This is a genomic window from Chromatocurvus halotolerans, assembly GCF_004340525.1.
GTDB classification, from domain to species: domain Bacteria; phylum Pseudomonadota; class Gammaproteobacteria; order Pseudomonadales; family Halieaceae; genus Chromatocurvus; species Chromatocurvus halotolerans.
Genome location: NZ_SLWX01000007.1, coordinates 115,344 through 172,608, shown reverse-complemented (window position 1 = coordinate 172,608; position 57,265 = coordinate 115,344). Strand labels below are relative to the sequence as shown.

The 57,265-nt window shown below is 61.8% G+C and carries 52 protein-coding genes, 4 tRNA genes, 1 other RNA gene and 1 pseudogene (1 of these 58 running past the window's edge); 11 read left to right on the top strand and 47 right to left on the bottom strand.

Going from position 1 to position 57,265, the window contains the following annotated elements; genetic code table 11:
- The 10 genes from EV688_RS10150 to EV688_RS10110 all read right to left on the bottom strand — a co-directional run.
- Positions 1–67 (bottom strand) — tRNA-Gly (locus EV688_RS10150) (it extends 9 nt beyond the left edge of the window).
- Positions 68–98: 31 nt separating this feature from the next.
- On the bottom strand, positions 99–683 hold the full coding sequence (pgsA, locus tag EV688_RS10145; protein ID WP_117317896.1) for a CDP-diacylglycerol--glycerol-3-phosphate 3-phosphatidyltransferase: 585 nt from the start codon (positions 681–683) through the stop codon (positions 99–101).
- 36 nt (positions 684–719) lie between these two features.
- Complete coding sequence (gene uvrC, locus EV688_RS10140) at positions 720–2,549, bottom strand: excinuclease ABC subunit UvrC (protein WP_117317826.1); 1,830 nt, start codon at positions 2,547–2,549, stop codon at positions 720–722.
- Positions 2,546–3,565, bottom strand: a complete 1,020-nt coding sequence (murB, locus tag EV688_RS10135) for a UDP-N-acetylmuramate dehydrogenase (RefSeq protein ID WP_240624358.1) — start codon at positions 3,563–3,565, stop codon at positions 2,546–2,548. The genes uvrC and murB overlap by 4 nt, the downstream gene beginning before the upstream one ends.
- Positions 3,558–4,028 carry a low molecular weight protein-tyrosine-phosphatase gene (locus EV688_RS17710; protein ID WP_240624357.1) on the bottom strand — a complete coding sequence of 157 codons (471 nt, stop codon included), beginning with the start codon at positions 4,026–4,028 and terminating at the stop codon, positions 3,558–3,560. The genes murB and EV688_RS17710 overlap by 8 nt, the downstream gene beginning before the upstream one ends.
- 8 nt (positions 4,029–4,036) lie before the next feature.
- Positions 4,037–4,813 carry a 3-deoxy-manno-octulosonate cytidylyltransferase gene (gene kdsB, locus EV688_RS10130; protein WP_117317822.1) on the bottom strand — a complete coding sequence of 259 codons (777 nt, stop codon included), beginning with the start codon at positions 4,811–4,813 and terminating at the stop codon, positions 4,037–4,039.
- 7 nt (positions 4,814–4,820) lie between these two features.
- Entirely contained in the window at positions 4,821–5,852 is a 1,032-nt protein-coding gene (gene lpxK / locus EV688_RS10125; protein WP_240624356.1) for a tetraacyldisaccharide 4'-kinase, read from the bottom strand.
- Positions 5,842–6,267: an ExbD/TolR family protein gene (locus EV688_RS10120; RefSeq protein WP_117317820.1), complete on the bottom strand. Its 426-nt coding sequence runs from the start codon at positions 6,265–6,267 to the stop codon at positions 5,842–5,844. Before EV688_RS10120 ends, lpxK begins: the two co-directional genes overlap by 11 nt.
- A gap of 10 nt (positions 6,268–6,277) precedes the next feature.
- Positions 6,278–6,892 (bottom strand): MotA/TolQ/ExbB proton channel family protein, encoded by a 615-nt coding sequence (locus EV688_RS10115; protein ID WP_117317818.1) that lies wholly within the window; start codon positions 6,890–6,892, stop codon positions 6,278–6,280.
- A gap of 82 nt (positions 6,893–6,974) precedes the next feature.
- Entirely contained in the window at positions 6,975–9,326 is a 2,352-nt protein-coding gene (locus EV688_RS10110; RefSeq protein ID WP_162883904.1) for a DNA internalization-related competence protein ComEC/Rec2, read from the bottom strand.
- Between the two features lie 88 nt (positions 9,327–9,414).
- Between EV688_RS10110 and EV688_RS10105 the strand changes: the two are divergent.
- A pseudogene (locus tag EV688_RS10105) lies at positions 9,415–9,858 on the top strand (DUF2062 domain-containing protein); the annotation flags it as partial.
- Between the two features lie 82 nt (positions 9,859–9,940).
- Here EV688_RS10105 and EV688_RS10100 read toward each other — a convergent pair.
- The 12 genes from EV688_RS10100 to EV688_RS10045 all read right to left on the bottom strand — a co-directional run bounded on the left by EV688_RS10100 (position 9,941) and on the right by EV688_RS10045 (position 22,006).
- Positions 9,941–11,179, bottom strand: coding sequence for an FtsX-like permease family protein (locus EV688_RS10100; RefSeq protein ID WP_117317814.1), 1,239 nt, complete (start codon positions 11,177–11,179; stop codon positions 9,941–9,943).
- A complete protein-coding gene (locus EV688_RS10095) occupies positions 11,166–11,858 on the bottom strand; it encodes an ABC transporter ATP-binding protein (protein ID WP_117317813.1) in 693 nt (230 codons plus the stop codon). Before EV688_RS10095 ends, EV688_RS10100 begins: the two co-directional genes overlap by 14 nt.
- On the bottom strand, positions 11,851–13,101 hold the full coding sequence (locus tag EV688_RS10090; protein ID WP_240624355.1) for a lipoprotein-releasing ABC transporter permease subunit: 1,251 nt from the start codon (positions 13,099–13,101) through the stop codon (positions 11,851–11,853). The genes EV688_RS10095 and EV688_RS10090 overlap by 8 nt, the downstream gene beginning before the upstream one ends.
- A gap of 6 nt (positions 13,102–13,107) precedes the next feature.
- A complete protein-coding gene (gene nqrM, locus EV688_RS10085) occupies positions 13,108–13,356 on the bottom strand; it encodes a (Na+)-NQR maturation NqrM (RefSeq protein WP_117317811.1) in 249 nt (82 codons plus the stop codon).
- Positions 13,357–13,372: 16 nt separating this feature from the next.
- Entirely contained in the window at positions 13,373–14,296 is a 924-nt protein-coding gene (locus EV688_RS10080; protein WP_205686628.1) for an FAD:protein FMN transferase, read from the bottom strand.
- A 115-nt stretch (positions 14,297–14,411) separates the two neighbouring features.
- On the bottom strand, positions 14,412–15,635 hold the full coding sequence (nqrF, locus tag EV688_RS10075; RefSeq protein WP_117317807.1) for an NADH:ubiquinone reductase (Na(+)-transporting) subunit F: 1,224 nt from the start codon (positions 15,633–15,635) through the stop codon (positions 14,412–14,414).
- A gap of 24 nt (positions 15,636–15,659) precedes the next feature.
- Positions 15,660–16,268, bottom strand: coding sequence for an NADH:ubiquinone reductase (Na(+)-transporting) subunit E (gene nqrE, locus EV688_RS10070; RefSeq protein ID WP_117317805.1), 609 nt, complete (start codon positions 16,266–16,268; stop codon positions 15,660–15,662).
- Positions 16,268–16,930, bottom strand: a complete 663-nt coding sequence (locus tag EV688_RS10065; protein WP_117317803.1) for an NADH:ubiquinone reductase (Na(+)-transporting) subunit D — start codon at positions 16,928–16,930, stop codon at positions 16,268–16,270. The genes nqrE and EV688_RS10065 overlap by 1 nt, the downstream gene beginning before the upstream one ends.
- Before the next feature lies 1 nt (position 16,931).
- Complete coding sequence (locus tag EV688_RS10060) at positions 16,932–17,705, bottom strand: Na(+)-translocating NADH-quinone reductase subunit C (protein ID WP_117317801.1); 774 nt, start codon at positions 17,703–17,705, stop codon at positions 16,932–16,934.
- Positions 17,695–18,894: an NADH:ubiquinone reductase (Na(+)-transporting) subunit B gene (locus EV688_RS10055; RefSeq protein WP_117317799.1), complete on the bottom strand. Its 1,200-nt coding sequence runs from the start codon at positions 18,892–18,894 to the stop codon at positions 17,695–17,697. The genes EV688_RS10060 and EV688_RS10055 overlap by 11 nt, the downstream gene beginning before the upstream one ends.
- A gap of 1 nt (position 18,895) precedes the next feature.
- Entirely contained in the window at positions 18,896–20,242 is a 1,347-nt protein-coding gene (locus EV688_RS10050) for a Na(+)-translocating NADH-quinone reductase subunit A (protein WP_117317797.1), read from the bottom strand.
- 270 nt (positions 20,243–20,512) lie between these two features.
- Entirely contained in the window at positions 20,513–22,006 is a 1,494-nt protein-coding gene (locus tag EV688_RS10045; protein WP_117317795.1) for a glyceraldehyde-3-phosphate dehydrogenase, read from the bottom strand.
- A 148-nt stretch (positions 22,007–22,154) separates the two neighbouring features.
- Between EV688_RS10045 and mfd the strand changes: the two genes are divergently transcribed.
- Both mfd and EV688_RS10035 read left to right on the top strand, forming a co-directional pair.
- Positions 22,155–25,619 (top strand): transcription-repair coupling factor, encoded by a 3,465-nt coding sequence (gene mfd / locus EV688_RS10040; protein ID WP_117317793.1) that lies wholly within the window; start codon positions 22,155–22,157, stop codon positions 25,617–25,619.
- Positions 25,609–26,940: a CsiV family protein gene (locus EV688_RS10035; RefSeq protein WP_117317791.1), complete on the top strand. Its 1,332-nt coding sequence runs from the start codon at positions 25,609–25,611 to the stop codon at positions 26,938–26,940. Before mfd ends, EV688_RS10035 begins: the two co-directional genes overlap by 11 nt.
- Here the strand turns inward: EV688_RS10035 and EV688_RS10030 are convergent.
- Positions 26,912–27,661, bottom strand: coding sequence for an S-methyl-5'-thioinosine phosphorylase (locus EV688_RS10030; protein WP_117317789.1), 750 nt, complete (start codon positions 27,659–27,661; stop codon positions 26,912–26,914). The two genes, EV688_RS10035 and EV688_RS10030, sit on opposite strands and share 29 nt — an antisense overlap.
- Before the next feature lie 270 nt (positions 27,662–27,931).
- Here EV688_RS10030 and EV688_RS10025 point away from each other — a divergent pair, with 270 nt between their 5' ends.
- Together EV688_RS10025 and lexA are read left to right on the top strand one after the other, a co-directional pair.
- A complete protein-coding gene (locus EV688_RS10025) occupies positions 27,932–28,249 on the top strand; it encodes a DUF6763 family protein (protein WP_117317787.1) in 318 nt (105 codons plus the stop codon).
- Between the two features lie 89 nt (positions 28,250–28,338).
- Complete coding sequence (gene lexA, locus EV688_RS10020) at positions 28,339–28,944, top strand: transcriptional repressor LexA (protein ID WP_117317785.1); 606 nt, start codon at positions 28,339–28,341, stop codon at positions 28,942–28,944.
- A 17-nt stretch (positions 28,945–28,961) separates the two neighbouring features.
- On the opposite strand, the gene EV688_RS10015 is transcribed toward lexA, so the two are convergent.
- The 4 genes from EV688_RS10015 to EV688_RS10000 all read right to left on the bottom strand — a co-directional run bounded on the left by EV688_RS10015 (position 28,962) and on the right by EV688_RS10000 (position 33,018).
- A complete protein-coding gene (locus EV688_RS10015) occupies positions 28,962–29,222 on the bottom strand; it encodes a hypothetical protein (protein ID WP_117317783.1) in 261 nt (86 codons plus the stop codon).
- A 67-nt stretch (positions 29,223–29,289) separates the two neighbouring features.
- Positions 29,290–29,775, bottom strand: a complete 486-nt coding sequence (locus EV688_RS10010; RefSeq protein ID WP_117317781.1) for a DUF6586 family protein — start codon at positions 29,773–29,775, stop codon at positions 29,290–29,292.
- A complete protein-coding gene (gene topA / locus EV688_RS10005) occupies positions 29,775–32,447 on the bottom strand; it encodes a type I DNA topoisomerase (RefSeq protein WP_117317779.1) in 2,673 nt (890 codons plus the stop codon). Before topA ends, EV688_RS10010 begins: the two co-directional genes overlap by 1 nt.
- 106 nt (positions 32,448–32,553) lie before the next feature.
- Positions 32,554–33,018, bottom strand: a complete 465-nt coding sequence (locus EV688_RS10000) for a hypothetical protein (protein WP_117317777.1) — start codon at positions 33,016–33,018, stop codon at positions 32,554–32,556.
- Positions 33,019–33,126: 108 nt separating this feature from the next.
- On the opposite strand from EV688_RS10000, the gene EV688_RS09995 reads away from it, so the two are divergent.
- Entirely contained in the window at positions 33,127–33,567 is a 441-nt protein-coding gene (locus EV688_RS09995; RefSeq protein ID WP_117317776.1) for a universal stress protein, read from the top strand.
- Between the two features lie 27 nt (positions 33,568–33,594).
- On the opposite strand, the gene EV688_RS09990 is transcribed toward EV688_RS09995, so the two are convergent.
- Positions 33,595–33,828, bottom strand: coding sequence for a glutaredoxin family protein (locus tag EV688_RS09990; protein WP_162883903.1), 234 nt, complete (start codon positions 33,826–33,828; stop codon positions 33,595–33,597).
- Positions 33,829–33,872: 44 nt separating this feature from the next.
- Here EV688_RS09990 and EV688_RS09985 point away from each other — a divergent pair, with 44 nt between their 5' ends.
- The gene (locus EV688_RS09985; RefSeq protein ID WP_117317773.1) at positions 33,873–34,670 is read left to right on the top strand and encodes a TrmH family RNA methyltransferase; all 798 of its coding nucleotides are present in this window, start codon (positions 33,873–33,875) and stop codon (positions 34,668–34,670) included.
- Here the strand turns inward: EV688_RS09985 and EV688_RS09980 are convergent.
- The 10 genes from EV688_RS09980 to ffs all read right to left on the bottom strand — a co-directional run bounded on the left by EV688_RS09980 (position 34,662) and on the right by ffs (position 41,830).
- Positions 34,662–35,837 carry a vWA domain-containing protein gene (locus EV688_RS09980; RefSeq protein ID WP_117317771.1) on the bottom strand — a complete coding sequence of 392 codons (1,176 nt, stop codon included), beginning with the start codon at positions 35,835–35,837 and terminating at the stop codon, positions 34,662–34,664. The genes EV688_RS09985 and EV688_RS09980 overlap by 9 nt on opposite strands.
- A 5-nt stretch (positions 35,838–35,842) precedes the next feature.
- Positions 35,843–36,688 (bottom strand): AAA family ATPase, encoded by an 846-nt coding sequence (locus EV688_RS09975; protein ID WP_117317770.1) that lies wholly within the window; start codon positions 36,686–36,688, stop codon positions 35,843–35,845.
- An 85-nt stretch (positions 36,689–36,773) separates the two neighbouring features.
- Positions 36,774–37,106: a hypothetical protein gene (locus EV688_RS09970; protein ID WP_117317768.1), complete on the bottom strand. Its 333-nt coding sequence runs from the start codon at positions 37,104–37,106 to the stop codon at positions 36,774–36,776.
- Between the two features lie 3 nt (positions 37,107–37,109).
- Positions 37,110–37,559: a YcgN family cysteine cluster protein gene (locus tag EV688_RS09965; protein WP_117317766.1), complete on the bottom strand. Its 450-nt coding sequence runs from the start codon at positions 37,557–37,559 to the stop codon at positions 37,110–37,112.
- Entirely contained in the window at positions 37,552–37,821 is a 270-nt protein-coding gene (locus EV688_RS09960) for a YcgL domain-containing protein (protein WP_117317764.1), read from the bottom strand. Before EV688_RS09960 ends, EV688_RS09965 begins: the two co-directional genes overlap by 8 nt.
- Positions 37,818–38,918 carry a ribonuclease D gene (gene rnd / locus EV688_RS09955; protein ID WP_240624354.1) on the bottom strand — a complete coding sequence of 367 codons (1,101 nt, stop codon included), beginning with the start codon at positions 38,916–38,918 and terminating at the stop codon, positions 37,818–37,820. Before rnd ends, EV688_RS09960 begins: the two co-directional genes overlap by 4 nt.
- An 11-nt stretch (positions 38,919–38,929) precedes the next feature.
- Positions 38,930–39,535, bottom strand: a complete 606-nt coding sequence (recR, locus tag EV688_RS09950; protein ID WP_117317760.1) for a recombination mediator RecR — start codon at positions 39,533–39,535, stop codon at positions 38,930–38,932.
- Positions 39,536–39,539: 4 nt separating this feature from the next.
- The gene (locus EV688_RS09945; protein WP_117317890.1) at positions 39,540–39,863 is read right to left on the bottom strand and encodes a YbaB/EbfC family nucleoid-associated protein; all 324 of its coding nucleotides are present in this window, start codon (positions 39,861–39,863) and stop codon (positions 39,540–39,542) included.
- Between the two features lie 59 nt (positions 39,864–39,922).
- Positions 39,923–41,608, bottom strand: a complete 1,686-nt coding sequence (dnaX, locus tag EV688_RS09940; protein WP_117317758.1) for a DNA polymerase III subunit gamma/tau — start codon at positions 41,606–41,608, stop codon at positions 39,923–39,925.
- A gap of 125 nt (positions 41,609–41,733) precedes the next feature.
- Positions 41,734–41,830, bottom strand: an RNA gene (gene ffs, locus EV688_RS09935) — signal recognition particle sRNA small type.
- A gap of 162 nt (positions 41,831–41,992) precedes the next feature.
- Here ffs and EV688_RS09930 point away from each other — a divergent pair.
- The gene (locus EV688_RS09930; RefSeq protein ID WP_131917620.1) at positions 41,993–45,328 is read left to right on the top strand and encodes a mechanosensitive ion channel domain-containing protein; all 3,336 of its coding nucleotides are present in this window, start codon (positions 41,993–41,995) and stop codon (positions 45,326–45,328) included.
- Between the two features lie 11 nt (positions 45,329–45,339).
- Here the strand turns inward: EV688_RS09930 and EV688_RS09925 are convergent, their stop codons facing one another.
- The 6 genes from EV688_RS09925 to EV688_RS09900 all read right to left on the bottom strand — a co-directional run bounded on the left by EV688_RS09925 (position 45,340) and on the right by EV688_RS09900 (position 49,401).
- Complete coding sequence (locus tag EV688_RS09925) at positions 45,340–45,876, bottom strand: gamma-glutamylcyclotransferase (protein WP_117317754.1); 537 nt, start codon at positions 45,874–45,876, stop codon at positions 45,340–45,342.
- Positions 45,877–45,897: 21 nt separating this feature from the next.
- Positions 45,898–45,974 (bottom strand) — tRNA-Arg (locus EV688_RS09920).
- A gap of 48 nt (positions 45,975–46,022) precedes the next feature.
- A tRNA-His gene (locus EV688_RS09915) sits at positions 46,023–46,098 on the bottom strand.
- Between the two features lie 48 nt (positions 46,099–46,146).
- Positions 46,147–46,223: transfer RNA gene (locus EV688_RS09910), tRNA-Pro, on the bottom strand.
- Positions 46,224–46,348: 125 nt separating this feature from the next.
- On the bottom strand, positions 46,349–47,728 hold the full coding sequence (cysS, locus tag EV688_RS09905; protein ID WP_117317752.1) for a cysteine--tRNA ligase: 1,380 nt from the start codon (positions 47,726–47,728) through the stop codon (positions 46,349–46,351).
- Positions 47,725–49,401, bottom strand: coding sequence for a glutamine--tRNA ligase/YqeY domain fusion protein (locus EV688_RS09900; protein ID WP_117317750.1), 1,677 nt, complete (start codon positions 49,399–49,401; stop codon positions 47,725–47,727). The genes cysS and EV688_RS09900 overlap by 4 nt, the downstream gene beginning before the upstream one ends.
- Positions 49,402–49,595: 194 nt before the next feature.
- Between EV688_RS09900 and EV688_RS09895 the strand changes: the two genes are divergently transcribed.
- Together EV688_RS09895 and EV688_RS09890 are read left to right on the top strand one after the other, a co-directional pair.
- Complete coding sequence (locus EV688_RS09895) at positions 49,596–50,102, top strand: peptidylprolyl isomerase (RefSeq protein WP_117317748.1); 507 nt, start codon at positions 49,596–49,598, stop codon at positions 50,100–50,102.
- Positions 50,083–50,841: a UDP-2,3-diacylglucosamine diphosphatase gene (locus EV688_RS09890; protein ID WP_240624353.1), complete on the top strand. Its 759-nt coding sequence runs from the start codon at positions 50,083–50,085 to the stop codon at positions 50,839–50,841. The genes EV688_RS09895 and EV688_RS09890 overlap by 20 nt, the downstream gene beginning before the upstream one ends.
- Here the strand turns inward: EV688_RS09890 and EV688_RS09885 are convergent.
- Positions 50,831–51,472, bottom strand: coding sequence for a MiaE family protein (locus tag EV688_RS09885; protein WP_117317744.1), 642 nt, complete (start codon positions 51,470–51,472; stop codon positions 50,831–50,833). The genes EV688_RS09890 and EV688_RS09885 overlap by 11 nt on opposite strands.
- A 234-nt stretch (positions 51,473–51,706) precedes the next feature.
- On the opposite strand from EV688_RS09885, the gene acnB reads away from it, so the two are divergent.
- On the top strand, positions 51,707–54,322 hold the full coding sequence (acnB, locus tag EV688_RS09880) for a bifunctional aconitate hydratase 2/2-methylisocitrate dehydratase (RefSeq protein WP_117317742.1): 2,616 nt from the start codon (positions 51,707–51,709) through the stop codon (positions 54,320–54,322).
- Position 54,323: 1 nt separating this feature from the next.
- Here acnB and EV688_RS09875 read toward each other — a convergent pair whose 3' ends face one another.
- Entirely contained in the window at positions 54,324–56,327 is a 2,004-nt protein-coding gene (locus tag EV688_RS09875; protein WP_117317741.1) for a transglutaminase TgpA family protein, read from the bottom strand.
- Entirely contained in the window at positions 56,324–57,148 is an 825-nt protein-coding gene (locus tag EV688_RS09870) for a DUF58 domain-containing protein (RefSeq protein ID WP_117317739.1), read from the bottom strand. The genes EV688_RS09875 and EV688_RS09870 overlap by 4 nt, the downstream gene beginning before the upstream one ends.
- Positions 57,149–57,265: the final 117 nt, after the last annotated feature.

Here is a 57,265-nt window from a genome sequence, read left to right as displayed (position 1 = left end):
AAACCGGGTTCGAACCGGCGACCTCAACCTTGGCAAGGTTGCGCTCTACCAACTGAGCTATTCCCGCATTCCCGAGAGGCGCCTATTCTAGGGGTTGATCACAGGGAGTCAAGGCGTTTTGACTCTTCATCGCGGGCGCGGATCACCCGCGCTGCCGCGCGCAGGTACGCCATCATGGACCACAGCGTCAATATGGCGGCGCTGTAGAGCAGCACGTAGCACACTCCGAGCAGCCAGCCAGCGTCGCGGCTGGGATTGACCGCAAGCAGACCGATCACGGCAATCATCTGCAGCGCGGTTTTCACCTTGCCGACGTAGCTTACGGCAACGGAGGTGCGCTGACCGAGCTCCGCCATCCACTCGCGCAGTGCGGAAACGACAATCTCCCGGCCGATGATGACGCAGGCTGCCAGGGTAAACAGTATTGTATCGTGGCGCTCCACCAGCAGAACCAGCGCCACGGAGACCATGAGCTTGTCTGCCACAGGGTCGAGAAAGGCGCCAAAGGCCGTCATCTGACCCAGCCGCCGGGCGAGGTAGCCGTCAAACCAGTCGGTGACCGCCGCCAGCGTAAAGATACCGGCTGCGACCAGCCAGTGTCCCTGAAACGGCACGTAGAACACCACCACGAGCACCGGGATCAGAAGAATACGCATCAGCGTCAGCGCATTGGGGATATTGATGGGCAAGCCTGTACCTCTGTGTCTCTGGAAACCGATTCAGTCACTGACGCTGTGCAGGTGGTCGTAGATCTGCTGCGCCATGGTAGCACTGATACCCGGTATTTTTTTCAGTTCACCCACGCTCGCGTTACCAACGCCAGAGGCACTTCCGAAGTGCCTGAGCAGTTCTCTGCGCCGCTTCGCGCCCACACCGGGGATACTCTCCAGCTGTGACGTCCTACGCGTCTTGTCACGCCGTGCACGATGCCCGGTGATTGCGAAGCGGTGCGCCTCATCGCGTATATGCTGAATCAGGTGCAGCGCCGCGCTGCTGCCGGGGAGCTGCAGTTCGACGCCGCTTTCACCCATGATCAGGGTCTCGAAACCCGCCTTGCGTGTCGTTCCTTTCGCGACGCCCACCACCTGCACGCCCGCGACACCAAGATTGTCGAGCACATCCAGCGCCTGCTTCACCTGGCCCTTGCCGCCGTCGATAAAGAGGATATCCGGTAACGCGCCCTCTCCGTCGGCGAGACGCTTGTAGCGCCGTGTCAGTGCCTGCTCCATGGCCGCGTAATCATCCCCGCCTGTCACATCAGCAATGTTGAAGCGGCGATAATCGGATTTTTTCGGGCCGGACGCGTCAAACACCACACAGGATGCGACAGTGGCCTCACCACTGCTGTGACTGATGTCAAAACACTCCATGCGCTCGGGCAGGGACGTCAGCTCAAGGACCTCCTGCAGGGCCTGCAGCCGTTCCTGGGTGCTTTTTTTGCCCGCAAGATGCGCCTGCAGGTTCGTTTCCGCAGTCTGCTGCGCCAGCTGCAGCCAGCGCGCCCGCGCCTCGCGCACCTTGCTGCGTATCCGGACCCTGCGCCCGGCATGCCGGGAGAACGCTTCGGCGATGGCGTCGGCATCGTCTATCGTGGCATTCACGAGAATTTCATTCGGAATGGGCCGGTTGTCGCCACCCAGGTAAAACTGCGGCAGGAAGGCCGCCAGCACGGCGTCCGGCGTCTCATCAAGCTTTAGCGGCGGATACCAGGTTTTGCTGCCAAGAACACGGGCCCCGCGAACAAACAGCACCTGCACACAGGTCTGTCCACCCGCCACCACGGCGGCGAGAATATCGAGATCGCCACTGCTGCCCTCGATACCCTGCGTCGCCTGCACGTGCTGTAGCTGACGCAGCTGGTCGCGCAGCACCGCCGCGCGCTCATAGGCGAGCTCAGACGCCGCGCGCTCCATGTCATCGGCCAGTCGCACCATCAGTTCCTGATTCTTGCCCTGCAGGAACATGACGGTATTCTCGACCTGCTGGGCATATTCCTCCGTGCTGACGAGATCGACGCATGGGGCGCTGCAGCGATCAATCTGATGCTGCAGGCAGGGACGCGAGCGATTGCGGAAGTAGCTGTCGCGGCACTGGCGCACCTTGAACACCTTCTGCAGAAAATGCAGCGACTGCCTCACCGCGCCGGCGCTGGGATAGGGGCCAAAGTACTGCCCCTTGCGCCGCTTTGGGCCACGGTGCAGCGCCAGTCGGGGAAACCGATCCTCAGACGACAGAAAGATGTACGGATAGGTTTTATCGTCCCGCAGCAGAATATTGTACGGGGGCCGATGGCTCTTGATCAGGTTGTGTTCGAGCAGGAGAGCGTCCACCTCCGTTGACGTGACGGTAACCTGTATATCCGCGATACGATTGACGAGCGCAACCGTCTTGCTATTGAGTCCGCGATTGCGGAAATAACTCCCGACACGACTGCGCAGGTTCCGCGCCTTGCCAACGTAGAGCAGGCGGCCATCGGCGTCATACATCTGGTAGACACCGCAGCGGGTTGTCAGGCTCGACAGGAATGCGCTGGCGTCAAACGCGGTCACGCGGCAGCACCATAGATGCGCGGCTCGATTTCAAGCTTGCACCCGAAGCGACGGCGCACGGATTGCTGGATGCGCCCCGCAAGATCGAGCACAGCGCTGCCTGAATTGCTGCCCTGGTTGATCAGCACCAGCGCGTGACCCCCATGCACGCCCACGCCACTCTGCGTGTACCCTTTCCATCCACAGGCCTCGATCAGCCAGGCCGCCGGGATTTTCGTGCTCCCATCGGCAAGACGGAACACGGGCATGGACGGGTTCTCCTTCATCAGGGCTTCCGCCTGCGCCGACGTCACCACCGGATTCTTGAAAAAGCTACCAACGTTGGGCATCAGTGAAGGATCGGGCAAGCGTGCGCGACGCAGCTCAACCACCGCCTGATGCACCTCACTGGCCGTAACCTCGTGCCCGTCAGCCTTTACGTAATCCGCCAGCGCTGCATAGGACAGATTGGGCTGCTCGCTGCGCCGCAGGGTCATCTCTACAGCCGTGATCACACAGCGGTCTCGCAGCGCTCCCTTGAAGATGCTGTCGCGGTAGCCGAATGCGCACGCCGCGGCACTCAGGCGATGCATGCTGCCACTGTCGATGTCCACGACCTCCACGCAATCGATGAACTCGGACAGCTCCACACCATAGGCGCCGATGTTCTGTATCGGCGCCGCGCCTACCGTGCCCGGAATCAACGCCAGGTTCTCCAGGCCGTAAAAGCCCTGGTCGAGGGCCCAGACCGTCAATGCATGCCAGTTTTCGCCGGCCGCCACGCGCAATCCGACGTGCTCGCTGCCCTCGCTGATGATCTCGCGGCCGAGGCCGCGATAGCGCAGCACCAGCGCATCCAGATCGCCGGCCAGCACGACATTGCTGCCTTCCCCCAGCACCACCACGGGAAGCTGGAGCGAACGCGCCTCGTCAAGGACGTCGCGCAATCCAGCCTGCGTATCCGGCGTGCGCAGAAGCGTCGCACTGGCGCGAAGACGCAGTGAATTCAGGGCCTGCAGGCCTGCCCGCTCAGCCAAGGTCGCGCTCCAGGCGATCCAGCAACGCGTCGCTCGCTGCCTCGACAAGATCCAGGACGTGGGCAAAACCGTCGTCTTCGCCAAAAAAGGGGTCGGGAACCTCGTCGACGCCGAGCTGCGGTGCCCACTTGAGAAACAGGCCAAGCTCACCGCTGAAGCCTGCACCGGCGCGCTGGCGAACCTGCCGCAGGTTGTCCTTATCCATTGCCAGAATAAGGTCAGAATCCTGGAAATCCGAATCGCGCAGCTGGCGCGATCGCAGCGCCGAGAGGTCATAGCCACGTAACGCCGCAGCAGCCGCTGCGCGCGCGTCCGGTGGCTCGCCCTGGTGAGTCCCCAGGGTACCGCAGGAATCGACGTCGACCGCCGCCGCGAAACCCCGCGCTTCGAGCTTGCGGCTGAACACCGCCTGGGCCGTGGGTGATCGGCAGATATTGCCGAGACAGACAAAAAGAATACGCATGACAGTCCTCAGTTCGTGTTGCTTGCCGCGCACAGCCGGCGCACAGCGTCCAGGTCTGCCGGTGTATCCACCCCGGCAGGAACCCGCTCGCGGGCCGGTGCCACGTGCACGATCTCGCCGTGGTGCAGCGCTCGCAGCTGTTCCAGCTGCTCGAGGAGTTCAGCGGGCGCCTGCGGCCAGGCAACGAAGCGGCGCAGGAAACCCGCGCGATAGGCATATAGCCCGATATGCCGCTGCCAGTGACCCACCGGATAACGCTGCAGCGCATCGGGGTTCTTAAGATCCAGTCCGCGCGGATAGGGAATGGGCGCACGGCTGAAGTAGCGCGCAAAGCCCCGGACATCACTCACCACCTTGACGGCGTTGCTGTCGAGCAGGCTGGCAACATCGGTCAGGGGCTCGGACAAGGTGGCCATGCCAGCCTCGGGGGTATCCGCCAGATTGGCCGCCACCTGGTTGATGACTGCCGGTGGCACCAGCGGCTCATCGCCCTGCACATTGACGACAACGGCACTGTCGGCAAGCCCGCGGCTCTGTACAACCTCCTGCAGACGATCTGTGCCTGAAGCGTGCTCGCTCGCCGTCATGCAGACCTGAGCGCCCCACCCGCGCGCCGCCTCTGCGATCCGTTGATCATCTGTGGCAATGATCACCTCGTCCGCCTCGCTTCGCAGTGACTGCTCCCACACGCGCTTTAGCATCGGTTTGCCGGCAATGTCCAGCAGCGGCTTGCCGGGCAGTCGGGTCGATGCGTAGCGCGCCGGTATAATGACTGTGAAAGACATCGGTGGCTTATTCCTGCGCTGTCGGGAGAGTGGCCAGCCGTGCGACCCGCTCGAGAAGTTCCTCCGGCAGCACGGCGGTAATTTTCAGGAACCAGGCGTTCGATTCCACGAACTCCTCGCATTTTACCGCGTCTTTCTCGGTCATGATAATGGGCAGACCCTGCAGCCGGTTGAAGTCCGTGGCGACGAAGGCGTAGTGGTCCGGGTAGGGACGCTCGCAAACCTGCATACCGAGACCGCGCAGACTGGCAAAGAACCCCGCGGGATTGCCAATGCCCGCTATCGCCTGCACCCGTTGCCCGGCAAACGCATTTCCCTCCCGGGTTTCCCCCGTCCTGATATTCACGAATCCATCGATCTGATAGCGGAAATGCCGCGCGGGAATCGCACTGTCACGCTGCAGAATCCAGTCACAGCCCTCGAGCCTCGCCGGCGGGTCGCGCAATGGGCCCGCGGGCAGCAATCGTCCGTTGCCGATGCCCATCGTTGCATCCAGCAGCACGATTTCGAAGTCTCTCTCCAGCGCCAGATGCTGAAGTCCATCGTCGCTGATCACCAGATCAGGCGCCTGCCACTGCAGTAGCTCTCTCACCGCGTCTGATCGGCGCGGCGATATCACCAGCGGGCAGGCCGTCTGCCGCACGATCATGAGCGGCTCATCGCCGCAGTCACGCCAGTGGCTGTCGGGCAGCACCCGGCGCGGAAAGCGGCCTGGACTGGCCCCGTAACCGCGGCTGACAACGCCAACGCGCAGGCCCCGCGCCCGCATCCCGGCGGCGAGGGCACTGACCACGGGTGTCTTGCCGGTGCCGCCCACGCTGATATTGCCCACCATCACCACAGGTACCGGGCTGCGATAGGTAGCACGCCAGCCCCGCTTGAACAGCTGGCGGCGCAGGTACAGCACAACGCGGTGCAGGAAAGACAGCGGAAGCAGCAGGCGGAGCCAGGCCGCGTCCGTACGCCACGCGGCCTGCAGTATCATGGATGCCCGGTTCAGCAGGCCGCTCGGGGAGTCGGCCCCGTCCTCATCGTGCATCGGGAGCGGACTGCAGTGTGGCGATGCCGAGACGGGCAAAGCCCATCTGCCCCGCGGCGTCCATGGCTCTCACGACATAGCGATGCGCGGCGTCGGCATCTGCCGAGATCAGCAGCGGCAAGGTCGTATCTCCCTGCGAATACTGGTAGATCGCCGCCTGCAGCGTGCGCACGCGGTTGTCGACCAGCCCCTGCCCGTTCACGCGGTAGCTACCCGCTTCATCCACAAGGATCTCGATCTGCCGCGGCTCACTGTCCGCCGGAACCCCCGTGGCCTCCGGCAGGTCTACCGTCAGCCGTGTCTCCCGCGTAAACGTGGTCGACACCATAAAGAAAATCAACAGCAGAAAAACCACATCAATCAACGGCGTCAGGTTGACGTTGAGATCCTCGCGGCGCTGGCGGCGGAACTTCACTTATGGCCCACTAGTCCGACCTGTCGCCGGCATGCAGGGCATCCACCAGTTTGATGGCTTCCTGCTCGAGTCCAATAACGATTTCGTCGATACGCCCGGTGAAGTACCGGTGCATGACCAGGGCCGGTATGGCGACGGTGAGACCGGCAGCGGTGGTGATGAGCGCTTCTGAAATACCGCCCGCGAGCGCGCTGGCATTGCCGGTGCCGCGTACCATGATCTCGGCGAAGACACGAATCATGCCTACCACGGTGCCCAGCAGGCCAAGTAGCGGTGCAATGGCGGCAATGGTACCGAGAGTGTTGAGGTAGCGCTCGAGGTCATGAATCACGTGTGCCGCCGCTTCTTCGATACTCTCTTTCATCACGTCCCGCCCGTGATGCGAATTGAGCAGACCCGCAGCGAGGATGCGGCCCAATGGCGATGCCTTGCGCAACTCTGTGAGTGCGCTGGCGTCCATGTCACCCGCGTTCAGTCGCTTCCACACCGAGGCCAGCAGGTGGGGTGGGGATATCCGCCTCGGGTTGAGCGTGTAAAAGCGCTCCAGGCAGATCGCGATTGCAATCACTGAACTGGCAATGATGATGATCATCAGCCATCCACCGGCTGTGACGAGTTCCAGCACTCTGTTGCTCCCTGACCGCGTTTGCCGCGCATTATACGCAGTCTGCACGCTGCTGCGACAGAGAGTCAGTCGATAGCGGGATTCAGGCAGGAGGCTTCCAGAATGGCGCGTAGCCGCCGCGGGTGGGGATCACTTCCAGCTCGCCCTCGTTGCTCACGCGAAATACCAGTGCACCCTCGCGCGCCGTGGTGCGGATATCGATGCCACGCGCCATCAGCCTCGCGATCACCTCCGGGTGTGGATGGCCGAAGGGGTTTGCCCGGCCGAAGTTGAGAACAACGCCGCCGGGATTCACCGCTCGTAGCCAGGCAGCCGTTGTGGAGCTCCCGCTCCCGTGATGGGCTGCCAGCAGCCAGTCGGCGCGCAGGGCCTCGCGCCAGTAAAGCACCAGCTCACGCTCTCTCGCAGCACTGATGTCGCCGGGGAGGAGAAACCCGAATCCAGCCAGGTCCACCTGCAGGACGCAGGAGGCGTCGTTGGCGCTGCGACCGACACCATCAGCGCCTGCCAGAATGCGAAAGCGGATGCCGCTGGGCCATGCCCATGCCGTTCCGGTGCGGCATGGGACACCGCCCGCTGTCCCCGGAATTGTCTGGCCATAGAGCAGTTCGCCAACCGGCATGGCGTCAATGAGTGCCTGTGTACCCGCGCTGTGATCGCGATCAGCGTGGCTAACGACCAGCGTATCGACCGCATCAATGCCTCGGTGGCGAAGAAAAGGCAGCAGCGCGACAGCGGCCGTGGTGTAGCCACCTGGCTCACCGCCCCCCGTGTCATAGACCAGGGCGCGACGCCCGTCGCTGACAACGACAGAGGTCCCCTGCCCGACATCCAGCACCACAAGCTCCGGGCGCGGTTCGGGGAGCGGAGCTGCCTCCCGCAGAAGCAGAGGCAGGAGCAGGCATGCCACGGCGGCTTTCAGGGAAAACGGCAGGGGCATACCCAGCAAGGCCGCTGCCACCAGGGCGTTCAGGGCGGCGTAAGTGCCGCCGCGCAACGCGCGGTACCGCATGATGGACTCCTGCTCGGCGAGGAGGGTATCCGCCAGCGAAAGCAGTAACTCTATCAACGCCAACGCTGCGCTCCACAGGTACTCGGCTGTTGCCGACGACAGCGGGTCCGCAAGACTGGCCAGCAGCGTCAGGGGCACAACCAGCAAACCAACAACGGGCACGGCAACGGCGTTCGCTGCCGGGGCAATCACACTGCCACCGCCAAACCACCAGGCGGTGAGTGGCAACATGGCCAGGCAGAGGTACCCATGCACGCGGAGGCCGGCCGTTAACGGCTGGCGCCGCGGCTGCCAGGCAAGGAACCAGAGCAACGCACATACCGCACCGAGACTGAGCCAGAAACTGCTGCTGACCAGCGCCAGCGGCTGCATGAGCACCAGCACCAGGGCGGCAAATAGCAAGGTGTGTACCTTCAGCGCGTCGCGTCCGAGGGCGAAGGCCACAATCACTCCAGCCAGCATAGCCAGAGCACGCACCGTCGGCAGGCTGAACCCGGCAAGCGCGGCGTACATCAACGCTGACGCCAGTGCCAGAATCCCCGGCAGCTGACGCCACTGCGCACCCGCGCGGGCGAGAGACACGCCGCGCGCCAGTACTCTACCCACGACCGCACCTGCCCCGGCCGCCAGAGAAACGTGCAGCCCTGAAATAACGGCCAGATGGACAACGCCGAGTTCCCTGAACAGCGACCAGTCGTGGTGAGTGATGCCGTGGCGGACACCGACAGTCAATGCGACGAGTACGCCTTTGCCGCGTGCACTGCCTGGCAGGGATTCCATGGAGCGCTGCAGCCCCGCCCGGACAACGTGATGGCGATAGCGCCAGGGCAGCCCCCTGTCTTCCAGTGCGATGCGCCTGACGCTGCCTGTTGCCTGAATACCGTTGACGGCGTACCAGGATTCCCGGTCTGCGCCACCCGGATTGGCGAGACCCCAGGGCACGCGAAGTCGGCCAGCAAACTCCCCGTACTGTCCCGGCGCAATATCGGTATTCCCGTAGTAGCTCAGCCGCACCCGGGCGGGCCCGGCACAGCGGGCGGGCTCCAGCGCAGACACGTCCAGCAGAAAGCGTTGAACCGGCTGCTCGCCGAAGGCCGTGGCCGTCTCAGGAACGGAAGCGACGTAGCCCCGCAGGACGACCGGTTGTCGCTCGCATTCGGACGGCAACCACCTTTCCTGCACATGCGAGCCACCCGCCGTCGCCCAGGACACCCCGAGCAGCAGCCCAGCGAAGAAGGCGCGCATCGTCCCCTGCAGAAAAAGGCAGGCCGGCAGCAAAAGAAGTGGCAATCCGGCGGTCGGCAACAGCGACGGCGATGCGGCTACCAGCGCGACGCCCACGCAGACGCCGGACATCGGAGGCAGCAGCCGGAATGCAGTCGGAATGGCGTAGAGTCGCCGCCGGCGTCGATGGTAAAACATTACATCACTGCAGTGTCCAATAACGATAGACTCTGCACTGAAGCATGCTCGGCGGGTCGATAACACACCCTTTTCAGTCTGGTTGGATATGGTCAAGAAGAGACTGCGAAAAGTCATTCCGAACGCCTCAGACCTGCGCAGGAGCGGTGCGCTGAAGCCGTTTGGCGAGTGGATTTATGCCAGCAACTACTGGCACCTGAATCGCTATTCCGCATCCATGGCGTTCTTCGTCGGACTTTTCGTCGCCTTCCTGCCAATTCCCGGACAGATGCTTGTCGCCGCGCTTCTCGCTATCAGGCTGCGCTGCAATCTGCCCCTGTCCGTGGCGCTGGTGTGGGTCAGCAATCCGCTAACGGCGCCGCCGCTGTTCTACCTCGCGTACCGCCTTGGCGGACTGCTCATTGACCGCCCACTGACAATACCTCCCGGCACCGAAGAGACGGCCTTTGACCTGTACTGGCTTTTCGCAAAGATAGGAACGGTGTGGCCTCCCCTGCTTCTGGGCTGCCTTCTACTGGGGCTGTTCGCAGGGAGTGTCGGCTATTTCGTGATCAGCAACATCTGGCGCTGGCGCGTCGGGCGTGACTGGCGCCGACGACAGCACAGTCGCACGGCTACGACTCCTGCTGCAGGACCTCGGCGGGTGCAAGGCGGGCCGCGCGCAGCGCCGGGTACAGTGCCGCCATCAGGCACAGAACCAGCGCCGCAGCGGATACCAGCGCAACATCCTGAACGCGCAGATCCACCGGAATGAAGGACACAGGGTAGACATCGGTGGCCAGCAGCCGCGCACCCATAAGACGCTCGGCACCCCCAACGGCCGCCGGAACCGCGAGGCTGAGTGCGCCCCCCAGACATCCACCCAGTATTCCACCCGCCAGGCCTATCAGCCCGCCCTGACAGAGAAAAATTGTCGCGATGTCTCCCGGCGTCGCGCCCAGCGTGCGCAGAATTGCGATATCTCCCTGCTTGTCGATGACAACAAGAACAAGCGACGACACCACATTGAAGGCAGCGACACCGATAATCGACAACAGCAGCAATGTAATCAGTTGCCGGGAAAGCTGGATGGCCGCGTACAGATTGCCATGTGTCATGGTCCAGTTGGTAAGGTAGTAACCAGGGGGCAGGCTTGCCGCGAGCTCACGCCCAAGTCCTGAGACCCCGAAAATGTCCCTGGTGTGCAACCGATACCCGCTGGGCGCCCCTTCCAGACCTGCCAGCGAGGAGCCTGCCGCCAGTGATACGACGGCCAGGCTCTCATCGAGCTCGGTTCCGGTGCGCAAGAGCCCTTTGACGGTAAAGACCCGCGTCCGGGTGGACGTGACGCCCCGCGCGCCGGCTGCCACGGGCACAAGCAGCGTCAGGCGCTGGCCGGTATCGATGCCGAGACGCTCTGCGAGTGGTGCACCGAGCAGCATTCCATCCTCATCGCCACCGAGAAAGTCAGTTCCCGCTGTGCCCCCCGCCATCGCCTGCAGTTCCAGCCCTTCGGCGGTCGCAAGCCCAAGCCCGACAACTGCCTCGACGCGCCGTTCCCGCATGAGAAGCCCCTGAAACTGCACGAACGGACTTGCCGCGAGCACGTCGGGATTTGCCAGAAGCCGTTCCGCGATCGGATCCGCCGGGGCCACGCCGTTTACCGCGTGGACCGTGATGTGTGGCACGAGGGAGAGGATTCGCTCGCGCATTTCACGGTCGAAGCCGTTCATGATGGACAACACGGCCAGCAGGACAGCCACCGCCAGCACCAGACCCAGCATCGCCAGCCTCGACATGAATGACGACAGTTGGCCGCCGCCACTGCTGAAGGTGTAGCGCAGGGCCAGCGCGATGCGATCAGCTCCGCGCATGTAGCGGCGGGTAAAGCCCCGAGTCGCGCAACTCGAGCGTCCGATGCATGCGTGCAGCGATTTCCGGATCATGAGTGACAACAATAAAGGCGGCACTGTCCTGGCCCAGCGCGTCAATCAGCGACAGAATCTGCTGACTGGCGGCGGGATCGAGATTACCGGTGGGCTCGTCCATCAACACGCAGTCGGGCGTGGTGACCAGGGCTCGCGCTATTGCCACCCGCTGTCGCTCGCCACCCGACAATGCTCCCGGCCGATGGGTGAGTCGATGGTCCAGACCCACACGTTTGAGCATATCCGCAGCCATTCGCATGGCATTCTTGCGCCTCGCGCCACCGATGATGAGAGGCATTGCCACATTCTCCGCAGCCGTGAACTCCGGCAGCAGATGGTGAAACTGATAGACAAAGCCCAGGCGCCGGTTGCGCCACAGGCAGCGCTCGCGCTCGCGCATCGCCGCCACATTCCTGCCTGATACCAGAACCTGCCCCTCACTGGGTGCATCGAGCCCCCCGAGCAGGTTGAGCAGCGTGGATTTCCCGCTGCCCGAGGCACCGATGATAGCCAGCGTCTCTCCCGGATTGAGGGTCAGCTCGACACCCTGAAGAACCCGGATGATACGGTTTCCATCATTGAACTCCTTGCCGAGGCCGAGACACTGAAGAACGGGTTCAGGCATAGCGAAGCACCTCCGCCGGCGCAATCCTTGACGCGCGCCAGGCAGGATACAGCGTGGCAATTGTTCCAAGCGCCAGAGAGGCCAGCACCACGGTCAGGACGTCGCTCCATTCCAGAACGGCCGGCAGTGCACTGATGAAGTACACGTCGGGATCAAACAGCACGGCACCGGTCAGTGCTTCCACCCAGCGCGTCAGCTCGGCAATATTCAGGGACAGCACTACGCCAATGACACCGCCGGTGGCGACTCCCAGCAGCGCCAATGACAGCCCGTGGATAATGAAGATGGTCATGATACCGCGGGCATCGGCCCCCAGCGTGCGGAGAACGGCAATATCCCCCCGCTTTTCCGCCACCGACATGACCAGTGTGGAGACAATGTTGAACGCCGCCACCGCCACAACGCTCAACAACAGCAGCGCGACAGTGATTTTTTCCATACGCACGGCACGGAACAGCGAGCCCTGCGTCTGGCTCCAGTCAATGGCATTTACCCCTGGGCCGAGGCGCTCTCCCACCTCGCGCATGATGCCCGGCGCAGCAAACAGGTCGTCAGTGCGGACCTGCAGTCCGGACACGGCGCCGTCGCGGCTCAGGAGGCGCTGTGCGGTGTCGAGCGATACGTAGGCCTGCTCCGCATCCTGCTGCGCGCCCACCTGAAAAAGACCAACGACAATCAGCCGTTTACTGCGGGGAAACGCGCCGAGTGGGGTGACCGTGAGGTGAGGCAGGGTCACGACGACCGTGTCGCCAACGCCCACACCCACCATGCGGGCGAGTGATGTACCCAGGACAACGCCAAAGGGCTCCGTCTCAATGGCCGCGAGGCGCCCCGCAACCAGGGTGTTCGCCACCTGCGACACGCGCGCCTCATCCGCAGGAGAAATGCCGAACAGCCGCGCACCCTGCAGGGAACTCCCGGCGCCGAGCAGTACCTGCTCACGCAGGAAAGGCGCCACCGCCACCACCCCAGGCATCCCACCCACCCGCTGCATCGGTTCCGCCCAGTGCCTTGCCGCGTCATCGTCCAGAAAATTCACATAACCGTGTGGAACCAGCGAGAGAATGCGATCACGCAACTCCGCGGCAAAGCCGTTCATGACCGAGAGAACAACAATGAGACTGGCGACACCCAGTGCCATGCCGAACATGGAGATAACGGAAACAAGCGCCGTGAAACGGTTGCGTTTGCGACTGAAGCTGTAGCGATAACCAATGAAAAGCGGGTAAATCGACCCGTTCACACGCGCTTATGTCTTGTCGGCGTCATAGAACGAGGTCCGCGTGACGTCACTGCGTCTGCCGTTGTCGGCATCCCGCGTCTCGTCTTCACAGCGCTGTGGATTGCCACCGCAGATTTCGCAGGACTGGTCGATGCCGATGGCGCCAATACCACCACAGGAGCCCTTGATCGGGGCCCTGCCGGCCATGACGCCGACAGCCATGATTGCCATGACCGTCGCCATCATCAGAAATGTTGCCAAAAACGCCAAAAGCATAGCTAACTCCGTCGTGTTACTCACTTGTCATCGTGCCGAATCGCGCGCTGAATGCCGGTGACACCACACTCTTCACGCCATCGCCATTACGCACCATGAGATAGACTGCAAGGTCGTTGGCCTCGGCGAGACGCATGGCCTCTTCCGGCCCGGCCACGCTGAGCGCCGTCGCCCAGCCATCTGCCATCATACAGTGTTCATGCAGCACCGTCACAGAGACCAGATTGTGGGTTACCGGATATCCCGTTCGCGGGTCAAGGGTGTGTGAATAGCGCACCCCTTCGTATTCGAAGAAATTCCGGTAGTCACCCGATGTGGCAACGGCGACGTCCTCGAGTTCCAGTGCCTCCGCCACACCGCGCTGTCCGGGTACAGGCTCTTCGATAGCGATTCGCCAGGCGTCGCCCCGTGGGCTGACACCGGACACACGCATCTCACCGCCCACTTCCACCAGAAAGTCGGACAGCCCCTTTTTCTCCAGGATTTCCGCTATGCGGTCCACCCCGTAGCCCTTTGCAATGGACGAAAAATCCAGCTGCACGGGTTTGCGTCGGGCCAGCGTGCTGCTGTCGCCATCCCACACCAACGCGTCCTGCCCCACACGCGCCATTGCCTCTGCCACCTGATCTGCAGTGGGCATTCTCCAATCGGCCTCACTGCCCGCCCCAAAGCCCCAGAGGTCTACCAGCGGACCTACCGTGACATCATACGCACCGTCCGAACGCTCACCGATAGCCAGCGCGGCAGTCAACACGTCGCCGAAAGACGATGAGACCCCGCTCGTCTCACCAATGTTACTGGCGTTGAAGCGGCTGATTTCCGAGTCCGCCATATAGGTCGACATGCTGCCATTAACGGCCTCGAGAACCGACTCGATGTCGACCTTTACACGAGAGGGACTGACGCTCCCCGTGTAGGTAACGTTCCAGGTGGTGCCCATTGTGGCACCCTGCAGTTTATGCGTCCGGACCGACTCCTGGCAGCCCGCCACAAAAACCAGAACCGCAAAAAAAAGCCACCGGCAACGGTGGCTTTTCCCGACCCTGACAGGGCGATCAGCCACCGAAGTCGTCCAGCATGATGTTCTCCGGCTCCACGCCGAGATCGGTGAGAAGCTTGACACAGGCCGCATTCATCATTGGCGGACCACACATGTAGAACTCACAATCCTCCGGGGCCGGGTGATCCTTCAGGTACCGATCATAAAGCACGTTGTGAATAAACCCGGTGTCGCCCGTCCAGTTGTCCTCGGGCTGCGGATCCGACAGCGCTACGTGCCAGGTGAAGTTCTCATGTTCCTCTGCCAGCTTGTCGTACTCCTCGACATAGAACATTTCCTTGAGGGATCGGGCGCCATACCAGAACGTGATCTTGCGCTTGCTGTTGAGGCGCAGTAACTGGTCGAAGATATGTGAGCGCATCGGCGCCATACCCGCGCCACCGCCGATGAACACCATCTCATTATCGGTTTCCTTGGCAAAAAACTCGCCAAAGGGTCCGTACACCGTGACCTTGTCACCCGGCTTGAGATTGAACACCCAGGATGACATCTTGCCCGCCGGGATGCCTTCACTGCCGGGGGGCGGCGTCGCAATGCGGATATTGAACTTGACGATGCCCTCCTCTTCCGGGTAGTTCGCCATGGAATAGGCACGAATCACGGGCTCTTCAACCTTCGACACCACCTTGAAAAAGCCGAAGCGCTCCCAGTCGCCGCGATACTCCTCGTCGATGTCGAAGTCCTCGTAACGCACCTCGTGAGGTGGGCACTCCAGCTGAACGTAGCCACCGGCGCGGAACTCGACATTCTCCCCTTCCGGCAGCTTCAGCGTCAGTTCCTTGATGAAGGTCGCCACGTTGGGATTGCTTATTACCTCGCACTCCCACTGACGCACACCGAAGACCTCTTCCGGGACCTCGATTTTCATGTCCTGCTTGACCGCAGTCTGGCAGCTCAGTCGCCAGCCCTCTGCGGCATCGCGACGGGAAAAGTGAGACTCCTCGGTGGGCAGCATGGCGCCGCCGCCCTCCTTGACGATGCATTTGCACTGGGCACAGGTGCCGCCACCACCGCAGGCTGACGCCAGGAACAGCTCCGCATCCGACAGTGTCTGCAGCAGCTTGCCACCCGCGGGCACGGTAATGGTCTTCTCGCCGTTGATTTCGATCGTCACGTCGCCACTGCTGACCAGTCGTGTGCGCGCGAAAAGAATCACCAGCACCAGTGCGAGGACGATCGCCGTGAACATGGCGACGCCAAACACAATTGTCATATCCATTCAGATTTCCTCGCTATACCGCAGCTACAGATCAATACCGCCAAACGACATGAAGCCGAGTGACATCAGCCCCACAGTGATAAACGTTATGCCGAGACCCTGCAACCCATCCGGCACATCACTGTACTTGAGCTTCTCGCGAATGCCGGCCAGCGCCACGATAGCGAGGGCCCAGCCCACACCGGCGCCTGCGCCGAAGACCACGCTCTCGCCGAAATTGTAGTCGCGCTCCACCATGAACAGAGAGGCGCCGAGAATGGCGCAGTTCACCGTGATCAGCGGCAGGAACACACCGAGTGCGTTGTAAAGTACCGGCACGTACTTGTCGAGAAACATCTCGAGAATCTGGACCAGCGCCGCGATGACGCCAATGTACGAGAGCAATCCCAGAAAGCTGAGATCGACATCCGGCAGTCCGGCCCAGGCCAACGCGCCATCGGCCAGAAGATAATTGAATATCAGGTTGTTCACCGGGACCGTAATGGTCAGAACGACAATCACGGCAATGCCGAGTCCCAGCGCGGCGGAGATCTTCTTGGACACGGCCAGGAAGGTGCACATGCCGAGAAAGAACGCCAGCGCCATGTTCTCGATAAACACGGCACGGATAAACAGGCTCAGATAGTACTCCATTACACGCCCTCCTTCGCCGTGGTGTGGGCGGAGATCTGGAAGTCCGGCTCCTCAACCTGCTTCTTGTCCCAGCTTCGCAGCGCCCAGATAAAGAAACCGATCAGGAAGAACGCACTCGGCGGGAGCAGCAGCAGCCCATTGGGGTTGTACCAGCCGCCTTCGGTGACCAGGGGCAGTATTTCGATGCCCATGAGTTTCCCGGCACCGAACAGCTCGCGCACAATGGCAACTGCAATCAGCACGACAGAGTAGCCCAGCCCGTTGCCAACCCCATCGACGAAACTCGGGAGTGGCGGATTCTTCATGGCGTAGGCTTCGGCACGCCCCATCACGATGCAGTTGGTAATGATCAGCCCAACGAAAACCGACAGCTGCTTGCTGATGTCGTAGGCAACGGCCTTGATAACCTCGTCCACCAGAATCACCAGCGAGGCGATGATGGTCATCTGGACGATGATGCGGATACTGCTGGGAATCTGGTGGCGAATCAGCGAGATGAAGAAATTCGAGAACGCGGTGACGAAGACCAGCGCAACGCACATGACCAGTGTCACCTTGAGCGACGAGGTCACCGCCAGCGCACTGCAGATACCGAGAATCTGCAGTGCAATCGGGTTGTTGCGGAGTATGGGTGTCGTCAGTGTTTCCTTGATGCCCTGCATGTCAGGCGTCCCCCGTTTTCAGGTTATTGAGGAAAGGTTTGAAGCCTTTTTCTCCCAGCCAGAACTGCACCAGATCGGTGACGCCGCGACTGGTGAGCGTGGCACCGGACAACCCGTCGACCCGCCACTGTGCGTCGGGGCTGGACGAGTCGACGCTGCCCTTGGCCAGGGCGATGGCCGGCTCGCCGTCGCGGTAGACTTTCTTGCCGGGCCATTGGGCTTTCCAGCGCGGATTGTCGACTTCGCCACCGAGCCCCGGCGTTTCTCCGTGCTCGTAGAAGCCCAGCCCCGCTATGGTATTGATGTCGGACTCCAGTGCGACAAAGCCATACAGCGTTGACCAGAGCCCATACCCATGTACCGGCAGAATAATCTTGTCGAGACCGTCACCGTCCGGCGCCTCCACGAGGTAGACTTCGACAAAGTGGGCCTGGCGACCGATGCCTGCCCGATCCTCTTTGTCGCTAAGGTCGGTGGACAGTTGCGGGTTCTTCGACGCTTTCTGCTGGTTGTAGCCCGCCGGCACGTCTTCGGCAAACCCGCCCGTCCGCAGGTCGACATAGCGCGGCTGAATACGCTGGAACAGTTCCTCAACCGTCTTGCCCTCTTCCAGCAGACCCGCTGCCTGCAGAATGTTGCGCTTGCGGTCGAGGTCGCGATTGGCCTGCTGGGCAGGCTTCAGCAGTACTGCGGCGGTGGATACCACCACCGAGCAGACAATACACAGGGAAAACGCCACCGTGATGATTTTCTTGATGCTGTCGTTACTGGACACGGGCAATCCTCCGCTTGATGTTGCTCTGCACAACAAAATGATCCATGAGTGGTGCAAACAGATTCGCGAATAGAATAGCTAGCATCATGCCTTCCGGAAAAGCCGGGTTGACAACCCGGATAATGACCGCCATCACCCCGATCAGTATCCCGAAAGCCCAGCGCCCACCGTTGGTCATGGCTGAAGACACGGGGTCTGTGGCCATGAAAAACATGCCGAACGCAAAGCCGCCCACCACGAAATGCCAATACCAGGGCATGGAAAATGCGGGATTGGTGTCCGAACCCACGAAGTTGAGGAAGGTCGAGAAAATGAACATCCCGAGGAACACCCCGGCGACAATCCGCCAGGACGCGATGCGCGTTAGCAGCAGGGCGGCGCCGCCGATCAGGATGGCGAGAGTCGAGGTTTCCCCGATGGATCCGGGAATCGCGCCGATGAAGGCATCCATCCAGGAATACTGCGCCTGCAGCCCCGCCATACCTTCAGAGGCAACAACGCTGAGCGGCGTGGCCCCGGAGTAACCGTCGACCGCTGTCCACACAGCGTCGCCGGAGAGCTGCGCCGGGTAGGCAAAGTACAGAAACGCGCGGCCTGTCAGCGCCGGGTTGAGGAAATTCTTCCCGGTGCCACCAAACACTTCCTTGCCGATAACAATGCCGAAGCTGATGCCGAGTGCCGCCTGCCACAGAGGCAGATCAGGCGGGCAGATCAGCGCAAACAGAATGGACGTGACGAAGAAACCCTCGTTGACTTCGTGCCCGCGCTTGATGGCAAACAGCACCTCCCAGAACCCGCCAACGATAAACGTCACGGCGTAAATGGGCAGGAAGAAAAGCATACCGAACCAGAGGCAGTGCCAGATACTGCTGGCATCATAACCACCAAACGTCTCGATCAGGGTGCCACGCCAGCCATCGATGCTGCCACCGGTAGCGGCAAGCACGTCGTTGGCCTGAAAACCAAGGTTGTACATGCCATACAGCATGGCCGGAAACACCGACATCCAGACCGTGATCATGATGCGCTTCAGATCAATGCCATCGCGGACGTGTGCGGTGCTGCGTGTCACGCTACCCGGTGAGAAAAGAAAGGTATCCACCGCTTCGTAGAGCGGGTAGAAACGGCTGAATCGTCCCCCGTCCTGAAACTGGGGTTCCACATTGTCAAGCATGTTGCGCAGGCCCACGTCAGCCCTCCTTCTCTATGCGTGTCAGATTGTCCCGAAGAATCGGTCCATACTCATACTTGCCGGGACAGACGTAGGTGCAGAGTGCGAGATCTTCCTCATCCAGTTCCAGTGCACCCAGGGATTGCGCTGTTTCGGTGTCGCCGACGATAAGCGCACGCAGGAGCTGCGTGGGGAGAATGTCCATCGGCATCACTTTCTCGTAGCTGCCAACCGGCACCATGGCGCGTGGACTGCCATTCGTGGTGGTAGTCATGGGCAGCGCTCCGCCTGTGCCGAGAAAGCTGCTCAGGTAAATACTCAGGTTGGAGTGTCTTCTGCGGCCCGGTGACAGCCAGCCAAAGAGCTCGCGCTGTCGGCCCTCGCCAATCACGGTGACCTGATTGTGGTAGCGCCCGAGGTAGGCTGTCGCACCATTGACACCACGGCCGCCCAGGACGGACCCGGAAATAACCCGGTTGTCATCACCCTGCATCTCGCCGGCGACCAGCGCCTCGAGATCGGCTCCCACTCGGGTGCGAAGCAGCCGCGGGTTCTCGACCTGGGGACCGGACAGCGCTACTACCCGATCCGTGTAGAGTCTGCCATCCAGGAACAGGCGCCCTATCGCAATGACGTCCTGATACCCGATTGTCCACACTGGCTTTTCCATCGTCACGCCGAGCAGCATGTGTATATGGGTGCCGGCAAGGCCTGCGGGGTGCGGTCCGGCGAACTCGGCGCGTTGAATCGTCTGCGCACTGCCCGAGGGCATCTGGGCACCCGGTGCGGTGCAGACATAGGTGGCGCCCTGCGTCTGCCCTGCAAGCAGGTCGAGGCCCAGTGCAAAGGCGTCGGCCTGTTCGGCGATGATAACGGCGGGATCTGGCGCCAGCGGATGGGTATCGATGGCTGTCACAAAAATTGCCGCCGCTTCCGCGTTCGTGGCGGGTACCTTGCTGAACGGACGCGTGCGCAGCGCCGTCCACTGTCCGGAGCTGACCAGTCGCTCACGTACCGCGGCAGCGTCGAGGCCACGAGCGGTGTCGGCGGTCATTGGGTCAACACTGACGCTGTCATCCCCGTCAAGATCAATAACGACTGACTGCAGAACCCGCCTTGCGCCACGATTGATCGCCGCCACCCGACCGCATCCGGGTGCGGTGTAGATAACGCCCTCCGTTTTCTTGTCGCTGAACAGCAGCTGCCCCGTGACGACGCGGTCCCCTTCGGCGACCTCCATCGTCGGTTTCATGCCGGGGTAATCAAACCCGACGATGGCGACGGCCCGGGCGGCCGGCGCATCATGAATGGCTTGTTCTGGACTGCCCGCGATGGGAATGTCCAGCCCCCGTTTGATCTTGATCATGCGACCTGCCTGCAAAAGCGTCTAGTGTAAGGGCTTACCGGGTAATGTGGTGCCCGGTAGTGCTGCGCCGGGCAATCGATGACATGGCGGCGAGAGCGGGCCTGGGCTGCGTCTGGCTGTTCATCCGCAACGGTAGCGGGCGGACGAAAAGGCGTCTGCCGCGAGTCGGGCGTATTATAGACAAACGCACCCGCGTGCGCCACTCCGCGGGCTTGCCCGGCGCTGTGTTTTTCGAGGCTTACACGGCAACGAGGCGACCCGACGCGGCGCTCAGGATTCTTTCGGAAACACCAGATAGTCGATCCCGGCCATATGCTCGAGAATGCGGTGCACCTGACAGCTGTAGCCGAACTCGTTGTCGTACCACAGGTAGACCACAGCCTGCGTGCCATTGACGATTGTCGCCTGGGCATCGAAGACACAGGCACTTCTGGAGCCGACAAAGTCTGACGAGACCACCTCCGGCGAATTGGAATACTCGATCTGCTTGCGCATGGAGGAATGCAGTGCGACATGGCGCATGTGCTCGTTGAGTTCATCGACCGTGGTTTCACGCCCCAGTGTGAGGTTGAGAATCGCCATGGAAACGTTCGGTATGGGGACGCGAATGGCGTTACCCGTCAGCTTGCCTTCCAGCTGCGGCAGCGCCTTGACCACCGCCTTTGCTGCGCCGGTTTCTGTCAGCACCATATTCAGCGCTGCGCTTCGACCGCGCCGGTTGGCACTGTGGTAGTTGTCGATCAGGTTCTGATCGTTGGTGTAGGCATGCACGGTTTCCACGTGCCCGTTGACGATACCGAACAGATCATCGAGTGCCTTGAGAGGCGGCACGATCGCATTAGTGGTGCATGAGGCCGCGGAAACGATACGGTCTTCGGGCGTCAGGACCTCGTCGTTGATGCCGGCCACAACATTCTTGATGTTGCCTTTGCCCGGCGCGGTGAGAATCACTTTCGACACGCCTTTGGCCTTCAGGTGTCGGGACAGGCCCTCCTCGTCCCGCCATACCCCCGTATTGTCCACGATGATGGCATCTTCAATACCGTATTCGGTGTAATCGATGGTTTCGGGGGCATCCGCATAGATCACCTTGACCTCGTTGCCGTTGGCCACGAAGGACTGCCGCTCCTCGTCGACGCGAATCGTGCCGTCGAAAGCGCCATGCACGGAATCCCGGCGCAGCAGACTGGCGCGCTTGACCAGATCGTTCTCCGCCTTGCCCTTGCGCACCACAACGGCCCGCAGTCGCAGCCCGTCACCACCGTCGGTCTTGTCGATAAGAATGCGCGCCATGAGACGGCCAATGCGACCAAACCCGTAAAGAACCACGTCAACCGGCTTTTCCACCGGCTTGGCGGTGCTGCCAATGAGATCCGCCACTTCGCTGCGCACGTAGGTTTCCAGACTCTGGCCGTCTCCCTGGCGTTTGTCGAAGTAATCGACGGTGAGACGGCCTATATCGATATGCGCCGGGCCAAGATCGAGGCTGGCGAGAATACTGAGCACGCGGTGGGTTTCAAACTCCGAGAGCTCGTTGCCCTCTACCTGGCGCACGTAGCGGTGTGCCTTCATGATTTCCAGCACGGAGCGGTTGACCAGTGCCCGACCGTAGACATAGCACTTCACGTTCTTTTCCCGTGCCAGTGAGCCCACCATGGGGATCATGCTCTCGGCGAGGGCCTCACGCTCTTTCCAGTCGCGGAAATAGTCGTCTGGACGTGGTCTCTTGCGATCGTTCACGGCAGTACCCTCGCTTGGCAGCATAAAATCGCGGGCATTATCCCCGCCCGGGCCGCCCGCCGCAATACGATACCCCGAAGCCCGTGCACTTCTTCACACTGCCATGATTGGAGCCTGCTGCGGGTTCCGCTTACAATGTCGCGCCTCATCGCCGCACCGCAGTCAGCCATCAATGTTCAAGCAGCCGATCGAATCAACCCCCTGGCCGGAGACACCCGCCACAAGAACCTCTGCGGGGCCATTCCCCGGCAGCGCAAGCAGCGCCTGTATTGCCGAGCTGGCCGACGCTGACAGACTGCTGGTGGTCATCACGCAGGATATGCAGACCGCGCTGGAAATCGAGCGCGAACTGCCCTTCTACGCCGGCGGGGATACCGAGATTCTGGCGCTGCCGGATTGGGAAACCCTGCCCTACGACAACTTTTCACCGCACCAGGATATTGTGTCGGAACGCCTGCATACCCTGTTCCGACTGCCGACGATTCGCCGCGGCGTGCTGGTCGTTCCGATGCCGACCCTGATGCATCGCCTGCCGCCCCGGGAATATGTGGTCGGCTCCAGCCTGGTTCTCGAAAGCGGTGACCCGTTCAACATGGCGACCTTCCGACGCTCCCTGGAACAGGGAGGCTATCGCAGTGTCGATACCGTTTATGAGCACGGCGAATTTGCCGTTCGCGGCGCGGTAATGGACGTTTTTCCCATGGGCAGCGATCTGCCCTACCGCATCGACCTGCTCGACGATGATATCGACACACTGCGCACCTTCGATCCGGAGACCCAGCTCACCGTGGACCGGACAGAGGCCATCAGGCTGCTGCCGGCCCGGGAATTTCCACTGAACGCCGAGGCAATACGCAAGTTTCAGCAGAACTGGTTCCGGGTTTTTGACACCGACCCCGACAGGAGTCCCGTTTTCAGCGAAGTCAGTGCCGGGCGCGCACCGGGCGGCTGCGAGTACTATCTGCCGCTGTTCTTCGACGCCTGTGCCACGCTGTTCGACTATCTGCCTGACAACGCCGCGATTATCACAGTAGGTGACCATCACCGCGCCGCGACACACTTCTGGGACGACGTCACCACGCGTTACGAGGAATACAGCATTGATCCCCGGCGCCCACTGCTGCCACCGGCACACGGATTTGTGCCCGTGGAGGAGCTTTACGCTGCCCTGAAAACCCGGTCGGTACTTGAGATGAGGCTGCACAGCGATGCGCCCGTGCACGTCGAGGTAAATGCCCTGCCTCCCCCGGAGCTGGCAGCAGACATCGGCAGCGCCGACCTCGCGACGCGATTGCGATCACTGCTCGACGGGCATCGCGGTCGTGTACTGCTTTGCGCGGAAACGGCCGGGCGGCGTGAGGTCCTGCTCGAGTCGCTGGCTGCCGCGAAACACACACCGGAATCCGTGGTTGACTGGAAAGCCTTCATGTCCGGCGATATGGAATTTGCCATCGCCGTCGCCCCCCTGGACCGTGGCCTTTATTGCGGCAGCGACGCCCCGACGCTGGTTTGCGAGTCGCAGCTGTTCGGCTCGCGGATAGCCCAGCGACGCCGGCGCAGGCGTGCCGAGCAGACCGATCCCGAAGCGGTGTTCCGGGATCTGACGGAACTGCGTGAGGGCACACCCGTGGTTCATCTGGAGCACGGCGTTGGCCGCTATGTCGGCCTGCAGCACCTGGAGACCGGCGATGAGGCCGGTGAATTCCTGACGCTGGAGTATGCGGAAGGGTCGCGCCTGTATGTGCCGGTCGCATCGCTGCACCTGATCAGCCGCTATGCCGGCAGCGACCCGGATTTGGCACCACTGCACCGCCTGGGCTCGGAGCAGTGGACAAAAGCGCGCCGCAAGGCCACGGAAAAGGCCTCGGATGTCGCGGCGCAGCTGCTGGAGGTATATGCACGACGGGAGTCACGGCCCGGATTCACGTTTGAGGTACCGGAGACGGACTACGAGCGCTTTGCCGCTGCCTTCCCGTTTGAAGAGACGCCGGATCAGGAGGCTGCCATTGAGGCCGTGAAGCGAGACATGACCAGTCCCGGCGTGATGGACCGGCTGGTCTGTGGTGATGTCGGCTTTGGCAAGACGGAAGTCGCCATGCGCGCCGCGTTCCTTGCCGCATCCAATCAGAAACAGGTGGCAATTCTGGTCCCCACTACCCTGCTGGCCCAGCAACACTACAGCTCGTTTGCCGATCGATTCGCGGATTGGCCCGTGCGGGTTGAAGTCATTTCGCGGTTTCGCAGCAACGCGGATCTGCGCCAGATCGGTGATCGCGTGGCGCGGGGTGAGGTGGACATTCTGGTCGGAACGCACAAACTGCTGCAGAGCGATTTCCGTTTCAGCGATCTCGGCCTGCTCATTATCGACGAGGAGCACCGTTTTGGTGTCAAGCAGAAGGAGGCCATCAAGGCCCTGAGAGCGGAGGTGGACATCCTCACGCTTACCGCCACGCCCATCCCGAGGACGCTGAACATGGCACTCGGCGGTATGCGCGACCTGTCCATCATCGCGACACCACCGGCACGTCGCCTGTCCATCAAGACCTTTGTGCGGGAGCACAGCATTGCGCTGGTAAAAGAAGCCGTCTTGCGCGAAACCCTGCGCGGCGGCCAGGTTTTCTATCTGCACAACGAAGTCAAGACCATCGAGGAAAGCGCTCGCAAGCTGCGACAGCTGCTGCCGGACCTGTCGGTCGCCGTCGCGCACGGCCAGATGCGTGAGATAGAGCTCGAACGGGTCATGGCGGACTTCTACCACAAGCGGCATCACGTCCTGCTGTGCACCACCATCATCGAAACCGGCATTGATATCCCCAACGCAAATACCATCATCATCGAACGCGCAGACCGCTTCGGTCTTGCCCAGCTGCATCAGCTACGCGGCCGCGTGGGACGATCTCACCACCAGGCCTATGCCTATCTGCTGAGTCCGCCGCGTTCAGCGGTCACCGCGGATGCGGCAAAGCGGCTGGAGGCCATTGAGGCAGCGGGCGACCTCGGTGCCGGCTATCAGCTGGCAACGCATGACCTTGAAATCCGTGGCGCCGGTGAACTTCTTGGAGACGACCAGAGTGGGCAGATCCAGAGTGTCGGCTTCAGCATGTACATGGAAATGTTGCAGCGCGCGGTCGCGTCACTTCGTCGCGGCGAGATCCCCGACCTTGATGCACCGCTGGAGACGCGTGCCGACGTCAACCTGCACGTGCCGGCATTGATCCCTGAGAGCTACCTGCCCGATACCAACACGCGGCTCATCCTCTACAAGCGGATCGCCGCAGCGGAGGACGACGCCGGGCTGCGCAAACTGCAGGTCGAGATGATCGACCGCTTCGGCCTGCTCCCGGAGCCCGTCGGCAATCTGTTTGCCATCGCCCGGCTGCGAAACCGGGCGCAGAACCTGGGTATCGCGGGCATTGAGCTTGGCGCAGAGGGTGGTACCATCGATTTTCGGGACTCGACGTCCGTCAACCCCATGGCGCTGGTAACGCTCGTGCAATCCGAGCCCGCAACCTATCAGCTGGCGGGCGCTACGCGGCTGCGCTGTCGCAAGACTCTGGCAGAAGGTAAAGAGCGCATGGATTTTTCGCACGAGCTGCTGGACAAGCTGGCCGAGGGGTCGGCTGAAAATGCCGCCTGATCGCCTGTCGTCGACTGCAGGGCCGCGTTTCAGCCTGGCACTGGCCCTGGCCGCAGCTGCCCCGCTCTTTGCCGGTCCTGCATCAGCGCAGACATCGCCATCCGGCCAGGGCGACCCCTGGTATCGCATCGAAATCCTGGTATTCCGGCAACCGGGCAGTTCTGGCTTTGCTGCCGAGGCATGGGCGCCGGAGCCGACTCTCAATTATCCCTCGAGGTACCGGCACCTGATAGATCGCGATCTGGCGGATGCCCGCCAGCAGCGCTTTCCGGGAAGCCGCAGCCACATTGACGCTCTGGGCATGCAGAACCTGCTGCTCGTGGAGCCCCGCAGCCGATCGGTTCCCGAACTGGAGACGCTTGCCGATCCACTGCCCCTGGGCGAGGACATACCCGTCGCGGCAACTGTGGCGACGGGTGCAGAGGCCCCTGAGGTCGAGACAGCGGGCGCCGGCACGCTCGCGGTCGATACTCCGGCGGTCGACGCGCCGGTCGCTCTTGACGATCCGGACCTGCTGCCGGACGGCCCGCTACCCATTGACCCGCCCCGCGCCGATGCGCGGCTGGATCTGGATGATCCCGAGCTGCCGCTGCCGCCGCCCCCGGCATTCACCCTGCTTCCCGACGGCCTGAAAGAACTGAACCGCGATGCCGCACGGATGCGCTCCGCGGGCTACGACGTCCTCATGCACGCTGCGTGGGTGCAGCCTGTCGCCGCTGAGAGCGACTCACGGGCGATCATTCTCGACCGTTCCGGTGACCTGGACACCACCGCATGGCCCGCGCTTCAGGGCAGCGTGAGCATCCATCTGTCGCGCTATCTCCACATCAGTACCCGACTGTGGCTGAATACTCAGGGGGAGTATCTGCATCCCGACTGGCGTATGCCGCCACCACCACTCGCGCCCGCCTCTGTGCAGCTGACACTGCCAGGCCTCGATGACTGGTACGCGCGGCGGGTCGAGCACTTCGGCGGCGTGGACGTGGCGCGGCCCGACGGTCTGGTGGCCCCGCCAGCCCGGGTGCGGGTCGAGACTCCCGATGATGCAGCCCCTGCGATGGCAGATGAGCCGGACCCTGTCGACAGCGGCTATCCCTGGCGGCATGCCATACTGCTTGAGCAGAGTCGCCGCATGCGCGGTGGCGAACTCCACTACATTGACCACCCGGTGCTGGGAGTGCTGGTCAAGATGACACTGCTGGAAGGCGGGGACTGGCGGAAGACCTACCGCGAAACCCGCGACTGGCAATGGAATGACCGCCATAATGCGGTTATCGCGGGCGAGGGAGGCGTCACTGCCCCGAGAGGAAGCCCCCCCTGATCAACTCGCCGATGACGCGGGCGGAGGCCGCGGAAGACGCCCGCAGATGCTGCCTGATGCTGTCGAGGGTGATCGGTGCATCGCCGAGCCCGGCTGCGGTATTCACCACCATGCAGAGCGATGCATAGGCAAGGCCGGCTTCGCGCGCCAGTGCCGCCTCGGGCATGCCGGTCATGCCAACCACATCGCAGCCGTCACGCCTCAGCCGACGGACTTCCGCGGCGGTTTCCAGTCTTGGCCCCTGCGTGACCGCCATGACGGCACCATCAACCACGCCCTCGCCTGCTGACGCGAGCATTAACGCCTGTCTCAGCTCAGGCGAGTAGGGTTCGGTGAAGTCGATGTGCATCGGCGGCGCCTCTCCCCCCTCGTCAAAGGTGTGCGATCGACCCCAGGTGTAGTCGATGATCTGGTCCGGTAGCACCAGCATTCCCGGGCGCAATGATGCGTGTATGCCACCAACCGCGTTGAGGGCCACTACGTGGGTGATACCCCGCTGCTTCAGGGCCCAGAGGTTTGCCCGATAGTTGATCCGGTGTGGCGGCAGTGATCGCGGCTTGCCGTGGCGCTGCAGAAACACCACCTCCAGACCACAGAACTGACCGGTCTCGAGATCGGCAGAGACAGCGCCGAAAGGCGTCTCGACGCGCTCCACTGCGGTTACCGTGAGTCCGTCGAGCGCATCCACGCCAGTCCCGCCCAGAATCGCCAGCCGCGTCATCCAGGGTACCCCGCTTCTGATGAGCGCGCCGCGTTAGACCGATTGCCTCTTTTGACCCGCATTCTCCCGTTCCTTTTCATCTAAACCTCTCCCTAACATCTAGCATCGGGCTTAAGTGATCCACCCAAACGATTGATTGGAATGCCAATTCCTTTCATGCTTTTGCATGGCAGCCTGGTCCGTCCCCGTTGGGCGTGCACAGGCAGTGGCTGGACACGGGAGATCGAGGTGCTAGTGTCTAAGGACATACCGCACAGGGGAGAGCCCGTCATGGCAATGGAACGGCCGCTGATAGGCCGCTGGTACAAGGAGCTGGAAACCGGCGAACTTTTCGAGGTGGTTGCCTGGGACCATCGTGCCCAGACAGCCGAGGTGCAGTACGTCGATGGCGAGATTGCCGAGTACGACAGGGAAAGCTGGGCGGCACTCGCACTGGTGCCAGCCGCTGAACCTGAAGACTGGCGAAGCCCGTTTGAACTGAGCGACGAGGACGGTATCGATCCCGATCTGCCCTTCAATCCGCAGGACTGGAGCAATCCGGTCAACAGCATAGAACCTGACACCATGTGGGGAGTAGAGGATTTCTGACACAGCGCTGCAGGGACGCCGCCGTCCCTTGCACGAGCGTCGCAACTGTATATAATCACAGGTACTGTACAGATAAACAGGCCTGTCACATGATCAAGCTCACGCCGCGCCAGGAACAGGTTCTGGCAATCGTCAGGCAGCATATCGAAGACACGGGATATCCTCCCACGCGGGCCGATATCGCCAGACAGCTGGGTTTCAAGTCGGCCAATGCGGCGGAAGAACACCTCAAGGCTCTGGCACGCAAGGGTGCCATTGAAATGATCCCTGGCGCTTCCCGGGGCATTCGCCTGCCCGAGAATCGGGGGCTGCCGATAATCGGCCGCGTGGCAGCAGGTGCCCCGGTGCTCGCCGAGGCCAATATCGAGGACTACTGTGAACTGGCGGGCAGTTTCTTCCGGCCGGCAGCAGACTATTTTCTGCGTGTCACCGGCGATAGCATGATCAACGCCGGGATCCATGACGGTGACCTGCTTGCCGTGCACAGTACCCCGGAAGCCAGGAACGGTGACATTGTGGTAGCGCGTATTGACGATGAAGTTACCGTGAAACGACTGCAGAAAGGCAGGGCCAGACATCAGGTGCGACTGGAAGCGGAAAATCCGGATTACGCGCCTATCCACGTCGACCTGAGAGACACAGCTTTTGCGATTGAGGGCCTCAGCGTCGGCGTCGTCCGCCAGAGCATGGCTTAGGGGAGTATCTGCTGCGCTTAGTGCAGAATCCGGGGTGAGGCAATGGACTGCCCTGGCTCTTCTTCAATTTCAACCTCACCCTGGTCATTCAGCTCCGCCGTCGCCTCAATACCCGCCTGAATCATGGCCTTCGCCACCTCCAGACAGTTATCGAGAACATAGAGCCGGGATTCGTCGGAAAACTGTATGCGCAGTAGTGGCGATGACGCATCGTCGGCTCTTTGCAGAACCACCTCGCCATTCCCCAGATCAACAATTTCCAGCAAAGATGTCGTCACTCCAACTCCCCAACATTTGCATCCAGTGAGATGGTAACAGTGTGCGGCCGCAGGCGACAACCAGACCTCAGCACTCGTCCAGACTGTCGTTCATTCGCTCGAAAATAGACGCAAGTCGCTGGCTCCAGCCCTCTGCCTGTTCTGGTCCGGGCCAGTCCGGGCCACCAGAACTGGCCACCAGCGTATCCGGCCTCCTGGCGCCCTGAGATCCGGCGGAGCCAATGTCGGGCAGAGGGGCCAGCAGGGGCGCGAGCCAGCCTGCCTGCTCGAGCTGGCGAAACTCGTGTATCTCACCAGGGACGGACTTGCCGGCGCTCTGCGGCGGCAGGTCATCACAGCAGCGCGGCGTATCGCCGCCGGTTGTCGCTCCCGTGGGATCCAGCACGTGATTGAGGAAATGTCCATAAGCCAGAATCAGATGCTCACGCACACCCGGCGCGTACGCCTGGTCCAGCACGCGGGCGGGGACACGCTGCTCTTCACGGTCGCGCTGCCAGGCCCTGATGAGCAATCGCGCCAGATACAGATGCTGATTCGCGACCCCCCGACCCACTAACTGGCCTTTTTCTTCTTTTTGCGCGCCGGCGCTGGCTTGCCGCTACCCTCCGGCACCCATCTACCTTTCTGGTAGAAGGCCTTCCAGCCGGTCGCTTTACCGTCTTTCTCGGTCATGACGTACTGCTCTTTGGTCTTGCGGCTAAAACGGACCTGAGCCCGGTTCTTCGCGTCATCCACGGTAGGCGCACTGAACAGGAATGCGTACTTGGGGTCTATCTCATCCTTGTGTGGGAGCAGCTCATCCACGAACGGGGCGCGTGTCTCGCGGTTGCGGGGGAACTGGCTTGCCGCCAGAAACAGACCAGCCGCGCCGTCACGCAGCACATAGGTGTCATCCACCTTTTCGCAGGCGAGTTCCGGCATCGGGACGGGGTCCATTTTTGGCGGTGCGGGCTCACCGCTGCGCAGAAGCTTGCGCGTATTCTTGCAGTCCTCTGACGTGCAGCCGAAATATTTGCCGAAGCGCCCCGTCTTCAGCTGCATGGAGGCTCCACATTTGTCACAGTCAATGACCGGACCTTCATAACCCTTGATCTTGAACTTGCCGTGCTCGACCTCAAAACCCTCGCAATCGGGGTTGTTGCCACAGACGTGCAGCTTCCGTTTTTCATCAATGAGATAGCTGTCCATGGCGGCATTGCACAGCGGACAGCGATGCTTGCTGCGCAACAGCCGTGACTCTGCCTCGTCATCGGCATCCTCGCGGATGGCCTCGTCACCGGATACCAGGTTGATCGTGTTCTTGCAGCGCTCTTTCGGCGGCAGTGCATAACCGGAACAGCCGAGGAACACGCCGGTACTCGCGGTGCGGATCTGCATGGGCCGACCACACTTGCTGCAGGGGATATCTGTCATCGTGGGTTCGTTGGGCTGCATGCCTTCGGGTTCTGGCTGCTCTGCCTTCTCGAGCAGACCACTGAACTCCGCATAGAAATTGTCGAGAAGGTCGCGCCAGGCCAGCTTCCCGGTCGCGACATCGTCAAGATTCTCTTCCATGCTCGCCGTGAATCCATAATCGAGCAGCTCACTGAAGCTGCCCTGCAATCTCTCAGTGACGATGTCGCCCATTTTTTCCGCGTAGAAGCGCTTGTTCTCCAGGCGGACATACCCGCGGTCCTGGATGGTGGAAATAATCGACGCGTAGGTGGAAGGACGCCCGATACCGCGCTTCTCCAGCTCTCGCACGAGGCTGGCCTCCGCGTAGCGCGGGGTTGGCTTGGTGAAATGCTGTGTGGGTTCCAGCTTGACCAGTTCCAGAACATCGCCCTCTGCGACATCGGGGAGCACCGTGTCTTCGCCTTTGCGCCCTGCCGGTGGCAGCACCCGGGTATAGCCGTCAAACCGGATGATGCGGCCGCGAGCCGCCAGTTCGAATTCCTCTGCCGCCACGGTGATGGTGGTGGACGTGTATTCAGCGGACGGCATCTGGCTGGCCACAAACTGCCGCCAGATCAGCTCGTACAGGCGCTCGGCATCGCGCTCCATCCCGGAGAGACTGGCCTGCAGCGTATTGACGTCCGAGGGCCGGATGGCCTCGTGAGCCTCCTGTGCACCGTCCTTCGAGGCGTACACTTTCGGTGCTTCGGGCAGGTAACGGTCACCGAAGTTCTTGCTGATGTACTCGCGGCAGCTTGCAACGGCGTCCTTGCTCAGGTTGGTGGAATCTGTGCGCATGTAGGTAATGTAGCCTGCTTCGTACAGGCGCTGCGCCAGGGTCATGGTCTTCTTCACGCTGAAGCCCAGACGGGTGCTGGCGGACTGCTGCAGGGTCGAGGTAATAAAAGGCGCGGGCGCATTCGAGCGCGTGGGCTTGTCCTCGCGACTGGCTACGCGGTAGTCGGCGTCCGCCAGCCTGGCATGCGCGGCCATCGCCGTCTTTTCATCGCCGGGGCGGAACTTCTCGCCACGGTCCTTGCGGACTTCAAAGCGGGCGGATTCCAGGCCTTTGGCCTTGAGGTCCGCATGCAGCTCCCAGAATTCCTCCGGCACGAACGCGCGGATCTCGCGCTCGCGCTCGACGATAAGTTTCACGGCAACCGACTGTACCCGTCCCGCGGACAGACCCCGCGCAACTTTCGCCCACAGCAGGGGTGACACCATGTAGCCGACCACCCGATCGAGAAAGCGGCGCGCCTGCTGCGCGTTGACGCGATTGATGTCGAGCTCCGAGGGACGCGAAAACGCCTCCTTGATGGCGTTGCGGGTAATCTCGTTGAACACCACACGCTGGTAGCGGGAATCGTCACCACCGATAGCCTCTCGCAGATGCCAGGCAATCGCCTCGCCTTCACGGTCGAGGTCAGTGGCGAGGTAGACTGCATCGGCCTTGGCGGCCAGCTGCTTCAGTTCACTGACGACTTTTTCCTTGCCGGGCAGAATCTCGTAATGGGCTTCCCAGTTGTGTGCGGGGTCGATACCCATGCGACGCACCAACTGCTGCCGGGCTTTCTGCTTGCGGTGCTCGGCTTTTTTTTCCGGCGACATCTTGCGCGTGCGCGCCGCCTGGGCCGCACGCTCTTTGGGATCCGGTGTTCGGGAGCCTCCGCCCGAGGTGGGCAGATCGCGAATATGACCGACGCTGGACTTGACGATAAAATCCGGCCCCAGATACTTGTTGATCGTTTTCGCCTTGGCAGGCGACTCGACAATGACTAGTGATTTACCCATACAGGCTTAAGTCTTACCTCAGCAATGGCGGCGGATGTGAAATCCGGCGCAAAAAACGACTGGCATATATAAAGGGACGTTCCACGCGGGTCAAGGGAAAACCCGATCAGCCGTCCGCCAGATCCGACCGCCAGACCGTAACACAGCGGATGATCCGACCGACATCGCCGGTATCGCCGGTCTCCCGCCAGTAGATGCCACAGCTATTGTTATCCACACTTGCCGCCAGCACCGACGACGGCAGGTCCTCAAGGGCTGGCGGGAGTGGCAGCAGGCGCTGGGGACCGCCGCGCCAGGTATCATCCACCCGCCACCAGCTCTGTCGTCGTCGTCCCCGATCCGCCGCGGCAGCCAGTCGTGCGCCGTAGTACACGACCTGACGCTCGCTGCGACTCATGCGCTCGAGCCGCGGTCCATAGCCCGGCAGATCACGAAATTCCACGAACAGGCCGGCAAGCGCGGCCTCCTCACGCAGCGCGGCCTGACGCCGCTGGGTGCTGGTCGGCAGAAAATGCAGCAAGGGGGCGATTGCCAGTGCCACAACCACAGCGATAAAGACATACGTCCACATAGGCGATGACCCAGGTCAAGTGTTGTGTGAAAAAAGCGGCGGCGGCATTGCGACGGCCAACGCTTGTGATATAAAACAATGCAAAGCCACTCAGATACCGGAGCATTCATGGCCAACTATACAAAAATCCTGATGGCGGTTGATCTCACCGACGACTCGGCTGAAGTCGCAGAGCGTGCTCGGGCAATTGCCACCAACAACAGCGCGGAACTCCACATCATCCATGTCATTGAACCGCTCAGCTTCGCCTATGGCGGCGATATCCCGATGGATTTTTCCGGTATTCAGGATGAAATCCATCAGCAGGCCTCGCAGCAGCTGGAGAAATTTGCGACCGAACAGGGCGTTGCCGCAGACAGGCGGCATGTGGTCCTGGGTCGACCCGAGGTGGAAATCCACGCCCTGGCCGAGGAAATCGGTGCCGATCTCATCGTCGTGGGGAGCCACGGGCGCTACGGCCTGGCGCTCCTGATGGGCTCCACGGCCAATGGGGTGCTTCACGGGGCTACCTGTGACGTATTGGCAGTTCGCGTTGGCGTGTCCCGCTGATCACGCCAGGTGAGGCCATGGCGGCGTCTACAGGGCTTGCAGGCGCTGCCGCAACGCCGATTCGTCAAAGGGCCAGCTGAGCTCGGAACCATCGGCAAAGCGCACCACGGGTATCAGCCAGCCGTAACGATCAAACAGCGTATCGCTATCGCTGATATCAACGGTAGAATAGCTCGCCTCGGGGGTATCGAGCAAAACCCTGTCGAGCAAGGCAGATGCCTGTTCACACAGGTGGCAGGCCCCCGTACTGTATAGCATCATGTGCCCTTTCTTCGCAGTCTCCATGACGGATACTCCCGATTTCAATGACCCTGGCTCCTCCTGACAGCAAAGACTATGCCCAGCGCCGGGAGCAGTTTCGCCGCATGCTCACGGTATACGGTCGCAAACCCGCGTTGGAGGCCATGCGCGACGCCGATCTCGATTGTCGCATTCTGCACCTGGCCAGCAGCAACCGGGAAGACGGCCTGATCAGGGAGCTCCGCGCTCTGGCCTCGCAGCGCGGCATGGACGTGCGCGAGCATGAACGCGCAGCGCTGTCGCGCATATCCCGTAATGGCAAGCAGGACCAGGGCGTGGCGCTGGACGTGCTATGCCCCGGATTTCAATCCCTGGACACCTTTCTGGGCAGCCTGAAGCCCGATGGCCCAACCCGCCTGCTGGCCTTTGATGGCGTCACCAATCCACAGAATATGGGCATGTCGCTGCGCTCGGCACGGGGCGCGGGGGTGGATGGCGTTCTGTATGCCGACCACGGCAACCCGGCGCTCGGCCCGCTGGTCATCAAGGCCAGCGCTGGCACGGTCTACTCTGCTCCTCTCCTTCGCTGTGAGCGCATTGCGAGTGCCGCCGGCGCCTGTCTTGACGCCGGCTTCACGCTGTACACGCTGGAAGCAAACGCGGCGCGATCGCTGTTCACCACGGATTTCGCCGACCGCTCCCTGTTCGTTCTCGGCGGTGAAACCGAAGGCGTCTCCGCGGAAATCCGATCACTGGCCCACACGGCGCTGTCGATTCCCATGGCCGAAGGCGTGGAGTCGCTGAATGTTGCGGTGAGTGCCGCATTGGTAAGCTACGCCGGACTGCTGCGCCAGTCACCGTGACAGAAAGCCCATCGCATCCTCCAGCCCTTTCAGCGTCAGGGGATACATGTGGCCCTCCATCAACTGGTGCGTCATGCTGACGGACTGGGTAAACTCCCACTCCTCTTTCGGCACCGGGTTGATCCAGACCGTTTTTTCATAGGTCCGGCGCAGCCTGCGCAGCCAGACTTCCCCTGACTCATCGTTCCAGTGCTCCACAGAGCCACCGGGCTGCACGATTTCATAGGGTGACATGGCGGCATCGCCGACGATGATCACCTTGTAGTCGTGTCCGTACTTGTGAAGGATATCCATCACGGGCGTACGCTCGTTATGGCGTCTCACGTTGTTGCGCCACACGCTCTCATACAGAAAATTGTGGAAATAGAAATTTTCCATATGCTTGAACTCGGTGCGTGCCGCCGAGAACAGCTCCTCGCAGACGCGGACATGAGGGTCCATCGAGCCCCCCACGTCGAAAAACAGCAGGACCTTGACGGCGTTATGGCGCTCGGGAACCATCTTGATGTCGAGCAGCCCGGCATTGCGCGCCGTGGAATGAATGGTGTCATCCAGATCCAGCTCGTCTGCGGAGCCGGTACGGGCAAACTTGCGCAGGCGCCGCAGCGCCATCTTCACGTTGCGCGTGCCCAGCTCCACGGAATCATCGAGATTGCGGAAATCCCGACGATCCCAGACCTTCACGGCGCGGCGATTACCGCCATTGGGGCCGACGCGAATGCCTTCCGGATGATACCCCTGCTGCCCGAAAGGCGATGTGCCCCCGGTGCCGATCCATTTGTTGCCGCCTTCGTGCCGCTTTTCCTGCTCTTCAAGCCGTTTCCTGAACTCCTCGATCAGCTTCTCCAGGCCGCCGAGAGACTCGATTTTCGCCTTCTCTTCCTCGGACAGGTTCTTCAGGAACTCCGAACGCAGCCAGTCGTCAGGAATGAGCGCCTCGATCACGTCATCCAGTGCCTCCAGTTCCCTGAAATGCGCACCGAAGGCCTTGTCAAAACGATCGTAATACTTCTCGTCCTTCACCAGGCAGGTGCGACTGAAAAGGTAGAAGTCGTCCACGCTGCCCATCACCACATGCTGCTTGAGCCCCTCAAGCAGATCGAGCAGTTCTCGGGTGGTCACCGGGATACCGGCGTCGCGCAGACCATGGAAGAAATTGACCAGCATGACGCTTAACGCGACTCCCTGCGATGCATGAACGCGAGACGCTCGAGCAGATGCACGTCCTGCTCGTTTTTGAGCAGCGCCCCGTAAAGTGGCGGTATCGCCTTGCTCTGATCGCGTTCCCGCAGGATTTCATCGGGTATATCGTCAGCCATCAGGAGTTTCAGCCAGTCAATCAGCTCCGAGGTCGAGGGCTTCTTCTTCAGGCCCGGCACCGAGCGCAGGTCGAAGAAGATCTCCATGGCCTCCTGCACCAGCGACTGCGCGATACCCGGATAGTGCACGTCGATGATCTGACGCATGGTGTCGCGATCGGGGAAGTTAATGAAATGAAAGAAGCAGCGGCGAAGAAACGCATCGGGCAGCTCCTTTTCGTTGTTGCTGGTGATGATGATAATGGGCCGGTGCACAGCGCGCACGGTTTCTCCCGTCTCATAAACAAAGAATTCCATCCGATCCAGCTCAACCAGCAGGTCATTCGGGAACTCGATGTCGGCCTTGTCGATCTCGTCGATAAGTAGCACGACCTGCTCTTCCGCCGCGAAGGCGTCCCACAGCTTGCCGCGCTTGATGTAGTTACCGATGTCATACACCTTCTCGTCGCCGAGCTGTGAATCGCGCAGGCGCGAGACGGCGTCATATTCGTACAGGCCCTGCTGCGCCTTGGTGGTCGACTTGATGTGCCACTGTATGAGCGGCTTGCCGAGACCCTCGGCCACTTCTTCCGCCAGCATGGTCTTGCCCGTGCCCGGCTCACCCTTGATAAGCAGAGGTCGCTGCAGGTTGACAGCAGCGTCGACGGCCATGCGCAGGTCGTCGGTGGCAACGTAGTTCCTGGTTCCGGTGAATTTCATGATAGCTGTATGCCCGAGATAAAAAGAAGGCGAAAGGGTAACGATTGCGAGGGTGCCTGCGCAAGCCGCGCGGCCTGCGCGACCGCTAGCGCCTGCGGCGCTGCCACAGCACCACGACTACCAACAGCGTCAGCAGCCAGGCGGTTGCCAGGGCGACAGCGAGCGGCCGCAGTGCATGCATGGCCGGCTCGACCCCGGCGGTCGCCAGCTGAAACCCGGCAACGACGCTCGCCGGTGCCATCGTATCCATCCCCGGTGACGGAAACGCGGGCGTCAACAGCAGGGCCGCGCCGGTGAGGAACCACCCGAACCGCCAGGACGGATCTTTCGCCAGCCAGCGCGCCCCGACCAGACAGGTAAAAAGCCCTGCCATCAGATATACCGTCATCGCCACCAGGTAGCCGCTTTCTGTCAACATGTCTCAGTCTCCCTGCTCGACCCAGTGCAGGACATAGTCTTCCATATGATCCTCCGGTACGAACTCCTCGCTGATGATGCGTCCACGCACGGAGATGCCGGCACGGTGAACGCTGTCCGGATCGCCTGTCTCGAGGGGGTGCCAGTCGGGCAGCGGCAGTTCCGCCGCCCGCAGGCGATAGGCGCAGGTCGGCGGAAGCCAGTCGTACTGCGCGGCAGCTGTGGGCGTCAGAGCGACACAGGAAGGCACGTTCCGCAGCCGGTTCACATAGTCCGTGCAGCGGCATGCCGTTGCATCGAGGTAGCGACAGTGGACAGTCGTGCGCGCAAAATCTCCCGTCTCCTCGTCTTCCAGGACATGCAGGCAGCACTGCCCGCAGCCGTCACAGAGTCGCTCCCACTGCTCGGCCGACAGCTGACTGAGAGTCAATCTGTTCCACCAGCTGTCATTCATGAGGCTGCCGCATCACGGCATCAGTATAAGCGGGTGGCATCTGCAGAAAGAACCCCTTGTCATCGATCGCCGCAATGACCTCGGCCGCCCTGACTCGCGCGAGGCGCCGATCGGGCGTCAGCACCAGCGTCATGACCGACCGAGGCGGGCCAAATGCCGCCCGCAGTGATTCCGGAAGCTCCTCCCAGACCGCGTCGCGCGGCGCATAAAGATACATGCCCTCGCGACGTGAGCTGGCAAAGATCTCGACAATGCAATTCATGCGCGTCTCTCCGCGAGAAAATTACGCAGTGGATCTATCACCCGCGGTTTGCGCCAACCGTGCCAGTGAGCGGGTACAGGCACAGGGTCGCCAAGGGACTCGCGCAAGAGCCTTTCATAATCCTTCGACGGCAGGAGCGATTCCGGAGCGGCGCCGAGCGCGGCTGCAATCTGCTTGCCGCGCTGCTTCAGCGCCTTCAACAGCCGACGTTCGTCCGCGGTCAGCGGCCCTGGCAGGAGGGGCGGCAGCTCGCTGTCCGGCAGTGCGCGTGCCGCAGACACACAGGCGACCAGGTCGCCGCTGTAGCGGCGCAGGACTCCGGGAGAAAGACCTGGCACCTGAGCCAGACTGTCGGCGTCCAGCTCGCCACTGCGTGCAATATCGAGGCAGGCGGCATCCGGAATGATCCAGCTGCGAGGCTTGTCCCGGGACATGGCCTGCTCTTCCCGCCAGTCGCAGACTGCGCGCAGCACAGCAAGCTGGCGGCGGTTGAGCTTCCAGGCCGACTTGATGCGCAGGTAATAGTCCCGTGCAGCGCTGCCGGCGCTGTCGGTGGCGGTGCGCCCATCGTCAAATACCCACTCGAGCTTACCTTCCCTCTCTACCGCTGCGCGCATGTCGCGATAGATCGGCAGCAGATAAGCGACGTCCAGCGCCGCATAATCGCATTGGGAGGAACTCAGAGGACGCTTTAACCAGTCAGACCGGGTTTCGCCCTTGTCGAGCTGCACGCCGCAATAGGTCTCGACCATGGCGCGATAGCCCAGGCCGAAGCCGCGGTCAAGAAAACCGGCCGCGCGCTGGGTATCGAACAAGGGCTGTGGTGAGAGCTGCAGCCAGCGATCAAATACCTCGAGGTCTTCGCTCGCCGAGTGCAGCACCTTGACGATGCGTTCATCGGCAAGGAGATCACGAATGGGCGAGGTATCTTCTATCCCAAGAGGGTCTATAAGCAGTGCGTGTTCACCGGCGCTCAGCTGAAGAAGCGCAATCTGCGGAAAGAACGTGTCACGGCGCATGAATTCCGTATCGACCGCCAGCGCCTCCGATTCCCGCAGCGCTGGCAGGACACGCTCCAGCGCTTGCTGCGTTTCCACCAGCGTCCACTTCAAGAGCGCACCACTGGCGTTCGCCCGGTGAAGGCGTGCATGAGAGTCGACCCATCCACATACTCAAGCTCTCCTCCCAGCGGCACGCCGTGGGCAATGCGCGACATGCGTATCCCGCGTGAACCGAGCATCTCGGTCAGGTAGTAGGCGGTCGCCTCGCCTTCGGCGGTGGGATTGGTGGCGAGAATCACCTCGGTGATGCCCTGCGTTTCCACCTGCTCCTGCAGCCGGTCGAGACCGATATCCTCGGGGCCGATGCCATCGATCGGTGACAGATGTCCCATGAGCACAAAATAGCAGCCCCGGTAGCCTCCTGCCTGCTCCACCGCCAGCACGTCGCCCGGCGTTTCCACCACGCAAAGCGTGCGCTGGTCACGGCGGGTATCGCTGCAGATCTCGCACAACGCCAGTTCCGTGAGGTTCCTGCAGCGCTGGCAGTGGCCGATGCGATCAACGGCGTCGCGCAGCGCATTCGCGAGCACCGAGGCACCGCTGCGATTGCGTTCCAGGAGGTGAAGAGCCATGCGCTGTGCCGACTTAGGCCCGACGCCGGGCAGACAGCGAAGCGACTCTATCAATGTTTCGAGTGCGGGGCTGAACTTCATGCGCTCAGAACGGCAGCTTGAAGCCCTCGGGCAGATTCAGCCCCGAGGTCAACTGCGACATCGCTTTCTTGTTTTCCGCCTCGACCTTGCGCACCGCATCATTGACCGCAGCACCCAGCAGATCCTCAAGCACACTTTTCTCTTCCTGCAGCACGCTGTCGTCGATGGTCACGGCGCGCACGTCGTGGCGTCCGTTCATGGTAACGCGCACCAGACCTGCTCCGGACTCCCCCGTGACCTCCTGTTCCGCCAGCGCCTCCTGGGCTTTCTGCATGTCAGCCTGCATTTTCTGCGCCTGCTGCATCATTTCCGTGATACTTCCCTTCATGTGCCAGTCTCCGTTACGTTGCATGACGCTGATTCTGTTGCGTTCGACATCATGCGGGATCATTCCCTGTTGACCGTTATCTCAATGCCAGGTTCATCGAGCGTCGCCGAAAAACGCGCAATCAGGGCCGAAAGCCTTGGGTCCTGCCGCATTCGCGCAACGGCGGCCGAGTGTTCCTCCCGCGCCAGTCTCTGCTCTCGCTGCGCAGGGGTTTCTGATCGCAGCGGACCGGTCTGGATGTTGACTGTCAACGCGGGTTTCTGCAGCGCGCCACGCAGTGCCTTCTCGATGCGTTCACTGTGTCGGGCATTGAACAGATTCGATTGTTCCGGATCCAGCCTGAGTTCTACCATGTCATCTGTCTGCCGGTGCCATTCACAATTCTTTGCCGTGAGCAGGGTGCTCCCTGTCAGCCCCAGTGAGGGCAGTAGCCGGGCCCAGTCGCCGTCTGCGCCGCAGGGCGGCGCTTCAGGCTTTTTTCCGCGATCGCCGACCTCGCCGGCTCTGTCGTTGCGAGCCGGGAGTGGCGATACCTCGGCGCTGGCCGGTTCCGTGCGTGGTGGCGGCACGGCTTCGGCAGGCGCTCCTGCGGGCGGCGTCCCTCCGCGCTTCGCCGTCGCTCCGTCAGCTGCGGTGCCCGCCGGCCGCGAGCGGCTGGCCGTGACTGGCCTGAAGGCGAGCATTCGCAGCATGATCATTTCGAAGGCAGCACGGGTGTCGGCGCTGATGCTCATGTCCCGCTTGCCATTCAGCGCCATCTGATAGTGCAGCTGCACATCCTCCCCCGTCAGCAGGGCTGCCAGCCGGCGGAGCTCATCGGGCTCCTCCGCAGCGAAGGACAGCGCGTCGGGCACGACCTGAACGACCGCAAGATCGTGCAGCGCTGCGATGAGTTCATCGACGGCGCCGGCAAAATCCGCCCCGCTCTCCGCCATGCTGGCGATAATCCCCAGCAGCTCCTTCGCATCATCGCGCGCCAGCGCGTTGAGCAGCTGAAGTATTGCCGTGCGATCCGCGACACCGAGCATGTCCCGGACCTCTGCTTCTGCAATCTGGCCGCCACCGTAGCCGATTGCCTGATCCGTGAGACTGAGGGCATCACGCATGCTGCCGGCAGCAGCGCGACCAAGGAGTGGCAGCGCCGCCTCATCATAAGCTACACCCTCGGCGTCCAGCACCGTGCGCAGATGACCCACCACCTGCTCTGGCGGCATATTCTTGAGGTTGAACTGCAGGCACCGGGAGAGCACCGTTGCCGGCAGTTTCTGCGGATCAGTGGTTGCGAGCAGGAACTTGATGTGTGGCGGCGGCTCCTCAAGCGTTTTCAGCAGTGCGTTGAAGCTGTGCGCCGACAGCATATGGACTTCGTCGATAAGATAAATCTTGAACCGACTTCGGGTTGGAGCGTACTGCACGTTGTCGAGCAGCTCCCGGGTGTCGTCAACCTTGGTTCTGGAGGCTGCGTCGACCTCTATCAGGTCGACACTGCGTCCCTCGGCAACCTCGAGACAGGCACCGCAGGTGCCGCAGGGCTGTGAACTGACACCCTGCTCACAGTTCAGGCACTTGGCCAGAATCCGCGCCACCGTGGTCTTGCCAACGCCGCGAGTGCCGGTAAACAGGTAGGCGTGGTGCAGTCGATCATGATCCAGTGCGTTCGCCAGGGCCTTGAGCACGTGCTGCTGCCCCACCATTTCGCCGAAGGTGCGCGGGCGCCATTTTCGGGCCAGTACCTGATAGGACATGCTGTGCGCGTCACTCCTGCAGTCTCAGCCTGCCAGCATAACGCAGCCGCCGAGACAGAGAAACGACTATGCGGCAATGAGGGAGTCTGCGCCGGGCGACCACGACAAGAAAAAAATGGAGGCAGCCCGAACAGCCACACCCCGGCACACGCATCGGCAGCTACCGTTGCTCCCTTCCGGGCCTGGCGGGGTTCACTGCCTGTCGTTGCGAGGGGACCATCCGGACTACCATAGCCCCGCTTTCGCGGAGGACGGATTATCCTGCATCACAGCACGCCAGACAAGCCATGTCCCTCGAATTCCCTCGAAGGCAAAACCACGCTTCTGCTGCTACCGGTTATGCTACCCTTTGCCGTCATTTGACTTCGGGTGCGAGATCGATTCGTGGCTATCCTTTCCAGGTCCTCTGCCGAGGTCCATCGTGTCACTGCACGATGGCTGCTTGTGCTGGTGTGTTTTCTTCTGGCAGACCGTGGCATGGCGCAGACCGACGCCTCTGACGCGGTTACGGCCAGTCGGCTCGATGCGCTCTCACAGCAGCTACAGCAGTCGACGGAGCTCTCTGAAGAAGAACGGACCCGTCTAGCTGCGGAGCTGGAGTCCGCGGCCAGCACGCTGGCAGCAACCCGGGAGCTGCAGTCCACCATTGATGAGGTGTCTGACCGTATACAGCGCAGCGAAGAGGAGATAGCCCGCTTTGAGACGCTGATAGAGGAGTCTGCACAGGAGCCGGCTCCCCAGCCCGCGAGTGACGACGTGCCACTGGCCGAGCTGGAGGCCGAAATTCAGCTGCTGGTCGCGGATCGCCGCAGTGCCACGGCGCGCAGAACCGCCATCGCCACAGAGCTGGCAGCGGCACGACAACAAGGGACGGCGGAACGCGACCGCCTCGTCGCGATCCAGAGCCAGCTTGAGGCACTGCCGAGCACAAACCTCTCCGAGGGAGCGTCGCTCAAGGATCGCACCGCCGATGCCATGACGCAGGTCCGCCGCGCGCAGCTTACGGCGGAGGCAGAACTCCTGGCACTGCGGGTGCGCGGTCAACCGGCGCTGGAAAATATTCTGGTGGCTGAGCGGAACTGGCTGGATGTGAGAATCAATCGCCTGGATCGACGCCTCGCAGCCCTGTCCGAGGTAGCAAGGGACCTGCGTCGAAGCGCGGCGCAAAGACAGATCGAAGCGACGCAGGAAATCGTGTCGGAAATGGGCGAGACGCGCACCGACCTGCAGGCACTGGCCGAGGAAAACATGTCCCTCGCCCGTCAGCAGGAAGCCCTGGGGCTTGAACTCAACGCGGCGCGGCGGCAGATACTGGAGCTGCGCGAAACACTGGACAACATCGAGCGGGACGCCTCGCTGTCACGTCGACGCCTTGCCGTGTCCGGACTGCAGCCCGAGCTCGCCGACGTCATGCTGAGCCGGCTGCGAACACTCCCCGGACAACGCGGCATCGCCTCAGCGATAGACCGCCGCAACACGCGCATCAACGAGGTGGCGATCGCCGCGATCGATAACGACGAAGACGTCCGGGAAATGTCTGACCGGGAGTCATTTCTGAAAAAGCGATTCCCGGATCACGCGGACTGGGACAGTGCTACCCGGGACTCTCTGAACAAGCTTCTCGACCAGCATATGCGCCTCCTGCGCGAAAACGCACAGGCACAGTCGCAGCTGCAGCAGGTGCTTATCGATACCAACGAACTCGCCGCTGGCCTTTACGATTCCATAGAGAGCTACGAGGAGTTCCTCACCAGCAACCTTCTGTGGACGAGAAACCACAGCTACGTTGACCCGATGCGTCTGAAGGACCAGGTGAAGCTCCTCATCTCCACCGACGGGCTTCTCCAGCTGCGAGACCGACTGCCTCAGGCGGTGCTTAGCGTAGAGCCCCTGCTGCTCGGACTGCTGGTCGCCCTGCTGCTGGTCTTCCGGCGCCGCATCAAGCGTGAACTCGAAGAGCAGCTTGGCAAACCCATCAGACCCCGCGATGAGCGCAGTGATCGCATTTTTACCGGCATTGCCCTGAGCGTGGCCTACGCTTCGGCTGTGCCCCTCGCCGTATTCGCCATTTCCCTGGTTATCCGCAATGCTGCCGCGGACAACGCGCAACTCTCGGGCATCGCCGCCGGGCTCATGCTCGCCTCACTGGTACTGTTTTCCCTGAGCTTTCTTCGTCACATTACCGGTCGCCTCGGCGTGGGTCGCCGCCGGCTCAAGTGGAATGGCCAGAAGATGGACTGTCTGCGCCCGGCCCTCAGCTGGCTGACGCCGGTGCTCGTGACCGGCGCATTTACCGCTGGATTCGGTCTGTCCACGTCGGCAACGGACAGCGGTGGGCCACTGACGGCAATCGCCACGCTGGCGATTGCCGTTGCACTGCTCCTGGCGGGTCTGCGGGCACTGCGCAGCGAACTGTTCACCGCCGATCGCATTGTGCTGTATGGATTTCGGGCGGCTGTCGTTCTGTCAGCCGCCATTGCCATCATGCACGTAACCGGGCACCTCTTTGCGGCCCACCTCTATCTGGATTCCCTGGGGCTCTCCATAGCGGCGTTCCTGCTGATACTGTTTGTCACCAACATCCTCTATCGGGTCGGCCTCATTTTCAATGCGAAGATCGAGAGACGGACCCGCGATGAGTCGAGAGCGCTTCAGGAGGGCGGCGAGAGCGCCGTGGACAACGCCGATGACCTGGCGACGGTGGCCTCCCTCTCCGGCGCCAATACACAGCTGCTCAGCCTTATGCGCGTCCTGGGTCTTGCCATCGCCCTGTGGCTGATCTGGTCACCTGCCTTACCGGCGCTGAATATCTTCAATGAGATCGGTCTGTGGAACGTCGCAGATTCCACCCTGCCCGACGGTCAGTTGCGCGTCGTCTCGCTGGCGACCCTGATCAACGCGATCTTCATCCTGGTGATTACCGCCCTGGTCACTAAACACCTCCCCCCACTCATTGATGTTCTGCTGATGGAGTGGACCGGCATCACCCCAGGCAGTCGCTATGCCATCAGGGTGCTCATGCAATACGTCATTATCGGCACGGGCCTCACCATGAGCCTGTCACTGCTGGGTTGGGAATGGGGCAAGGTGCAGTGGCTGGTGGCTGCGCTCGGCGTCGGTATCGGTTTTGGTCTGCAGGAGATTGTCGCGAACTTTATCAGTGGACTGATACTGCTTTTCGAGCGGCCTATCCGCGTCGGCGACATCATCACTGCCGGTGGCGGCGATGGCACGGTTACCCAGATCAACGCCCGGGCCACGGTGATCGAGTCCTTCGAAGGCAAGGAGCTGATGATTCCGAACAAGGAACTGATCACCGGCGTGGTGACCAACTGGTCGCTCTCGACCTCGAACCTGCGCGTGGTGATTGCCGTTGGCGTGGCCTACGGCTCGGACGTCCGCGAAGCCATGCGGATTCTCATCGAGGTGGCGCATGACAACCCGTCGGTGATCGAGGAACCCGAGCCAACTGCAACCTTTGAGGACTTTGGCGACAATTCCCTGCTCATCTGGCTTCGCTGTTATGCGGAGCGGGAGTATCCCAGGGTATGGACCGAGCTGCGCACCGAAATCAATGAGAGGTTCAACGAGGCCGGGATCAGCATCGCGTTCCCGCAGCGGGACATACATCTCGATGCAGCCAGCCCCATACCCGTGCAGGTCGTGGAGCCGGCAAAACCCGTCGCGCCGCCTGAGACGCCAGCGCCCGACCCAGGCTGACCCCGCCGCCGCTACTCCTGCCGCAGCAGGGTGTCGACGCGGTGGGCCAGTGGATGGACGTGGTCGTCATAGGACCCCAACTCATGCAGTGCCAGGGCGAGCTCGCTCAGGTAGCTCTGGTTGCTACCGCTGGGGCCGCTCGCCGCGGCAATGTGTGAAGCCAGATCGTCCAGCGGCGCGGGACCGAGATAGGCAGGGTTACCTGCCGTAGCCACGTAAAGAAGCCCTTCCACCGGCGACTCCGCATCCTGCAGGGAAATCGCGACTCTGTGCCGCGCGTATCCATTCTTCTCACGATAATCGAGGTGGGCGAAGACCTCTGGCGCCACAAGATAGGCAACGCCACGACAGTCGATGCCGGGCGTCTCAATCAGGGTTACCACCCTCCCCGGGGCCTCTGGCGTTCCACGGTGATCATGGGAACCCTGCCAGAATCGCCGCGACCAGCCGCTTATGCTGGCCGCCCGACGGTCCATCCAGGGAAAATCGACCTTGAAAATCAGTGAGCCATAGCCGAACACCCAGGTGGGTTGTGAGATAGCTGACATGCGAGGTGTTCCTGCTGATAGTGGCGCGCCCACCAGGATTCGAACCTGGGACAACCGGCTTAGAAGGCCGGTGCTCTATCCAGCTGAGCTATAGGCGCAAGCAGTACAGTTTACCCCGAACAGGCGGCAAGGGGGAATCGGGAAGATGGGGTGGCCGACGGGTCTCGAACCCGCTACCTCCGGAGTCACAATCCGGTGCTCTACCTGGTGAGCTACGGCCACCATAGACAGGGTTGACACCGAAATGACCGACTCTTCACCGTTGAAAAGTGGTCGGGGTAGAGAGATTCGAACTCCCGACATCCTGCTCCCAAAGCAGGCGCGCTACCAGACTGCGCTATACCCCGATATACCTGAGTGTCGAAAAAGTAACCCGTGTTCAGGAGCGCGCATCATACTCACGCAACCCGGCAAAATCAACGTCCGCAACTGCAGTATAGCGTATTTGTCATGATCCGCCCCGACTGTCAGATCAGGCTCCGCGCCGCCACAGGGTTCCTTCGGCGGTATCTTCAAGTGCGATGCCCGCGGCCATTAGCTCATTGCGAATCGTGTCTGCCAGTGCGTAGTCACGATCCTGCTTCGCCCTGCGCCGCTGTTCAATGAGTTGCTCAATCGCCGCGGCATCCAGCTCATCGGCCGCCGTTGCGTCCTGCAGCCAGGACGCGGGTGTTGCCTGCAGAATGCCAAGGCTGTCTGCCGCCGCCAGGAAACGTGCCTTGAGCCGTGGCCTCTCCGCGTCCAATGCCTTGTGCAGCGCCTTGGCCAGCGCATGCAGCTCGGCCAGCGCCAGGGGTGTATTCAGATCATCCTCGAGCGCGGCAAACACCGGCTCCGCCGTGATATCGACAGGGCCCACCGGCTCGATGTGCTCGACGCTACGCAGGGTCGTGTAAAAACCGTCAAGCGTATGCCGGGCCTGATCGAGGAGATCGCTGGAGAAATTCAGCGGCGAGCGGTAGTGGGCCGTCAGCAGCGCCAGCCGCAGCACTTCGCCCCGGTAATGCTGCAGCAGGTCGCGAACACTGCGCACATTGCCCAGCGACTTGGACATTTTCTCGCCGTCGATATCCACATAGGCATTATGCAGCCAGTAACGCACAAACTCCCCGTCATGACTGCAGCGGCTCTGCGCAATCTCGTTTTCATGGTGTGGGAAGATCAGGTCGCGCCCACCGCCGTGGATGTCAATACTGTCACCGAGATGCTCCCGGATCATCGCCGAGCATTCGAGGTGCCAGCCCGGCCGCCCCCGGCCCCAGGGGCTGTCCCAGCCGGGTTCGTCGTCGGCGGCCGGTTTCCACAGCACGAAATCGCCCGGGTGACGCTTGTAGTCGGCAACGTCAACCCGGGCGCCCGCCAGCATGTCATCAAGCCTGCGCCCTGACAGCGCGCCGTATTCCGGCATGGACTCGACGGCGAACAGGGCGTGGCCGGCAGAAACATAGGCATGGCCGCGCTCGATAAGCCGCTGGGTCAGACGGATCATCGCATCAATGTTGTGGGTTGCGTGAGGCTCCAGGGTCGGTGGCAGCGTGTTGAGCGCAGCCATGTCTTCGCGATATTTCAGCGTGAACTCATCGGTGACAGATTCAATGCTGCGCCCGCTGTCACGGGCGGCAGCGATGATCTTGTCATCGATGTCGGTAATGTTGCGGGCGTAGGTCACTGTCGCATAGCGTTCTCTCAATACGCGAAACAGGGTGTCGAACACCACCACGGGCCGCGCATTTCCAATATGCGCCAGGTTGTAGACCGTGGGGCCGCACACGTACATTGTCACCGTGTCTGCGACCCTCGGCTCAAAGTGTTCCTTTTCGCCGCTGAGGGTATTGTAGAGGCGCAGACTCATCCGGCGCCTCCGGCGTTTTCCCAGACGTCGCGCAGGCCGATTGTCAGGTTGTAGACGGGACTGTCAGCACTGTGCTCCATGCTGTCAGCCACAAAGTAACCCTCGCGTTCGAACTGAAAACGCTCACCCGGCGACGCCACGGCCAGCGCAGGCTCAATGATCGCGCAATCGACAATTCTCAGCGAATCCGGGTTCAGCTGCGCCATGAAATCGGTATCACCACGGTCCGGCGCGGGGTGACGGAACAGCCTGTCGTAAAGCCTGACGGTGGCGCGACTGCCGCCGCGCGCGCATACCCAGTGAATCACGCCTTTCGGCTTGACGCCGTCTTCCGGATCGCTGCCAACAGTATTTGCAATGGCCGTGGCGTGGACCTCCACGATTTCTCCGGCTGCATTCCTGACAACATCATGCGCCTCGATCACGCAGGCGCTGCGCAGACGCACGCGCTTGCCCAGCACCAGCCGCTTGTATTTCTTGTTGGCCTCCTCACGAAAGTCCGCAGCGTCGATATACAGTTCTCGCGAGAACGGCAACTGCCGCTCACCCAGCTCCGGCTTGCCCGGATGCCTCGGAGCGATCAACAGGTCGTTTACGCTATCGTCGATATTGGTCAGAATCACTTTCAACGGATCGAGTACACACATGGCACGCGGCGCGTTTTCGTTCAGATCATCGCGGATGGCGTGTTCCAGCATGGCGACATCCGCAACACCATTGGCGCGGGAGGTCCCTACCATGTCGCAGAAACGGCGGATCGCCGCAGGCGTGACGCCGCGACGACGCAGCCCGGCAATTGTCGGCATGCGCGGATCATCCCAACCATCGACGACCTCCTCGTCTACCAGCTGTTTCAGCTTGCGCTTGCTGGTCACGGTGTAACTGGTATTCAGCCGCCCGAACTCATACTGCCGCGGTCGGCTTTTTACCGGCAGATGGTCGAGAAACCAGTCGTAGAGCGGACGGTGGTCCTCAAACTCAAGCGTACAGATGGAATGGGTAATACCCTCTATCGCGTCTTCCTGTCCGTGTGCGAAATCGTAGGTGGGATAGATCGGCCAGGCGTCGCCGGTCTGGTGATGATGACGCTTGCGGATCCGGTAGAGAATCGGATCACGCATATTCATATTGGGGTGAGCCATATCGATTTTTGCGCGCAGCACCCGGGTGCCGTCGGCAAACTCCCCCTGTCGCATTCGCCGCAGGAGGTCAAGGTTCTCGGCAGCAGAACGCTCCCTGTACGGACTGTTGCGTCCGGCCTCCGTCAACGTGCCGCGAAACTCCCGGGCCTGATCGGCGTCCAGCTCGCAGACATAGGCATCGCCCTGCTCCACCAGATACTCCGCCCAGGCGTACAGCTGCTCAAAGTAGGATGATGCGTAGCGGACGTCCCCCTGCCATTCGTAGCCCAGCCAACGGACATCTTCCTGGATGGCGTCGATATATTCCTGCGCCTCCTTTTCCGGATTGGTGTCGTCGAACCGAAGATGGCAATGGCCACCGAACTGCTCTGCCAGACCGAAGTTGACGCTGATGGATTTGGCGTGGCCGATATGCAGGTAGCCGTTGGGCTCGGGCGGGAAGCGCGTGACCACCCTGTCGACCCGCCCGCTCGCCAGGTCTTCCTCGATAATAGTCTGCAGGAAGTTGCCCGTTGACTTGCTGTGTTCCATGTGTTTGCTTCGCTGGAAATGAAGCCAGACAGTATAGCGCCTGATGCAGCAGGCAGATAGATCACGGGGCCGACGCTTGAATCTGCGCTGACCTGTGCGTAAATCCGTCACAGGAACGTGCTGTAACAGTTCTACTGGGAGGGCAAAGAACGTATCATCCGACTCTTCAGAAATCACTCTTAAGGCCCCGACTGATGATCACTATTCGCACGACCTTTGGCGAGATCACACTGGAGCTGGATGCCGAGCGCGCGCCCAGAACCGTGGAGAACTTTATCGCCTATGCCCGAAGCGGGCACTACGATGGCACGATTTTTCACCGCGTAATCAACAACTTCATGATCCAGGGCGGCGGTTTCGATACCGACATGAAACAGCGTCCCACCCGAGACCCGATCGAGAACGAGGCCGACAATGGCCTGAAGAACGATTTTGGCACCATTGCCATGGCGCGCACCATGGATCCCCACTCGGCGACCGCGCAGTTCTTTCTCAACGTCAAGGACAACGACTTCCTCAACCACAGCGGCAAAACGATGCAGGGCTGGGGTTACACCGTATTTGGCAAAATTGTCAGTGGTGAAGACGTTCTGGAAAAGATTCGCAACGTACCGACAACCAGCCGAGGCGGGCACCAGGACGTCCCGAAAGAGGCGGTGATTATCGAGTCCATTGTTGTGGATGATGACAGCGATCAGTGACGAACCCGGGCAGGCGTTGGCGACCGCGGCATCTGCCTGCCTGATTTCAGACCTGCACCTCGATGAAACCCGGCCGGCCGTGACGGCAGGCTTTGATGGTTTTCTTGGCAGCCTCCAGCACGTTGATGCGCTGTATATTCTCGGTGACCTGTTCGAGGCATGGATCGGTGACGACGATGACAGGCCACTGGTTCAGTCAGTTTCCAACCTGCTGTCGGGCCTGCACGAGCGTGACATCACGCTCTATCTGATGCCGGGTAACCGGGATTTTCTGCTTGGCGAGTCTTTCTGCGCGCGCACAGGCGCCCAACTCCTGCCCGATCCCTGCGTCCACCTTATCGGCGGTGTGCGCACGCTGCTCATGCACGGCGACAGCCTCTGCACCGGCGATGTCGACTATCAGTCATTCCGGCAAATGACCCGGGACCCCGACTGGCAGGCTGATGTCCTGGCCCGGCCGCTAGCCGAACGCCGGCGATTGGCGAGTGAATTGCGCGCCATGAGCCAGGACGCGAATAGCCTGAAAGCAGACGACATCATGGATGTTGACCCCGGCGCGGTGCAGGAGGTCATGCACCGCTGGGGGGTGATGCGGCTGGTGCACGGACATACCCACCGTCCCGCGACGCATGAGATGACGGCAGGAACCCGCTGGGTTCTGGGCGATTGGGGTAGCCACAGCGGCTGGCGTATCGATATCGATACCAGGGGGCCAGTGCTTCAGGAATTCAGTTTTTAGGCGGCGCCGCGGGCACGCCGCTGTGAAAGCGCAGCTCTGTATCTGCAGACTGGACGAGACCTGCCTCGGCCGACAGCAGGAACTGTAGCCTCTCCTCCACTTCCTTACTGCCCGCCGCCTCCGCCGCCAGCGCCAGATAGTCCTGGAAATGTCGGGCTTCTGACTTCAGCAGCGACCGGTAGAATGTGGAGAGCTCATCGTCCAGCCAGGGTGCAAGTGCGGCAAAGCGCTCGCAGGAACGCGCCTCAATAATCGCGCCGATCAGCAGTGTATCGACCAGACGCCCCGGCTCAGCCCGTCGTACACACTCATGAAGAGCGCCGGCATAGCGGGAGGCGCTCACCGACGTATACACGATATCGCGACGACGCATGATAGCGAGCACCTGCTCGAAGTGGCGCAGCTCCTCACGGGCCAATCGCGACATTCTGTTGAGCAGGCGATGCTGATCGGTGTAGCGGTGCATCAGCGCCAGCGCCGTGGAGGCCGCTTTTTTCTCGCAGTTGGCGTGATCAATGAGCAGCGTCGGAAGATTTTCCGGCCGCGCAGCCGCCTGAACCCAGGCATCTGGCGTCGCGCAGGACAGAAAATCCCGAACAGCCTCGCTGTCCTTACGGATGCTTGTCGACATACCTGTATGCTGCATTGACTGTGGTGACGCTCCTTAACAGGGTCGCGAAGAGTACGCTATTGAGCGCGCGAATGCACAGTATAAGCGGTTGATTTATTTATCTTAATCGGGCGCTCGGATATACTGCGACGCGTATCTCGTATCGCCCGGCTGCTGTCGCGCGGTAACCGTTCCATCGCCGCCTGCCGGCAGTCACCGGCGCCTGCGGCGAGCCCACGTACCAGGAGTCACACCGTGCTAGAAGCCTACCGCGATCACGCTGCTCAACGCGCCGCACAGAATATTCCGCCGAAGCCGCTGAACGTCGAACAGACCGCAGCGCTTGTTGAACTCCTGCAGGACCCTCCGGTGGGTGAAGAGGCCTTTCTGCTCGATCTGCTGAGTCATCGCGTACCGCCAGGCGTCGACGAGGCGGCCTACGTCAAGGCCGGCTTCCTGTCTGCCATCGCCCGCGGCGATACCGAGTGCGCGCTGATTGACCGGCCACTGGCTATCCGCCTGCTTGGCAATATGCACGGTGGCTACAATATCGAAACGCTGGTTGCTCTCCTGACCAACGAGGACCTCGGCGAACTCGCCGCTACCGAACTCAAGCATACACTGCTGGTGTTTGAGGCATTCCACGATGTCGCCGACCTGGCCCAGCGGGGCAATGCCCACGCCGAGTCGGTGATGCAGAGCTGGGCTGCGGGCGAGTGGTTCACCTCGCGCGACGCGGTGCCCAAGTCGATCAAGGTCTCGGTCTTCAAGGTAACCGGCGAAACCAATACCGATGATCTTTCCCCGGCTCCCGATGCCTGGTCGCGACCGGATATCCCGCTGCACGCCCTGGCCATGTACAAGATGGCCCGGGACGGCCTCCACCCCGATGAGCCCGGCAGCATCGGACCCATGAAACAGATCGAACAGATCAAGGCCAAAGGCTATCCGGTGGCATTTGTCGGCGACGTGGTGGGCACGGGCTCGTCGCGCAAGTCGGCGACCAACTCGGTGCTGTGGTTTTTCGGCGATGACGTGCCCGGGGTACCGAACAAGAAAGCTGGCGGCATCTGTATTGGCGGCAAGGTCGCGCCGATTTTCTACAACACCATGGAAGACGCCGGCGCACTGGTGTTTGAGGCCCCGGTAGATGATCTCGACATGGGCGACGTCATAGAGATCCGCCCGTACGAGGGCAGGATGCTGGCGGAGGATGGCAGCGTGATCGGCGAGTTCACGCTGAAATCGCAGGTTTTGCTGGATGAGGTTCGCGCCGGTGGCCGTATCAACCTGATTATCGGTCGCGGCCTCACTGCCCGCGCGCGGGAGTCCCTCGGACTGCCCGACTCCGACCTGTTCCGCACGCCGGAGCAGCCCGCCGATTCCGGCAAGGGCTTTACCCTGGCGCAGAAAATGGTTGGCCGCGCCTGCGGCATGGACGGCGTGCGACCCGGCACTTACTGCGAGCCGCAGATGACCACGGTAGGGTCCCAGGACACCACGGGGCCGATGACCCGGGACGAACTCAAGGACCTTGCCTGCCTCGGCTTCTCTGCCGACCTCACCATGCAGTCTTTCTGTCACACGGCGGCCTACCCCAAGCCGGTGGACATTGATACACAGCACAGCCTGCCCGATTTCATCATGACCCGCGGCGGTGTCTCACTACGACCCGGTGACGGCATCATTCACTCCTGGCTCAATCGCATGCTGCTGCCCGACACCGTCGGCACCGGTGGCGACTCGCACACGCGATTCCCCATGGGCATCTCGTTCCCCGCGGGGTCCGGCCTGGTCGCGTTTGCCGCTGCCACCGGCGTCATGCCGCTGGATATGCCCGAGTCCGTGCTGGTGCGCTTCACCGGCAACATGCAGCCCGGCATTACACTGCGCGACCTGGTGCATGCCATTCCTTACTATGCGATTCAGCAAGGCCTGCTGACGGTCGACAAGAAGGGCAAGAAGAACATCTTCAGCGGGCGTATTCTGGAAATCGAGGGGCTTCCGGACCTCACCGTGGAGCAGGCCTTTGAGCTGTCAGACGCGTCGGCGGAACGCTCCGCCGCCGGCTGCACCATCGATCTTTCCGAGGAGACAATTTCGGAGTATCTGCGTTCGAACATCGTGCTGCTGCGTTCCATGGTCGCAGAAGGCTACGGCGATCCGCGCACTCTGGAGCGCCGCGCCCAGAAAATGGAGGAGTGGCTGGCAAATCCGTCACTGATGCGGGCCGATGAAGATGCCGAATACACTGCCGTTATCGAGATCGACCTGGCAGAGGTGACCGAGCCGATTATCTGCGCCCCCAACGATCCGGACGATGCGCGTCTGCTATCCGCGGTCGCCGGCGACAGCGTGGACGAGGTCTTCATCGGCTCCTGCATGACGAACATCGGCCACTTCCGTGCCGCCGGCAAGCTGCTGGAGCAGCACAAGAAAGGCATCGCAACACGGCTGTGGATCGTGCCACCAACACGGATGGACGAACACCAGCTGATGGAGGAAGGCTATTACAACATTTTCGGTGCTGCCGGTGCGCGCACCGAGATGCCGGGCTGCTCGCTGTGCATGGGCAATCAGGCGCGGGTCGCAGCAAATGCCACCGTGCTGTCGACGTCCACCCGGAACTTCCCCAACCGCCTGGGTGACGGTGCCAATGTCTACCTGACCTCAGCGGAACTCGCGGCCGTCGGGGCAATTCTCGGCAGGCTGCCGACGCCCGAGGAGTACATGACGTACGTGGCCAACCTGGACGCGATGGCTGCCGATGTTTATCGCTACCTGAACTTCGACCAGATTCTGGACTTCCAGAAAAAAGCCGACGAGGGCAAGCGCATTGCCGCGGTGGAGATCACGCAACTCAGCGCCTGACTTAGCGACCCGGGTGCAGTCGCAGGCGCCGCACCTGGCGCCGCAGGCTGCGCTGCATCTTCCCGCGTTGTTCCGACCCCAGTGGCCGGTACAGCGCCGCATCGGCAAGGCGCGCAATGGCACGCAGGTCGTCTGAGGCACCGGGAAAGCGCTCCGCTGCCCTGCGACCCATGGCGCCGGGACTCTCGCCCGGGCGCAGATCAAAGCCAATCCGGCGCAGTCTCGTCTGCAGAAGACGGATATGCCGCAGCGCGGGATCCCGGTGCCGTCCCTGGCGGTTGCGCAGGAAGAGCGATGCCGCCACCAGCCCGAGCATGCTCCCGAAGCTGGCGAGCATGACGCCGACAAACAGCCGCGCGTTGATCTCCCCGAACACCCCGCGTAGCACATCGATCTGCTGCTGGCCGTCGAAGCCCACAACCCACGACTGCCACTGATAGGTAACGGCGTCGTAACGCAGGCGCAGCGCATTGATCCAGGAGATTCCCCGGTAGCGCAGTGGCGACAGCAGCGACGAGGACAGGAAACTGCCCTCCTCCCGCATGGCGTTTTCCAGTCCGAACTCGATACGGGCCGGCGACACCGCCGCGGTGGGATCCACCCGCACCCAGCCGCGGTCTTCCAGCCACACCTCGTTCCAGGCGTGTGCATCGAACTGATGCACGATGACCGTACCGTTGACGGGATTGATTTCGCCTCCCTGGTAGCCGGAAACCACCCTGGCGGGGACGCCGACGGCGCGCATCAGTACGGCGAACGCGTAGGCGTAATGCTCGCAGAACCCAGCACGTGTCTCCAGCAGGAACTGGTCCATGCTGTTATTGTCGAGCAATGGCGGCTGCAGGGTGTAGCGGAACGGTTGCTGCCGGAACAGCGCCAGAACGCGCTGGACATACTCGGCATCGTTCCCGGTGTCGCGATACAGCGATTCTGCAAGTGCGCGCGTTCGCGGATTCGAGCCCTCCGGAAGCTGTGTCTCGAGGCGCCTGCGCCAGGGGCTGATGTCCCGACCCAGCGCCGCTTCCGGCCAGCTACGCACCCGGTAGCGGAACTCCTGCTCCAGGACAACGGGGTTTAGCAGGCGATAATCCGGCAGCTGCAGAATGCCGCCTTGCCTGGCCTCCGCGTAACGCAGCCCATACAGCCACTGCTGCTGCGTAGGCTCGATTATCACGCTGTAGTCCAGGGACTCCCCGGTCTTCTCCACCGGCGGGGCGCGCCGTTCCGCGGGCGGTGTTTCAAAATACGAGACGGTGCGCCAGGCACCCTCATCTATCCGGCTCATCACAAGCCCACGCCAGTAGAGGCTGGAGACGGGCGGGACCTCTCTGGCGAAGCTGGCGCGGAAAGCGACATCGGAAGACTGGGCCAGGCTGGAAATATCGCCAGGACGGAGCATGTCACTGACCCCGGTCTTTGCCGCCTGCGTTTTTATCGGCACATTCCACAGGGGGCCAATGCGGGGAAACAGAAAGAAAAGCACCAGCATCAGCGGCACGGCCTGCAGTAGCATGACAGCGGCCAGTCGCATGGGACCGGTATCGTCTATCGCCGCCGAGCGATGGAGCGCGATCAGCGCCGTCGTCAGCACCCAGACAACGACCGCGCTATAAATGACAATGAGCAGATCCTGACTGAACAGAAACTCGGTGATGCAGATAAAAAAGCCGAGGAAGATCACGACATAGCCGTCCTTGCGCGCGACGGACTCCAGCAGCTTGAGCGCGAAGGCCACCAGCAGCAGCGCGACCGTGGGTTCGAGACCGATCACGGATCCGTAGCTCGCGGCAATACCGGCCATGGATGCGCCGATGAAGAGCAGCTTGAGCCAGCGGTTCGGCACGGCGGAGCGACCGCGATAGATTTGCAGCCGCCAGAAGAACGCAGCACCGTACAACAGCACAATCCACAGCGGAAGACGAAGCACGTGGGGTAACAACAGCAGCAGCTGCGCCGCGATAATCCACGCCAGTGCGTTGCGTGGGATAAGATCCGCGGACTTCATTCCTGTGTCAATCCGTGCAGGGCCAGAGCCGTCAGCACGCGATCGCGATGCGCGGCACCGTCAGACGGACTGAGCCGAAGACCCGGGAGCCGCAGACCGTATTGCTGTCGTCGCGCGTGCAGCTGCAGGCACTGGTAACACAGGTATGACAGGCGCTGCTCCGTGGGAACCCCCGGATAGCTGTCCCAATCCAGCCAGTCATCCTCGCTGGCATAGGTGGAATATTGCTTGCTCTGTAATGACTGCCCGCGGGCCAGTCCTTTCCAGTAAACCTGCCGCGGCCGGTCCCCCTTGCGATACTCCCGAAGACCGTAGAACTCATCTTCCCCTGGACGGGGATGCCATCGTCCGCGCTGACCGGGGTCTGAACCTCCGAGGATATCCGGGTGACGCTGCGGCGACGGATAGACAATCCCGGAAAGCGCCAGATCTACCGAGGTCCAGCAGCGTAGCAGACCCAGCGGGTAGCTGCTCTCGACAAGCAGACGACCGGGCAGGAATCGCCCCCGCTGCGAGGCCCGTGCATAAAGCTGTGCCTCAGTGGACGCGTTCGGAGGCACGTCCAGCTGCGCCTCCCCAGCACCAAGGGAGCTGTCACGCCATCGGACCCGAAGCGCATACCGGCTTTGCCTGCCACCCATCAGGCGCACAGAGAACGGCAGGAGATCACCGGGAAAGCCACTGCCCCCGCCGCTGCCGTGAAGCGTTAGCCCGGACAGGTTGGCGTAGGTATGCAGGACGGCAACCACGAACAGCGTCGCCAGCAGAAATGTGAGCGCATAGCTCATGTTGTTCTCGTAGTTGATCGCCGCAATGAGCATGACCAGCAGCGCCGCAAAAAAGAAAAGACCGACGCGGGAGGGAAAAATGAAGATCCGACGGCGATCCAGGGTGACGCGTGAGGCGGCGGGAATACGTCGCTCTACCCAGCGAGCGTA

What these genes read in the sequence shown, in the direction of transcription:
- lexA (WP_117317785.1), top strand. Translation starts at nt 28,339, where the DNA reads ATGATCAAGCTCACGCCGCGCCAGGAACAGGTTCTGGCAATCGTCAGG.
- kdsB (WP_117317822.1), bottom strand. Translation starts at nt 4,813, where the DNA reads ATGTCTTTCACAGTCATTATACCGGCGCGCTACGCATCGACCCGACTG.
- EV688_RS09960 (WP_117317764.1), bottom strand. Translation starts at nt 37,821, where the DNA reads ATGAATTGCATTGTCGAGATCTTTGCCAGCTCACGTCGCGAGGGCATG.
- EV688_RS09885 (WP_117317744.1), bottom strand. Translation starts at nt 51,472, where the DNA reads ATGTCGACAAGCATCCGTAAGGACAGCGAGGCTGTTCGGGATTTTCTG.
- EV688_RS10045 (WP_117317795.1), bottom strand. Translation starts at nt 22,006, where the DNA reads ATGCTGCCAAGCGAGGGTACTGCCGTGAACGATCGCAAGAGACCACGT.
- recR (WP_117317760.1), bottom strand. Translation starts at nt 39,535, where the DNA reads ATGAAGTTCAGCCCCGCACTCGAAACATTGATAGAGTCGCTTCGCTGT.
- EV688_RS10000 (WP_117317777.1), bottom strand. Translation starts at nt 33,018, where the DNA reads ATGTGGACGTATGTCTTTATCGCTGTGGTTGTGGCACTGGCAATCGCC.
- EV688_RS09990 (WP_162883903.1), bottom strand. Translation starts at nt 33,828, where the DNA reads ATGATGCTATACAGTACGGGGGCCTGCCACCTGTGTGAACAGGCATCT.
- EV688_RS09970 (WP_117317768.1), bottom strand. Translation starts at nt 37,106, where the DNA reads ATGTTGACAGAAAGCGGCTACCTGGTGGCGATGACGGTATATCTGATG.
- EV688_RS10065 (WP_117317803.1), bottom strand. Translation starts at nt 16,930, where the DNA reads ATGCAGGGCATCAAGGAAACACTGACGACACCCATACTCCGCAACAAC.
- EV688_RS09980 (WP_117317771.1), bottom strand. Translation starts at nt 35,837, where the DNA reads ATGCTGGTCAATTTCTTCCATGGTCTGCGCGACGCCGGTATCCCGGTG.
- EV688_RS09995 (WP_117317776.1), top strand. Translation starts at nt 33,127, where the DNA reads ATGGCCAACTATACAAAAATCCTGATGGCGGTTGATCTCACCGACGAC.
- EV688_RS09875 (WP_117317741.1), bottom strand. Translation starts at nt 56,327, where the DNA reads ATGAAGTCCGCGGATCTTATCCCACGCAACGCACTGGCGTGGATTATC.
- cysS (WP_117317752.1), bottom strand. Translation starts at nt 47,728, where the DNA reads ATGAGTCTGCGCCTCTACAATACCCTCAGCGGCGAAAAGGAACACTTT.
- nqrM (WP_117317811.1), bottom strand. Translation starts at nt 13,356, where the DNA reads ATGCTTTTGGCGTTTTTGGCAACATTTCTGATGATGGCGACGGTCATG.
- nqrE (WP_117317805.1), bottom strand. Translation starts at nt 16,268, where the DNA reads ATGGAGTACTATCTGAGCCTGTTTATCCGTGCCGTGTTTATCGAGAAC.
- EV688_RS10025 (WP_117317787.1), top strand. Translation starts at nt 27,932, where the DNA reads ATGGCAATGGAACGGCCGCTGATAGGCCGCTGGTACAAGGAGCTGGAA.
- EV688_RS17710 (WP_240624357.1), bottom strand. Translation starts at nt 4,028, where the DNA reads ATGCGTATTCTTTTTGTCTGTCTCGGCAATATCTGCCGATCACCCACG.
- EV688_RS10095 (WP_117317813.1), bottom strand. Translation starts at nt 11,858, where the DNA reads ATGCCTGAACCCGTTCTTCAGTGTCTCGGCCTCGGCAAGGAGTTCAAT.
- EV688_RS10030 (WP_117317789.1), bottom strand. Translation starts at nt 27,661, where the DNA reads ATGACGCGGCTGGCGATTCTGGGCGGGACTGGCGTGGATGCGCTCGAC.
- EV688_RS09985 (WP_117317773.1), top strand. Translation starts at nt 33,873, where the DNA reads ATGACCCTGGCTCCTCCTGACAGCAAAGACTATGCCCAGCGCCGGGAG.
- EV688_RS09890 (WP_240624353.1), top strand. Translation starts at nt 50,083, where the DNA reads ATGATGACAGCGATCAGTGACGAACCCGGGCAGGCGTTGGCGACCGCG.
- EV688_RS09925 (WP_117317754.1), bottom strand. Translation starts at nt 45,876, where the DNA reads ATGTCAGCTATCTCACAACCCACCTGGGTGTTCGGCTATGGCTCACTG.
- EV688_RS10035 (WP_117317791.1), top strand. Translation starts at nt 25,609, where the DNA reads ATGCCGCCTGATCGCCTGTCGTCGACTGCAGGGCCGCGTTTCAGCCTG.
- EV688_RS09945 (WP_117317890.1), bottom strand. Translation starts at nt 39,863, where the DNA reads ATGAAGGGAAGTATCACGGAAATGATGCAGCAGGCGCAGAAAATGCAG.
- EV688_RS09895 (WP_117317748.1), top strand. Translation starts at nt 49,596, where the DNA reads ATGATCACTATTCGCACGACCTTTGGCGAGATCACACTGGAGCTGGAT.
- EV688_RS09975 (WP_117317770.1), bottom strand. Translation starts at nt 36,688, where the DNA reads ATGAAATTCACCGGAACCAGGAACTACGTTGCCACCGACGACCTGCGC.
- mfd (WP_117317793.1), top strand. Translation starts at nt 22,155, where the DNA reads ATGTTCAAGCAGCCGATCGAATCAACCCCCTGGCCGGAGACACCCGCC.
- lpxK (WP_240624356.1), bottom strand. Translation starts at nt 5,852, where the DNA reads ATGCACGATGAGGACGGGGCCGACTCCCCGAGCGGCCTGCTGAACCGG.
- EV688_RS10050 (WP_117317797.1), bottom strand. Translation starts at nt 20,242, where the DNA reads ATGATCAAGATCAAACGGGGGCTGGACATTCCCATCGCGGGCAGTCCA.
- EV688_RS09965 (WP_117317766.1), bottom strand. Translation starts at nt 37,559, where the DNA reads ATGAATGACAGCTGGTGGAACAGATTGACTCTCAGTCAGCTGTCGGCC.
- EV688_RS09900 (WP_117317750.1), bottom strand. Translation starts at nt 49,401, where the DNA reads ATGGAACACAGCAAGTCAACGGGCAACTTCCTGCAGACTATTATCGAG.
- EV688_RS10100 (WP_117317814.1), bottom strand. Translation starts at nt 11,179, where the DNA reads ATGCGCGGAGCTGATCGCATCGCGCTGGCCCTGCGCTACACCTTCAGC.
- topA (WP_117317779.1), bottom strand. Translation starts at nt 32,447, where the DNA reads ATGGGTAAATCACTAGTCATTGTCGAGTCGCCTGCCAAGGCGAAAACG.
- EV688_RS10110 (WP_162883904.1), bottom strand. Translation starts at nt 9,326, where the DNA reads ATGTTTTACCATCGACGCCGGCGGCGACTCTACGCCATTCCGACTGCA.
- EV688_RS09870 (WP_117317739.1), bottom strand. Translation starts at nt 57,148, where the DNA reads ATGCTCATTGCGGCGATCAACTACGAGAACAACATGAGCTATGCGCTC.
- EV688_RS10080 (WP_205686628.1), bottom strand. Translation starts at nt 14,296, where the DNA reads ATGGGCACCACCTGGAACGTTACCTACACGGGGAGCGTCAGTCCCTCT.
- nqrF (WP_117317807.1), bottom strand. Translation starts at nt 15,635, where the DNA reads ATGGATATGACAATTGTGTTTGGCGTCGCCATGTTCACGGCGATCGTC.
- dnaX (WP_117317758.1), bottom strand. Translation starts at nt 41,608, where the DNA reads ATGTCCTATCAGGTACTGGCCCGAAAATGGCGCCCGCGCACCTTCGGC.